Source organism: Nocardia sp. NPDC057353 (assembly GCF_042667085.1).
Taxonomy (GTDB): domain Bacteria; phylum Actinomycetota; class Actinomycetes; order Mycobacteriales; family Mycobacteriaceae; genus Nocardia.
Genome location: NZ_JBHVAK010000002.1, coordinates 197,632 through 242,781, shown reverse-complemented (window position 1 = coordinate 242,781; position 45,150 = coordinate 197,632). Strand labels below are relative to the sequence as shown.

General features: G+C 72.5%; 41 protein-coding genes and 2 tRNA genes (1 of these 43 only partly in view). 31 read left to right on the top strand and 12 right to left on the bottom strand.

Annotated features, from left to right (window positions below; all coding sequences use genetic code 11):
- Nucleotides 1-157: 157 nt before the first annotated feature.
- Both serA and ACFUUZ_RS02090 read left to right on the top strand, forming a co-directional pair.
- Nucleotides 158-1,756, top strand: coding sequence for a phosphoglycerate dehydrogenase (gene serA / locus ACFUUZ_RS02095; protein WP_378691490.1), 1,599 nt, complete (start codon nt 158-160; stop codon nt 1,754-1,756).
- 26 nt (nt 1,757-1,782) lie between these two features.
- The gene (locus tag ACFUUZ_RS02090; RefSeq protein WP_378691488.1) at nt 1,783-2,790 is read left to right on the top strand and encodes a 3-isopropylmalate dehydrogenase; all 1,008 of its coding nucleotides are present in this window, start codon (nt 1,783-1,785) and stop codon (nt 2,788-2,790) included.
- Nucleotides 2,791-3,032: 242 nt separating this feature from the next.
- On the opposite strand, the gene ACFUUZ_RS02085 is transcribed toward ACFUUZ_RS02090, so the two are convergent.
- Nucleotides 3,033-4,232, bottom strand: a complete 1,200-nt coding sequence (locus ACFUUZ_RS02085; protein WP_378691486.1) for an MFS transporter — start codon at nt 4,230-4,232, stop codon at nt 3,033-3,035.
- 136 nt (nt 4,233-4,368) lie between these two features.
- Between ACFUUZ_RS02085 and ACFUUZ_RS02080 the strand changes: the two genes are divergently transcribed.
- From ACFUUZ_RS02080 to ACFUUZ_RS02065, 4 genes are all read left to right on the top strand, one after another.
- Nucleotides 4,369-5,142, top strand: a complete 774-nt coding sequence (locus ACFUUZ_RS02080) for a fumarylacetoacetate hydrolase family protein (protein WP_378691483.1) — start codon at nt 4,369-4,371, stop codon at nt 5,140-5,142.
- A 9-nt stretch (nt 5,143-5,151) separates the two neighbouring features.
- The gene (gene gltX, locus ACFUUZ_RS02075; RefSeq protein ID WP_378691480.1) at nt 5,152-6,624 is read left to right on the top strand and encodes a glutamate--tRNA ligase; all 1,473 of its coding nucleotides are present in this window, start codon (nt 5,152-5,154) and stop codon (nt 6,622-6,624) included.
- A gap of 116 nt (nt 6,625-6,740) precedes the next feature.
- Nucleotides 6,741-6,812, top strand: a tRNA-Gln gene (locus ACFUUZ_RS02070).
- A 114-nt stretch (nt 6,813-6,926) separates the two neighbouring features.
- Nucleotides 6,927-6,999: transfer RNA gene (locus ACFUUZ_RS02065), tRNA-Glu, on the top strand.
- A gap of 42 nt (nt 7,000-7,041) precedes the next feature.
- On the opposite strand, the gene ACFUUZ_RS02060 is transcribed toward ACFUUZ_RS02065, so the two are convergent.
- On the bottom strand, nt 7,042-7,545 hold the full coding sequence (locus tag ACFUUZ_RS02060) for a pyridoxamine 5'-phosphate oxidase family protein (protein ID WP_378691477.1): 504 nt from the start codon (nt 7,543-7,545) through the stop codon (nt 7,042-7,044).
- 30 nt (nt 7,546-7,575) lie between these two features.
- Nucleotides 7,576-8,277, bottom strand: coding sequence for an IclR family transcriptional regulator (locus tag ACFUUZ_RS02055; RefSeq protein WP_378691474.1), 702 nt, complete (start codon nt 8,275-8,277; stop codon nt 7,576-7,578).
- A gap of 76 nt (nt 8,278-8,353) precedes the next feature.
- Between ACFUUZ_RS02055 and leuC the strand changes: the two genes are divergently transcribed.
- From leuC to ACFUUZ_RS02040, 3 genes are all read left to right on the top strand, one after another.
- The gene (gene leuC / locus ACFUUZ_RS02050; protein WP_378691471.1) at nt 8,354-9,778 is read left to right on the top strand and encodes a 3-isopropylmalate dehydratase large subunit; all 1,425 of its coding nucleotides are present in this window, start codon (nt 8,354-8,356) and stop codon (nt 9,776-9,778) included.
- 33 nt (nt 9,779-9,811) lie between these two features.
- The gene (gene leuD, locus ACFUUZ_RS02045) at nt 9,812-10,420 is read left to right on the top strand and encodes a 3-isopropylmalate dehydratase small subunit (RefSeq protein ID WP_378691468.1); all 609 of its coding nucleotides are present in this window, start codon (nt 9,812-9,814) and stop codon (nt 10,418-10,420) included.
- Nucleotides 10,421-10,576: 156 nt separating this feature from the next.
- A complete protein-coding gene (locus ACFUUZ_RS02040; RefSeq protein WP_378691466.1) occupies nt 10,577-11,347 on the top strand; it encodes an HU family DNA-binding protein in 771 nt (256 codons plus the stop codon).
- A gap of 174 nt (nt 11,348-11,521) precedes the next feature.
- On the opposite strand, the gene ACFUUZ_RS02035 is transcribed toward ACFUUZ_RS02040, so the two are convergent.
- From ACFUUZ_RS02035 to cofC, 3 genes are all read right to left on the bottom strand, one after another.
- Nucleotides 11,522-12,493 (bottom strand): NUDIX domain-containing protein, encoded by a 972-nt coding sequence (locus ACFUUZ_RS02035; protein ID WP_378691463.1) that lies wholly within the window; start codon nt 12,491-12,493, stop codon nt 11,522-11,524.
- Nucleotides 12,490-14,658, bottom strand: coding sequence for an RNA degradosome polyphosphate kinase (locus ACFUUZ_RS02030; RefSeq protein WP_378691461.1), 2,169 nt, complete (start codon nt 14,656-14,658; stop codon nt 12,490-12,492). Before ACFUUZ_RS02030 ends, ACFUUZ_RS02035 begins: the two co-directional genes overlap by 4 nt.
- A 73-nt stretch (nt 14,659-14,731) precedes the next feature.
- Nucleotides 14,732-15,427, bottom strand: a complete 696-nt coding sequence (gene cofC, locus ACFUUZ_RS02025; RefSeq protein ID WP_378691458.1) for a 2-phospho-L-lactate guanylyltransferase — start codon at nt 15,425-15,427, stop codon at nt 14,732-14,734.
- A 31-nt stretch (nt 15,428-15,458) separates the two neighbouring features.
- On the opposite strand from cofC, the gene ACFUUZ_RS02020 reads away from it, so the two are divergent.
- Together ACFUUZ_RS02020 and ACFUUZ_RS02015 are read left to right on the top strand one after the other, a co-directional pair.
- Nucleotides 15,459-16,469 carry an NAD(P)H-dependent glycerol-3-phosphate dehydrogenase gene (locus tag ACFUUZ_RS02020; protein WP_378691455.1) on the top strand — a complete coding sequence of 337 codons (1,011 nt, stop codon included), beginning with the start codon at nt 15,459-15,461 and terminating at the stop codon, nt 16,467-16,469.
- Nucleotides 16,470-16,536: 67 nt separating this feature from the next.
- A complete protein-coding gene (locus ACFUUZ_RS02015) occupies nt 16,537-17,628 on the top strand; it encodes a D-alanine--D-alanine ligase family protein (RefSeq protein WP_378691453.1) in 1,092 nt (363 codons plus the stop codon).
- On the opposite strand, the gene ACFUUZ_RS02010 is transcribed toward ACFUUZ_RS02015, so the two are convergent.
- On the bottom strand, nt 17,625-18,227 hold the full coding sequence (locus ACFUUZ_RS02010; RefSeq protein ID WP_378691450.1) for a DUF3515 domain-containing protein: 603 nt from the start codon (nt 18,225-18,227) through the stop codon (nt 17,625-17,627). The genes ACFUUZ_RS02015 and ACFUUZ_RS02010 overlap by 4 nt on opposite strands.
- A 126-nt stretch (nt 18,228-18,353) precedes the next feature.
- Between ACFUUZ_RS02010 and ACFUUZ_RS02005 the strand changes: the two genes are divergently transcribed.
- The 4 genes from ACFUUZ_RS02005 (at nt 18,354) to ACFUUZ_RS01990 (ending at nt 21,422) form a co-directional block, all read left to right on the top strand.
- On the top strand, nt 18,354-19,481 hold the full coding sequence (locus ACFUUZ_RS02005; protein ID WP_378691447.1) for a thiamine-monophosphate kinase: 1,128 nt from the start codon (nt 18,354-18,356) through the stop codon (nt 19,479-19,481).
- 10 nt (nt 19,482-19,491) lie between these two features.
- Nucleotides 19,492-20,172 carry a uracil-DNA glycosylase gene (locus tag ACFUUZ_RS02000; protein ID WP_378691444.1) on the top strand — a complete coding sequence of 227 codons (681 nt, stop codon included), beginning with the start codon at nt 19,492-19,494 and terminating at the stop codon, nt 20,170-20,172.
- A 70-nt stretch (nt 20,173-20,242) separates the two neighbouring features.
- Nucleotides 20,243-20,503, top strand: coding sequence for a hypothetical protein (locus tag ACFUUZ_RS01995; RefSeq protein WP_378691441.1), 261 nt, complete (start codon nt 20,243-20,245; stop codon nt 20,501-20,503).
- Between the two features lie 58 nt (nt 20,504-20,561).
- A complete protein-coding gene (locus ACFUUZ_RS01990) occupies nt 20,562-21,422 on the top strand; it encodes an alpha/beta fold hydrolase (RefSeq protein ID WP_378691438.1) in 861 nt (286 codons plus the stop codon).
- A gap of 10 nt (nt 21,423-21,432) precedes the next feature.
- Here ACFUUZ_RS01990 and ACFUUZ_RS01985 read toward each other — a convergent pair whose 3' ends face one another.
- From ACFUUZ_RS01985 to rpmB, 3 genes are all read right to left on the bottom strand, one after another.
- The gene (locus ACFUUZ_RS01985) at nt 21,433-22,200 is read right to left on the bottom strand and encodes an enoyl-CoA hydratase/isomerase family protein (RefSeq protein ID WP_378691435.1); all 768 of its coding nucleotides are present in this window, start codon (nt 22,198-22,200) and stop codon (nt 21,433-21,435) included.
- A 10-nt stretch (nt 22,201-22,210) separates the two neighbouring features.
- Nucleotides 22,211-22,690, bottom strand: coding sequence for a GNAT family N-acetyltransferase (locus tag ACFUUZ_RS01980; RefSeq protein WP_378691432.1), 480 nt, complete (start codon nt 22,688-22,690; stop codon nt 22,211-22,213).
- A gap of 90 nt (nt 22,691-22,780) precedes the next feature.
- On the bottom strand, nt 22,781-22,972 hold the full coding sequence (rpmB, locus tag ACFUUZ_RS01975) for a 50S ribosomal protein L28 (protein WP_011210730.1): 192 nt from the start codon (nt 22,970-22,972) through the stop codon (nt 22,781-22,783).
- A gap of 272 nt (nt 22,973-23,244) precedes the next feature.
- On the opposite strand from rpmB, the gene ACFUUZ_RS01970 reads away from it, so the two are divergent.
- Entirely contained in the window at nt 23,245-25,110 is a 1,866-nt protein-coding gene (locus ACFUUZ_RS01970) for a DAK2 domain-containing protein (protein ID WP_378691429.1), read from the top strand.
- A gap of 3 nt (nt 25,111-25,113) precedes the next feature.
- Entirely contained in the window at nt 25,114-27,390 is a 2,277-nt protein-coding gene (recG, locus tag ACFUUZ_RS01965; protein ID WP_378691427.1) for an ATP-dependent DNA helicase RecG, read from the top strand.
- A gap of 110 nt (nt 27,391-27,500) precedes the next feature.
- On the opposite strand, the gene ACFUUZ_RS01960 is transcribed toward recG, so the two are convergent.
- The gene (locus tag ACFUUZ_RS01960; RefSeq protein ID WP_378691425.1) at nt 27,501-28,925 is read right to left on the bottom strand and encodes a short-chain fatty acyl-CoA regulator family protein; all 1,425 of its coding nucleotides are present in this window, start codon (nt 28,923-28,925) and stop codon (nt 27,501-27,503) included.
- A 317-nt stretch (nt 28,926-29,242) separates the two neighbouring features.
- On the opposite strand from ACFUUZ_RS01960, the gene ACFUUZ_RS01955 reads away from it, so the two are divergent.
- The 3 genes from ACFUUZ_RS01955 to coaD are packed head-to-tail and all read left to right on the top strand — an operon-like array spanning nt 29,243 to nt 33,718.
- Nucleotides 29,243-32,647 carry a pyruvate carboxylase gene (locus tag ACFUUZ_RS01955; protein ID WP_378691422.1) on the top strand — a complete coding sequence of 1,135 codons (3,405 nt, stop codon included), beginning with the start codon at nt 29,243-29,245 and terminating at the stop codon, nt 32,645-32,647.
- Complete coding sequence (rsmD, locus tag ACFUUZ_RS01950) at nt 32,644-33,204, top strand: 16S rRNA (guanine(966)-N(2))-methyltransferase RsmD (protein WP_378691419.1); 561 nt, start codon at nt 32,644-32,646, stop codon at nt 33,202-33,204. Before ACFUUZ_RS01955 ends, rsmD begins: the two co-directional genes overlap by 4 nt.
- Nucleotides 33,205-33,235: 31 nt before the next feature.
- Nucleotides 33,236-33,718: a pantetheine-phosphate adenylyltransferase gene (coaD, locus tag ACFUUZ_RS01945; RefSeq protein WP_378691416.1), complete on the top strand. Its 483-nt coding sequence runs from the start codon at nt 33,236-33,238 to the stop codon at nt 33,716-33,718.
- Here coaD and ACFUUZ_RS01940 read toward each other — a convergent pair.
- Nucleotides 33,715-34,176 (bottom strand): GtrA family protein, encoded by a 462-nt coding sequence (locus ACFUUZ_RS01940; RefSeq protein WP_378691414.1) that lies wholly within the window; start codon nt 34,174-34,176, stop codon nt 33,715-33,717. The two genes, coaD and ACFUUZ_RS01940, sit on opposite strands and share 4 nt — an antisense overlap.
- Nucleotides 34,177-34,555: 379 nt before the next feature.
- Here ACFUUZ_RS01940 and ACFUUZ_RS01935 point away from each other — a divergent pair, with 379 nt between their 5' ends.
- The 11 genes from ACFUUZ_RS01935 to ACFUUZ_RS01885 form a co-directional block, all read left to right on the top strand.
- Nucleotides 34,556-35,332, top strand: coding sequence for a DivIVA domain-containing protein (locus ACFUUZ_RS01935; RefSeq protein ID WP_378691412.1), 777 nt, complete (start codon nt 34,556-34,558; stop codon nt 35,330-35,332).
- 80 nt (nt 35,333-35,412) lie between these two features.
- Nucleotides 35,413-36,087, top strand: a complete 675-nt coding sequence (locus ACFUUZ_RS01930) for a YceD family protein (RefSeq protein ID WP_378691410.1) — start codon at nt 35,413-35,415, stop codon at nt 36,085-36,087.
- Nucleotides 36,088-36,089: 2 nt separating this feature from the next.
- Nucleotides 36,090-36,272 carry a 50S ribosomal protein L32 gene (rpmF, locus tag ACFUUZ_RS01925; protein WP_067658664.1) on the top strand — a complete coding sequence of 61 codons (183 nt, stop codon included), beginning with the start codon at nt 36,090-36,092 and terminating at the stop codon, nt 36,270-36,272.
- 19 nt (nt 36,273-36,291) lie between these two features.
- Entirely contained in the window at nt 36,292-37,026 is a 735-nt protein-coding gene (gene rnc, locus ACFUUZ_RS01920; protein ID WP_378691408.1) for a ribonuclease III, read from the top strand.
- A 1-nt stretch (nt 37,027) separates the two neighbouring features.
- Entirely contained in the window at nt 37,028-37,909 is an 882-nt protein-coding gene (gene mutM / locus ACFUUZ_RS01915; RefSeq protein ID WP_378691405.1) for a bifunctional DNA-formamidopyrimidine glycosylase/DNA-(apurinic or apyrimidinic site) lyase, read from the top strand.
- Between the two features lie 29 nt (nt 37,910-37,938).
- Nucleotides 37,939-38,523, top strand: coding sequence for a dihydrofolate reductase family protein (locus ACFUUZ_RS01910; protein ID WP_378691402.1), 585 nt, complete (start codon nt 37,939-37,941; stop codon nt 38,521-38,523).
- On the top strand, nt 38,520-39,542 hold the full coding sequence (locus ACFUUZ_RS01905) for a PHP domain-containing protein (RefSeq protein ID WP_378691400.1): 1,023 nt from the start codon (nt 38,520-38,522) through the stop codon (nt 39,540-39,542). The genes ACFUUZ_RS01910 and ACFUUZ_RS01905 overlap by 4 nt, the downstream gene beginning before the upstream one ends.
- A gap of 101 nt (nt 39,543-39,643) precedes the next feature.
- Complete coding sequence (locus tag ACFUUZ_RS01900) at nt 39,644-41,170, top strand: PstS family phosphate ABC transporter substrate-binding protein (protein WP_378691397.1); 1,527 nt, start codon at nt 39,644-39,646, stop codon at nt 41,168-41,170.
- A gap of 29 nt (nt 41,171-41,199) precedes the next feature.
- Nucleotides 41,200-42,285, top strand: a complete 1,086-nt coding sequence (locus tag ACFUUZ_RS01895; RefSeq protein WP_378691394.1) for a winged helix DNA-binding domain-containing protein — start codon at nt 41,200-41,202, stop codon at nt 42,283-42,285.
- A gap of 332 nt (nt 42,286-42,617) precedes the next feature.
- The gene (locus ACFUUZ_RS01890) at nt 42,618-43,703 is read left to right on the top strand and encodes a glycosyltransferase family 4 protein (protein ID WP_378691517.1); all 1,086 of its coding nucleotides are present in this window, start codon (nt 42,618-42,620) and stop codon (nt 43,701-43,703) included.
- Nucleotides 43,700-45,150: the 5' portion of a glycogen debranching N-terminal domain-containing protein gene (locus ACFUUZ_RS01885; protein ID WP_378691391.1), read on the top strand. Its footprint extends 673 nt past the window's final position; only the first 1,451 of its 2,124 coding nucleotides appear in the window; the start codon lies at nt 43,700-43,702; its stop codon lies beyond the right edge, outside the window. The genes ACFUUZ_RS01890 and ACFUUZ_RS01885 overlap by 4 nt, the downstream gene beginning before the upstream one ends.

The following is a 45,150-nucleotide window of genomic DNA, read 5'->3' as shown; positions in this document are numbered from 1 at the left end:
GCCCCGTACCGGATCGGTACGGGGCCGCCGCTGTGTCCGGGGGTGAACCGCCGCACACTGACGGCGGGTGCCCCGACGGGTGGGCCACCAGGGGCGGAGCAGGGGCTACTAAGCTGCTCGGTGGCAACCAACCCCCCTTCCCCAGGAGTAGTTCACCGTGAGCCAAGCTGGCCGTCCTGTTGTCCTGATCGCCGACAAGCTCGCCCAGTCGACCGTCGACGCGCTCGGTGACGGTGTCGAGGTCCGCTGGGTGGACGGCCCGGACCGTCCGGCCCTGCTGGCCGCGGTGCCCGAGGCCGACGCGCTGCTGGTGCGCTCCGCCACCACCGTCGACGCCGAGGTGCTGGACGCGGGGAAGCGGCTGAAGATCGTGGCCCGCGCCGGGGTGGGGCTGGACAATGTCGAGGTCCCGGCGGCCACCGAGCGCGGTGTGCTGGTGGTGAACGCCCCCACCTCGAACATCCACACCGCAGCCGAGCACGCCGTCACGCTGCTGCTCGCCGCCGCCCGCCAGATCCCGCAGGCCGACGCGACGCTGCGCGAGCACACCTGGAAGCGCAGCTCCTTCAACGGGGTGGAGATCTTCGGCAAGACCGTCGGCGTGGTCGGGCTGGGCCGGATCGGCCAGCTCTTCGCCGCCCGGCTCGCCGCCTTCGAGACGAAGATCGTCGCCTACGACCCCTACGTCTCGCCCGCCAAGGCCGCGCAGCTCGGCATCGAGCTGCTGAGCCTGGACGAGCTGCTGGAGCGCGCCGACCTGATCTCGGTGCACCTGCCGAAGACCCCGGAGACCAAGGGCATCATCGGCCGCGAGGCCATCGCCAAGACCAAGCCGGGCGTCGTCATCGTGAACGCCGCGCGCGGCGGGCTGGTCGACGAGGCCGCGCTGGCCGAGGCGATCGTCTCCGGGCACGTGCGCGCCGCCGGGCTCGACGTCTTCGAGACCGAGCCGTGCACCGACAGCCCGCTGTTCGAGCTGCCGCAGGTCGTGGTGACCCCGCACCTCGGCGCCTCCACCACCGAGGCGCAGGACCGGGCGGGCACCGATGTCGCGAAGTCGGTGCTGCTGGCGCTGGCGGGCGAGTTCGTGCCCGGCGCGGTGAACGTCACTGGCGGCGCGGTCGCCGACGAGGTCGCGCCGTGGCTGGAGATCGTGCGCAAGCAGGGCGCCCTGCTCGGCGGGCTCTCCGACGAGCTGCCGGTGAGCCTGGAGGTCCAGGTGCGCGGCGAGCTGGCGGCGCAGGAGGTCGCGGTGCTGCAGCTCGCGGCGCTGCGTGGCATCTTCTCCGCGCTCATCGAGGACCAGGTGACCTTCGTGAACGCGCCCGCGCTGGCGCAGGACCGCGGGATCAGCGCCGAGGTCACCACGGTGTCCGAGAGCCCGAGCCACCGCAGCCTGGTCGATCTGCGCGCGGTGTTCGGCGACGGCCGCACGCTGAACGTCGCGGGCACGCTGACCGAGCCGCAGCAGGTGCAGAAGATCGTCAACATCAACGGGCGCAACTACGACCTGCGCGCCGAGGGGCTGAACCTCGCGGTGCTCAACTACGACGACCGGCCGGGCGCGCTCGGCAAGATCGGCACCCTGCTCGGGCAGGCCGGGATCGATATCCTGGCCGCGCAGCTCACCCAGGACGCCGACAAGGAGGGCGCCACCGTGCTGCTGCGGGTCGCGCAGGAGGTGCCCGGCGACGTGCAGGCCGCCATCGCGGAGGCCGTCGGCGCCACCAAGCTCGCCCTGATCGACCTGTCCTGAGCGGCCCGGAAAGCAACGGAGCAACCATGAAGCTCGCTGTCATCCCCGGCGACGGAATCGGCCCCGAGGTCGTCGCCGAGGCGCTCAAGGTGCTGGACACGGTGCTGCCCGGTGTCGAGCGCACCGAGTACGACCTGGGCGCCAAGCGCTACCACGCCACCGGCGAGATCCTGCCGGACTCGGTGCTGCCGGAGCTGAAGCAGCACGACGCGATCCTGCTCGGCGCCATCGGCGACCCGTCGGTGCCGAGCGGCATCCTGGAGCGCGGGCTGCTGCTGCGCACCCGGTTCGCGCTGGACCACCACGTGAACCTGCGGCCGTCCAAGCTGTACCCGGGGGTCGGGAGCCCGCTGGCCGGGTCGCCGGAGATCGACTTCGTCGTGGTCAGGGAGGGCACCGAGGGGCCGTACACCGGCACCGGCGGTGCCATCCGGGTGGCGACCCCGCACGAGGTCGCCACCGAGGTGAGCACCAACACCCGCTTCGGGATCGAGCGCGTGGTGCGCTACGCGTACGCCAAGGCGCAGGCGCGGCGCAAGCACCTCACGCTGGTGCACAAGACCAACGTGCTCACCTTCGCCGGGTCGCTCTGGCAGCGCACGGTGGCCGAGGTCGGGGCCGAGTTCCCGGATGTCGCCACGGCGTACCAGCACATCGACGCCGCCACCATCCACATGGTCAACGACCCGGGCCGCTTCGACGTGATCGTCACCGACAACCTCTTCGGCGACATCATCACCGACCTGGCGGCCGCGGTGAGCGGCGGGATCGGGCTGGCGGCGAGCGGCAATATCGACGCCTCCGGCGCCAACCCCAGCATGTTCGAGCCGGTGCACGGCAGCGCGCCGGACATCGCCGGGCAGTCGAAGGCGGATCCGACCGCCGCGATCCTCTCGGTGGCGCTGCTGCTCACCCACCTCGGGCACACCGAGCAGGCTGCGCGGATCGAGGCGGCGGTGGCCAAGGATCTGGCCGGGCGCTCCGGTGCCGCCTCGACCGTCGAGGTCGGGGATCGGATCGCCGCCGCGGTCTAGTGTTTCCCGAACTGTGCCCCACCCAGGTTCGGGTGGGGCACAGTTGTTTTCGCGGGGCTTCGCCCCGCAACCCCGTGGCCGCCGATGGCGGGCCCTTGGCGCGGCTGCTGTGGCCGCCGCGGTCCGCGGCTCGGCGGACCCGGGCCCGTGGATGCCGCGGTCCGCGGGTCGGCGTGCGGGGCTCGTGGATGCTGCGGTCCGCGGCTTGCCGGATGTGGGCTCGTGGCCGACGCCGTCCGCGGTCAGCTGGGTGCGGGGACCTTGCGGAGCTGGTCGCGGGGGACCAAGGGGACCGCGACCGCGGCGATGACGGCGGCGGCGATGAAGACGGCGGGGAAGCCCGCGGCCGCGATGACGGCGCCGAAGAGCGGCGGCACCGCCGCCATGGCCAGGTTCTGGCCGGTGTTCTGCACCCCGAGCCCGCGCCCGCTCCAGTACGGCCCGGCGATCTCGGCGACCGCGGTGAAGGCCAACCCGTTGTCCGACACCGTGATCACCGACGCCGCCACCAGCAGCGGGATCGCCACCCACCACCACTCGGTCCAGGCGGCGAGCGCCAGCGCGGCCATCGAGACGACCGCCGCGACCGCCACCGTGCGCAGCGGCCCGAGCCTGCTGCCCACCCGATCCGACCAGGCCCCCGCCCCGATCCGCCCCAGCGCACCCAGCACCTGGGTCACCGTGACCAGCGCGCCCGCCGCGGCCAGCGACCACCCCGCGTCCCGGTGCAGCCAGAGCAGCGCGAAGGTCCACAGCGTGCCCTGCGGCACCACCAGCAACACCGAGACGGCGTGCACCCGCCACAGCGTCGTGTCGCCCCGGTAGGGGTTGGCCAGCAACCCGGGATCGGCCTCGGAGCGTTGCGGCCGCGGCGGATCCACGATCCCGAGCGCGCAGACCACCGCCGCCGCGGCGGCCATGGCGGCGGGGACCAGCACCGCGGCGGGCACCCCGTGTTGCGCGGCCACCGCGGGGATCGCCAGCGCGCCGATCCCGACCCCGAGCGGCTGCGCGGTCTGCCTGATGCCCATCGCCAGCCCGCGCCGGTGCGGCGGGAACCAGCCGACGATCACCCGCCCGCTCGCGCCGTTGGTGCTGGCCGCGCCCGCCCCGCCGAGGAAGAGCAAGGCGCCCAGCGCGATCGGGTGCGCGGTGAGCGCGGCCGCCCCGCCCGCCAGCGCGGTGACGAGCGGCCCGGCGACGAGCACCTTGCGCTCGCCGATCCGGTCCACCACCCAGCCCCAGGCGATCAGCGTGCAGACCAGCCCGACGGTCGGCATGGCGACCAGCAGCCCGGCGGTGGGCAGCGCCATGCCGCCGTCGGTGAGCGCGGGGAGCAGGAACGGAACGCCGTGGATGAAGACCGCGCTCGACGCCTGGGCGAAGACGCCGAGCCCGAGCATGGTCCAGCGCCGCCCCTCACTGATCTCGGCCGCCACCATGACCCCACCTCGCATTCCCATATATCGGGATTGAAATCTCACACCATGAACAACACGCTCACCGTACACCGCACGGAAGCGAACCGCGCGGTCGGGCGCATTCGGGCAGGTGGCACCGGGTCGATAGACTGCGGCCATGCGCCTAGGTCGAGTAGCCAGTCCCGATGGAGTCGCCTTCGCCCGGATCGAGGGCGACGGCGCAGACAGCGTCGCCAGGGAGATCGCCGAGCACCCGTTCGGCAGCCCCACCTACACCGGCCGGAGCTGGCCGGTGGCCGACGTCCGGCTGCTGGCGCCGATCCTGGCGAGCAAGGTGGTGTGCGTGGGCAAGAACTACGCCGCGCACGCCGCGGAGATGGGCGGCGAAGCGCCGGAGTCGCCGGTCATCTTCCTCAAGCCGAACACCGCGATCGTCGGCCCGAACGCGCCGATCATCCTGCCGCCCAGCTCTTCCCGGGTCGACTACGAGGGCGAGCTGGCCGTGGTGATCGGCCGTCCGTGCAAGGACGTGCCCGCCGCCAAGGCGCGCGACGTCATCCTCGGCTACACCGTCGCCAACGACGTCACCGCGCGCGATCAGCAGAAGTCGGACGGGCAGTGGACCAGGGGCAAGGGGTACGACACCTTCTGCCCGCTCGGGCCGTGGATCGAGACCGAGCTCGACCCCGGCGATCTGGAGATCGTCACCGAGCTCGACGGCGAGGTGCGCCAGCGCAGCCGCACATCGCTGCTGCTGCACGACATTCCGGAGTTGATCGAGTTCGTCAGTACGGTGATGACGCTGCTCCCCGGCGACGTGCTGCTGACCGGCACCCCCGAGGGGGTCGGCCCGGTGCAGGCGGGCCAGTCCGTCTCGGTGACCGTCGAGGGAATCGGTACCCTGACCAATCCCGTTGCCACGAAACGCTGAAAGAGAGCCATGACCGAAGTTCGGGTCCGCTTCTGCCCGTCGCCCACCGGGACCCCGCACGTGGGGTTGATCCGCACCGCGCTGTTCAACTGGGCCTTCGCCCGGCACCACGGCGGCACCTTCGTGTTCCGGATCGAGGACACCGACGCGGCCAGGGACAGCGAGGAGTCGTACCGCTCGATCCTGGACGCGTTGCGCTGGCTCGGCCTCACCTGGGACGAGGGGCCCGAGGTCGGCGGGCCCTACGAGCCCTACCGCCAATCCCTGCGCCGGGGGCTGCATCTGGAGGTCGTGCAGAGGTTGCTGGCGGCCGGTGAGGCCTACGAATCCTTCTCCACGCCGGACGAAGTCGAGGCGCGGCACAGGGCCGCCGGGCGCGATCCGAAGCTCGGCTACGACAACTTCGACCGCGAGCTGACCGCCGAGCAGATCGCGGCCTACCGGGCCGAGGGGCGGCCCGCGGTGGTGCGGCTGCGGATGCCGGACACCGACCTCGGCTGGCGCGACCTGGTGCGCGGGGAGACCGTCTTCAAGGCCGGGACGGTGCCCGATTTCGCGCTCACCCGCGGGTCGGGCGACCCGCTGTACACGCTGGTCAACCCGGTCGACGACGCGCTCATGCGGATCACCCACGTGCTGCGCGGCGAGGACCTGCTCTCCTCCACCCCGCGGCAGCTCGCGCTGTATGCCGCGCTGCGCCGGATCGGGGTCGCCGAGTTCACCCCCGAGTTCGGGCACCTGCCCTTCGTCATGGGCCAGGGCAACAAGAAGTTGTCGAAACGGGATCCCGAGTCCAACCTGTTCGCCCACCGCGATCGCGGCTTTGTTCCCGAAGGTTTGCTGAATTACCTCGCGCTGCTCGGCTGGGGGCTCTCCGACGACCGCGACGTGTTCTCCATGACGGAGATGGTCGAGGCGTTCGACATTTCCTCGGTGAATTCCAACCCGGCCCGATTCGACCAGAAGAAGGCCGACGCGATCAACGCGGAACACATCCGTTTGCTGCCACCCGGAGATTTCGCCCACCGGCTCCGGGAGTTCCTGACCGGGCAGGGCAGGATCGGCGCGGAAATCGACGAGAAGGTCTTCGCGGCGGCGGCCGAACTGGTCCAGACCCGGATCGTCGTTCTGGACGACGCGTGGGGGCTGCTGCGATTCCTGTTCGCGCCCGCGGACGAGTTCTCGATCGACGCCGCGGCGGGCGCGAAGAATCTCGGCGAACCCGCCGAGCCGGTCCTCGCGGCGACGCTCGGCGCGCTCGAAGCGCTGCCGGAATGGACCGCCTCCGCGATCGAGGAGGCGCTGCGCGTCGCATTGATCGAAGAACTCGGGTTGAAGCCGAGGAAGGCATTCGCGCCGGTGCGGGTGGCGATCACCGGATCGCACATCAGCCCGCCGCTCTACGAGTCGATGGAGCTGCTCGGGCGGGAACTCTCGCTGACCCGGCTGCGGGCCGCCGTCGAATGGCGCCCCGAGGCGTAAAACAGGGCTCTGACCAGGCGATTTGTAGTTTACCCCGACCTCTTTGGTACTCTTCTTCCCGGCCGGAAACGCCGCCTCGATTCGAACCGGAAGCGAGGCCGGGGTCGCCTGGTCATTGGGGTATGGTGTAATTGGCAACACAGCTGATTCTGGTTCAGCCATTCTAGGTTCGAGTCCTGGTACCCCAGCGGAGAGCCGACCGCCAAAAGCGTTCGGAACCCGGCGATTTGGTTGCCGGGCTCCCGCCAGCTAAGCTGGCAACAGCCTCCCGGAAGGGAAGCGAAAAGTGAAAAGAAAGTCCTGGCCCCGTCGTCTAGCGGCCTAGGACGCCGCCCTCTCAAGGCGGTAGCGCGGGTTCGAATCCCGTCGGGGCTACAACCGAGAGGCCCCCGATCCACGGATCGGGGGCCTCTCGCGTTACGCGGGGGGCGCCGCGGCGGTGGTCCCGCCCAGCGGCATGGCGGGCATCCCCAGCTTGCGGTGGTCCCAGGAGCGCACCCGCTCCGGCACCACCCGGACCGCGATCCGCTTGTGCAGCATCTGCTCGACCAGCGGCCGCATCTCCTCGGTGTACGGGCCGGTGTAGCGCTCCCAGACGCTCACCCCGACCGCGAAGAGCCGCTCCGGGTCGTCCACCACCTCGGCGCGCCCCTCGATCGCGACCCCGCGCAGCTGGTCGTAGGTGTCACCGGCCTCGACCAGGCAGGTCACCCGCGGATCGCGGCGCAGGTTCACCGCCTTCTGTGACCTCGCCTTGGTCTCGAACCACACCTCGCCGTCGAGCAGGGCGTACCACATCGCGGTCAGGTGCGGCACGCCCTCCTTCCCGAGCGTGGCGAAGGTGGCGACCCGGCTGGTCGCCAGGAAGCGGGTGATCTCCGCCTCGGACATCACGATCTGCGTGCGCTGGTTGACTCCCATCCCGTCACTGTAGAACGGGTTGCAGTCGGGTCAGAGCCGCTTCTGCAGCGCCTCCGCGGCCGCCACCAGGTCGGCGGCCCAGCGCGCGCCCGGCCTGCGGCCCATCCGGTCGATCGGGCCGGAGACCGAGATCGCCGCCACCACCGCGCCGGTGACGTCGCGCACCGGCGCCGAGACGCTGGCCACCCCGGCCGCCCGCTCGGCAGCGCTCTGCGCCCAGCCGCGCCTGCGCACCTCGGCCAGCACCCGCTCGCCGAAGACCGCCTCGGCGAGCAGGTCGCGCTGCAGTTCGGGGTCGGCCCAGGCCAGCAGCACCTTCGCGGCCGAGCCCGCGGTCAGCGGCAGCCGCGACCCCACCGGGACCGTGTCCCGCAGCCCGACCGGCGGCTCCAGCGCCGCCACGCAGACCCTGGCGTGGCCGTCCCTGGTGTAGAGCTGCACGCTCTCCCCGGTGATCTCCCGCAGCCGGGGCAGCACCGCGCCCGCGGCCTCCAGCAGCGGGTCGGTCGCTCCGACGGCCAGCTCGGCCAGCGCCGGGCCCGGCCGCCAGCGGCCCTGGTTGTCCCTGGCCAGCAGGCGGTGCACCTCGAGGCCGACGGCCAGCCGGTGCGCGGTGGCGCGGGGGAGCCCGGTGCGGGCGCAGAGCTCGTTCAACCCGCACGGCTCGTCGGCCACCGCGTACAACACCGTCACGGCTTTGTCCAGAACCCCGATGCCGCTATGCTGTCTCATAGAGCGATACTAACGTCTCGTATTCTGGGATTCAAAAACGAATCCACCAGCCCCTGGTACGGAAGGTGATCCAAGAATGGCCGATCGTCCACGCACACTGGCCGAGAAGGTGTGGGAGCAGCATATCGTCGCGCGCGGGGAGGGCGATGGCGCGAGCCGCGAGCCCGACCTCATCTACATCGATCTGCACCTGGTGCACGAGGTGACCAGCCCGCAGGCCTTCGACGGGCTGCGCGCGGCGGGGCGCCCGGTGCGCAGGCCGGACCTCACGATCGCGACCGAGGACCATAATGTGCCGACCGTCGACATCGACAAGCCCATCGCCGACCCGGTCTCCCGGACCCAGGTGGAGACGCTGCGGCACAACTGCGCGGAGTTCGGCATCCGGCTGCACCCGATGGGCGACCTGGACCAGGGCATCGTGCACGTGGTCGGCCCGCAGCTGGGGCTGACCCAGCCCGGCATGACCGTGGTCTGCGGCGACAGCCACACCTCGACGCACGGCGCCTTCGGCTCGATCGCGATGGGGATCGGCACCAGCGAGGTGGAGCACGTGCTCGCCACCCAGACGCTCTCGCTGCGCCCGTTCAAGACCATGGCGATCACCGTCGACGGCGAGCTGCCCGCGGGCGTCACGAGCAAGGACCTGGTCCTGGCGGTGATCGCGAAGATCGGCACCGGCGGCGGCCAGGGCTACGTCCTGGAGTACCGCGGCGAGGCGATCAGGGCGATGTCCATGGAGGCGCGGATGACGGTCTGCAATATGTCGATCGAGGCGGGCGCGCGGGCGGGCATGATCGCCCCGGACGAGGTCACCTACGAGTTCCTGAAGGGCCGCCCGCACGCGCCGCAGGGCGCCGACTGGGACGCCGCGGTCGCGGCCTGGGACGAGCTGAGGACCGACGAGGGCGCGGTCTTCGACGCCGAGGTGCACATCGACGCCGCCGCGCTGACCCCCTTCGTCACCTGGGGCACCAACCCGGGCCAGGGGCTGCCGCTCGGCGAGGCCGTGCCCGACCCCGCGGCCATCCCCGACGAGACCGAGCGCGAATCGGCCGTCAAGGCGCTGCGGTACATGGACCTGATCCCGGGAACGCCGCTGCGCGACGTCACCGTCGACACCGTTTTCGTCGGTTCATGCACCAACGGCCGGATCGAGGATCTGCGCGCGGTCGCCGACGTGCTGAAGGGCAGGCGCGTCGCCGACGGCGTGCGCATGCTGGTGGTGCCGGGAAGTATGCGGGTGCGCGCGCAGGCCGAGCAGGAGGGCCTCGGGGATATCTTCACCGCCGCGGGCGCGGAATGGCGGCAGGCGGGCTGCTCGATGTGCCTGGGAATGAATCCCGATCAACTCGAGTCCGGCCAGCGCTGCGCCTCGACCTCGAATCGCAACTTCGAGGGCAGGCAGGGCAAGGGCGGCCGGACGCACCTGGTCTCCCCGCTCGTCGCCGCCGCGACCGCGGTGCGCGGAACGCTGTCCTCACCCGCGGATCTGGACTGACGACCACCCGAACCCCCACCCGGAGGAAATTCCATGGAACCGTTCACCGTGCACAAGGGCGTCGGCGTGCCGCTGCGCCGCTCCAACATCGACACCGATCAGATCATTCCCGCGGTTTACCTCAAGCGCGTCACCCGCACCGGATTCGAGGACGGCCTCTTCGCGGCGTGGCGGACCGATCCGGACTTCATTCTGAACACCGCGCCCTATGATCGGGGCAGCGTCTTGGTCGCAGGCCCGGATTTCGGCACCGGGTCGTCCCGTGAGCACGCGGTGTGGGCGCTGTCCGACTACGGCTTTCGAACGGTCATCTCGTCCCGTTTCGCCGACATCTTCCGTGGGAATGCGGGTAAGGGCGGCTTGGTCGCCGCGCAGATGTCACAGAATGATGTCGAAATGCTCTGGAAGTTGCTCGAGGAACAGCCGGGGTTGGAATTGGTTGTGGACCTGCGGGCACGCACCGTGACGGCAGGAACCGTCGTGTTGCCGTTCGACATTGACGACTACACTCGGTGGCGTCTGCTGGAGGGTCTGGACGATATCGGACTGACACTCCGCCAAGAAGCCCGGATCGCGGCCTATGAAAAGACAAGGCCGGCATGGAAACCCGCCACCCTCCCGGCGCATATTTCGCGAGCGTAATCACCTCGGGCGGTTAGCTGGGCGCCGCGGAGGCCGGTAGCTGGACGTGTGCTAAACCACATGAATTTTGGCGTGGCACATAGACTCTTGCCCAAACTGGGTTTACCGTGGTACCTAGTCGGTCCGACGACGGGCCATTAGTCTGCGGAGGATTCAATGAACAAGGCGGAACTGATCGACGTTCTGACCGAAAAGTTGGGTACGGACAGGCGCACGGCCACCGCGGCAGTCGAGCACGTGGTCGACACCATCGTCCGCGCCGTCCACAAGGGGCAGAGCGTCACCATCACCGGATTCGGTGTCTTCGAACAGCGCAAGCGCGCCGCGCGCGTCGCCAGGAACCCGCGCACCGGCGAAACCGTCAAGGTGAAGCCGACTTCGGTGCCCGCTTTCCGGCCGGGCGCCCAGTTCAAGGCCGTCATCGCGGGTAAGCAGAAACTCGCGGCGAGCGGCCCCGCGGTGAAGCGCGGCGTGAATGCGCCGGTGGCCGCGAAGAAGACGGCCGCCAAGAAGACGGCGACGGCGGCGAAGAAGACCACCGCCGCGGCCAAGAAGACCGCCGCCACCAAGGCGCCCGCCAAGACCACCGCCCGCAAGGCGGCGACCAAGGCGCCCGCGACCAAGGCGACGGCGACCAAGAGCACCGCCACCAAGGCCACGGCCGCCAAGGCGACCGCGACCAAGACCGCGGCGAAGAAGGCCCCGGCCAAGAAGACGACGGCGGCGGCCACCAAGGCGGCACCGGCGAAGAAGGCGCCCGCCAAGAAGACCACGGCGGCGGCCACCAAGGCGGCACCGGCGAAGAAGGCCCCGGCCAAGAAGACCGCGGCGGCCAAGACCACGGCGGCGAAGACCACCGCGGCCAAGTCCACCGCGGCCAAGAAGACCACCGCGGCCAAGAAGGCACCGGCCCGCCGCGGCAGCTGAACCACAGCTGTCCGAGGTGTCCGTGACATCCGTACCGGCGTCCACCGCGACCGGTCGGTGCCATCGGAACGCGGTGCGGCGCAGCCGGAAGACCAGACCGTCGCCCGGCCCGCAGGCAGACGGAAAACGGCCCCGGGATACCGACCCCGGGGCCGTTTTCGCGCAGCCCCCGCGCTACCCCTCGGCGCTGTCCACGTAGAGCTTGCGATCCAGGTGGTCGGCGGCCACCATGCGCCCGCCCGCGAAGGACAGCACCCACACGCTGCCCTTGCGGTTCCGCGCGGGCGGCAGCGCCAGCCCCTCGGCCGCGGCCCAGTCGCGCATCAGCTCCGGGATCACCTTGCCCTGGCTGCACACCACCCGGACGGCGCTGTCCGACACCAGCTCCCGGATCCGGGCCAGCGCGGCCGCCGGATCGGCGGCGTAGGCCTCCTCGGAGAGCGTCGGCTCCAGCTCGACCCCGACGCCGAGCCGCTCCGCGAGCGGGGCCACCGTCTGCACGCAGCGCACCGGGTCGGCCGAGAAGATCTGCTGCGCACCGAAGGCGAGCAGGTTGGGCACCAGCACCCGCGCCTGCTCGATGCCGGCGGGCTCCAGCGGCCGCTCGTGGTCGGGGCCGTCGTATTTCCCGCGCTGACCGGCCTTGGCGTGCCGCACCAGCAGTAGCGTCGAGGTCCGCGGCGGCAGCTTGCTGAAGGTGCGCAGCACCTGCCGGTCCATCGGGTAGGAGAGCTCCCGCATCACCTTGTCCAGCGAGTGCCAGACCAGGTCGTCGATCTCGGCATTGGGGTCGAAGACGCCGTCCCGCGCCTCCGCCGCCCAGTAGTCCACCCGCTTGAGCTTGCGGTGCCCGGTCACCGGGTAGGTGACGTGCCCGAGGTAGCGGCCGAGCACGCTGTGCACCCCGGTCTCCTCGTGCACCTCGCGCACGGCGGCGAGCACCGGCGACTCACCGGGGTCGAGCTTGCCCTTCGGCAGCGACCAGTCCTGGTACTTGGGGCGGTGCACCAGCGCGACCTCGATATCGTCCCGGCCGGGGGTGGCGCCGGACGCCCGGGTCGGCCGCCACAGCACGGCCCCCGCGGCGTGGATATTGGCGGTCACGCGCGGATCCCAGTACGAGCTGTCGTCCCGCGATCCGCTCACGGCTGTTCCGGCCTCCGCAGCCGCATGAGCGACGCCTGGTGGTCGCGGACCTGGTCGTCGTCGGCGTCCGCGCCGGGCTGCGCCAGCCAGCTGCCGTCCGGCCGCAGCACCCAGCACCGGGTGGTCGGGTAGAGCGCGGAATCGAAGACCCCGTCCAGCTGCTCGCGCAGCTTGGGGTCCTTGACCTGGGCCATGACCTCGACCCGGCGGTCCAGGTTGCGGTGCATCATGTCCGCCGAGCCGATCCAGAACTCGTTCTGCGCCCGGAAGTGCATGACCCTGGAGTGCTCCAGGAAGCGGCCGAGGATCGAGCGCACCTCGATGTTCTCGCTCATGCCCGGCACGCCGGGGCGCAGCCCACAGATGCCGCGGACCACGATCTGCACCGGCACCCCGGCCATCGAGGCGCGGTACAGCGCGTCGATCACCTGCTCGTCGACGATGGCATTGGCCTTCAACCGGATCCGGGCCTGCTCGCCCTGCTGCGCCAGCTCGATCTCGCGCTGGATCCGCTCGATGATCCCGGCCCGCACCCCGTGCGGGGCGACCAGGATATTGCGGTAGTCCTCCTTGCGGGAGTAGCCGGTGAGCGAGTTGAACAGGTCGGTGAGGTCGGCGCCGATCTCCGGTGCCGCGGTGAGCAGCCCGACGTCCTCGTAGAGCCGCGCGGTCTTCGGGTTGTAGTTGCCGGTGCCGATGTGGCAGTAGCGCCGGATGGTGGAGCCCTCGCGCCGCACCACCAGGCAGGTCTTGCAGTGCGTCTTGAGCCCGATCAGGCCGTAGACCACGTGCACCCCCGCCTGCTCCAGCGCGCGGGCCCACTTGATGTTGGCCTGCTCGTCGAAGCGCGCCTTGATCTCCACCAGCGCGACCACCTGCTTGCCCGCCTCGGCGGCGTCGATCAGCGCGTTGACGATCGGGGAGTCGCCGGAGGTGCGGTACAGCGTCTGCTTGATGGCGAGCACCTGCGGGTCGGCCGCGGCCTGCTCGATGAAGCGCTGCACGCTGGTGGAGAAGGAGTCGTAGGGGTGGTGCACCAGCACGTCGCCCTCGCGCAGCGCGGCGAAGACGTTGCGCGGGGTCTCCCGCTCGCCGAACGCGGCCGGGGTGGCCGGAACGTACGGCGCGTCCTTCAGATTCGGCCGGTCCACGCCGTACACCTGCATGAGCGAGGAGAGGTCGAGCAGCCCCGGCACCTGGATGACGTCGCGCGGGTCCACCTCGAGCTCGCGCAGCAGCAGGTCGAGCATGTGCTCGGTCATGTCGTCGGAGACCTCGAGCCGCACCGGGGAGCCGAACCGGCGCCGGGCCAGCTCGCGCTCCAGCGCCTGCAGCAGGTCCTCGTCCCGGTCCTCGTCCACCTCGAAGTCGGCGTTGCGGGTGATCCGGAAGGAGTGGTGCTCCACCACCGTCATGCCGGGGAAGAGCAGGTCGAGGTGGGCCGCGATCAGCTCCTCCATGGGCAGGAACGCCGCGATCGGGTTGCCGGTCTCGGTGCGCCGCACCCGGACGAAGCGATCCACGTTGTCCGGCACCTTGACCCGGGCGAAGTGCTCGCCGCCGGTGGTGGCGTCCTTGACCGTGACGGCGAGGTTCAGGCTTAGCCCGCTGATGTACGGGAAGGGGTGCGCCGGGTCCACCGCGAGCGGGGTGAGCACCGGGAAGACCTGGTCGTGGAAGTAGGCGGAGAGCTTCTCCGCCTCGGTGACCGAGAGGTCGCCCCAGCAGATGATCTCGATGCCCTCCCCGGTGAGCGCCGGGTTCACCGAATCCAGGAAGACGCCCGCGTGCCGCTGCGCGATCTCCCTGGCCCTGGCGGCGATCAGCTCCAGCTGCTCACTCGGCGACCGGCCGTCCGCGGAGCGGACCAGCAGCCCGGTCTCCGCCCGCCGCTTCAGCCCGGCGACCCGCACCATGTAGAACTCGTCCAGATTCGAGGCGAAGATCGCGAGGAACTTGGCGCGTTCCAGCAACGGCAGCGACTCGTCCTCGGCCAGCGCCAATACCCTGGCGTTGAAGTCCAGCCAGCTGAGTTCTCGATTCAGGTAGCGATCACGTGGCAACTGGGCCGTCGCCGGGTCGGCCAGCAGCGGGGTGGCAGCCGGGGGCGGGGTGGGGAGCAACTGCTGCTTGACGGTTTCCGTATCGCTCACAGCATCGATCATCCCCTACGAACCGCCCGGTGCGCAGCGTGGCTCCGGCGAATGCCGCGTGTCTCACCCGGTTCGTGGCGACCGTCTAGCACACCGGGCGGGCGGGCTCGTGAACGGCGCTCGGACGCCCGATGTCGGCCAGGACAGCAGTGGTCGCCGGGCCCGCGCCGAGCGCGAAGATGCGGTCCAGGTCGGCGCCGGTGTCCACGTCGTGCCGCAGCCCCGGCCAGTCACCGTCGAGCGGGAAGGCGCCACCGGTCACGTGACGCAGCGCCGAGCTCGGCCCGAATCGCGGCGCCAGCGGCGCGAATCGGTCCAGCTGCAGCAGCGCGGCGGTGCCCTCGCCGGTGTGGTCGGTGACCACCGCGCGGCGGCCGGGCGGCGCGGCCGCGATCGCCTCGGCCAGCTCGGCGGGGCGCAGCGCGGGCAGATCCGCCTGCATCGCCACCAGCCCGACCGGGCCGTGCGTGCGCCGCACCGCCTCGGCGGCCGCGGTGAGCGCGGTGTTCAGCCCGTCCGGGGCGAGCCCGGCGCCCACCCCGCCCGGGTCGGGGAAGGCGGTGGCGCCGAGCGCGCGGGCCAGCGCGGCCACCGCCTCGTCCGGCGTGACCACGGTGACCGAATCGATCGGCGCCGTGGCCAGCGCGGTCTGCACGGTGTCGGTGAGCATGGCGAGCACCAGCCGCGATCGGTGCTCGGGGCGCAGCAGATCGGCGAGCCGGCTCTTGGCGCGGTCCAGGCTCTTCACCGCGATCACGGCGTGCACGGCGTGCGGGCGCATGGCCCCGATCCTTCCATGACATATTGGGCAGATGACACGGGCGGCGGTACTGGGTGCGGGTTCATGGGGTACTGCGTACGCCAAGGTCTTGGCCGACGCCGGGACCGAGGTCACGATCTGGGCGCGCAGGCCGGAGGTGGCGAAGGCGCTCGCCACCGAGCACCGCAATCCGTTCTACCTGGCCGACGTGCAGCTGCCCACCGTCGCCGCCACCGACGACCACGAGCGCGCGCTGGACGGCGCCGACATCGTGGTGCTCGCGGTGCCGTCGCAGTCGCTGCGCGGCAACCTCGAACACTGGAAACCCGCGCTGCGCCGTGCCCTCGACGAGCACGACGCCTCGCTGCTCAGCCTGGCCAAGGGCATCGAGACCGGCACCCTGCTGCGGATGAGCCAGGTGATCACCGAGGTGACGGGGGCCGATCCGGGCAGCGTCGCGGTGCTCTCCGGCCCGAACCTGGCCAAGGAGATCGCGACCGGTCAACCGGCCGCGACGGTGATCGCCTGCAGCGACGAGGCGCGCGCGGTCGCGCTGCAGCAGTCCTGCGCCACCGGCTATTTCCGGCCGTACACCAACGTCGACGTGGTCGGCTGCGAGATCGGCGGCGCCTGCAAGAACGTCATCGCGCTGGCCTGCGGCATCGCCTCCGGCATGGGGCTCGGCGACAACTCGGTGGCCAGCCTGATCACCCGCGGGCTGGCCGAGATCATCCGGCTCGGGGTCGCGCTCGGCGCCGAGCCGGTGACGCTCGCCGGGCTGGCAGGCGTCGGCGACCTGGTCGCCACCTGCACCTCGCCGCTCTCCAGGAACCGCTCCTTCGGGCACGTGCTCGGCGCGGGCGGGTCGATGGAGGCGGCGCAGGCGGCCACGCACGGCCAGGTGGCGGAAGGCGTCAAGTCCTGTGGATCGGTGCGGGCGCTCGCGGCCGCGCACGGCGTCGAGATGCCGCTCACCGACGCGGTGAACCTGGTCTGCCACGAGGGGCTGTCGGTGCGCGAGGCCGTGGGCAACCTGCTGGGCAGGCGGATCAAGCCGGAGTGAGAGCTGCGCCACCCCGTGCGCGACGGGGCGGCTCGCGCGTGCCCCCTTTACAGGTACCGTTCCCCCCATGACGAACCGGATTCGGGTCGCCGTCGTCTTCGGCGGGCGCAGCAGCGAGCACGCGGTGTCGTGCGTGTCGGCGGGCAGCGTGCTGCGCCACCTCGATCCGGAGCGCTTCGAAGCGGTGCCGATCGGCATCACCACCGAGGGCACCTGGGTGCTCGCGGGCGCCGAGGTGGCCGGGCTCGGCATGAGCCACGACGCGCTGCCCGCGGTGGACGGCACCGGCACCGCGCTCGCGCTCGCCGCCGACCCGAGCCGCCCCGGCGCGCTGGTGGCGCTGGACGACCCGGCCGCGGTGCTCGGCGCGGTGGACGTGGTCTTCCCGGTGCTGCACGGGCCGTGGGGCGAGGACGGCACGCTGCAGGGGCTGCTCGAGCTCGCGGGCGTGCCCTACGTCGGGCCCGGCGTGCTGGCCAGCGCGGCGGGGATGGACAAGGAGTTCACCAAGAAGCTGCTGGCCGCCGATGGCCTGCCGATCGGCGAGCAGGTGGTGCTGCGCCCCGGCGTGCCGACGCTGACCGCGGAGCAGCGCACCGCGCTCGGGCTTCCGGTCTTCGTCAAGCCCGCGCGCGGCGGCTCCTCGATCGGCATCACCAGGGTCGCCGCCTGGGACCGGCTGGACGCGGCGATCGCGACCGCGCGCGAGCACGACCCCAAGGTGATCGTGGAGGCGGCGATCGTCGGCCGCGAGGTCGAGTGCGGGGTGCTGGAGTTCCCGGACGGCCGGGTCGCGGCCAGCGTGCCCGCGGAGATCAGGATGCCGGAGACCGCGGCGCCGGACTTCTACGACTTCGAGACCAAGTACCTCGACGAGGTCTGCGAATTCGACGTCCCGGCCAAGCTGAACGACGACGTCGCCGCCGAGATCGGCGAGCTCGCGGTGCGCGCCTTCCGCGCACTGGACTGCACCGGGCTGGCCAGGGTCGACTTCTTCGTCACCGAGCGCGGGCCGGTGATCAACGAGATCAACACCATGCCCGGCTTCACCGCCATCTCCATGTACCCGCGGATGTGGGAGGCGACCGGGGTGGAGTACCCGGCGCTTGTGTCGACGCTGATCGAGACGGCGCTGGCGCGCGGGACCGGGCTGCGCTAGTTCGGCAGCGGGTTCGGGTCGAGCGGGCGCTCCGGCATGGTGGCGGTGATCGCGTCCGAGACCGCCTGCAGCGGAGTCGGGCCGGAGCCGTCCGGCACCGTGAAGCCGATGTAGGTGCCGCGGTCCACCGCGAACCAGGTGCTGCCCGACGCCGCCGGGTCGCGGATCTCGAACCACTGCACGCGGTTCACGACCTGCAGCGGGGAGGCGCGGTTGAACTCCAGCGGGCGGTCGAGGCCGCAGCGCAGCACGATCGGCTCCGTGGCCGGGTCCTCGCGCTGCCAGGCGCGGGTGCCCGGCGGGACCGGGTCGACCAGCTCGGCGCGGCGGTAGTCGGCGAGGTCGGCGGGGAGCGCGGTGAGCAGCGCGGTGCATTCGGGGCCTTCGGCCTGCGGGGCCGGGACCGGGCCGATGGCGAGCGGTTCCCGCTCGACCGGGGCGCGGGCGGCGATGAAGGCGGCGACCAGGATGCCGACGATCAGCGTCACCGGGAGCGCCACGGCGGTGGCGATCAGGGCCGGGGGGTAGGGGCGGGCGACCGGCTGCGGCGTGGCTGCCTCGTCCTCGCCCTCGTTCCGATCCGGCGCGTCGGCGGCCATGCCCACCGCTCCCTTCTGGTCCTCCGGCCCGGCGCGGGGTGCGCGGGCCCGCCCAGGGTACCGTCGGGGCGTTTCCGGCAGGCACAGCGAGGAGGGGCCATCGGCGCCGACGACAGCCGACGTACCGTGCGCGAGCTGGGGGAGTTCGCGCTCATCGCGCGGATGAACGCGGGCCGCGCCCAGGCGTCGGGCGTGCTGCTCGGCCCCGGCGACGATGCCGCCGTGCTCGCCGCGCCGGACGGCCGCCTGGTGGTGACCACCGACATGCTGGTGCAGGACCGGCACTTCCGGCTCGACTGGTCCGCGCCCGAGGAGATCGGCCGCAAGGCGATCGCGCAGAACGCCGCCGACGTGGTGGCGATGGGCGCCGTGCCGACCGCCTTCGTCGTCGCGCTCGGCTGCCCCGGTGAGACGCCGGTCGCGGTGATCGACGGCCTCGCCGCCGGGATGTGGGCCGAGGCGGGGCGCGCCTGCGGCGCCTCCATCGCCGGGGGCGATCTGGTGCGCAGCCCGGAGCTGGTGATCTCGGTGACCGCCTTCGGCGACCTCGGGGGTCGGGCGCCGGTCCTGCGCTCCGGCGCGCGGGTCGGGGATGTGGTGGCGGTGGCCGGGCGGCCGGGGTGGTCAGGGGCCGGGTTGGCCGCCCTGCTGGCCGGGGTACGGGCCGGGCGGGCGGGTTCCGAGGGCGCACCGCCGAGCACCGAGGCGGGTGTGCCGGAGGCGGGTGCCGCAGCCGGTGTGGCGGGCGTTGCCGTGCATGCGTCCGAGGCGGGCGCCGCCGTCGGTGTGCCGGAGGCGAGTACTGCCGACTCCGCGCGGGTCGACGCGCTCCTGGCCGAGGCGCTCGCCGCGCACCGCGTCCCGCGGCCCCCGTACGCCGCGGTGCTCGACGCCGTCGCGCGCCCGTCCGCCATGGCCGACGTCTCCGACGGCCTGCTCGCCGACCTCGGGCACATCGCCGATGCCTCCGGCGTCGCCGTCGACCTCGACTCCGCCGCCCTCGCCGACCCTGCTCTCACCGAACTGGCAACCGCTCTGGAACACGATGCCGCGCAATGGATCCTGTCCGGCGGCGAGGATCACGCCTTCGTCGCGACCTGGCCCGCGGGCACCGAACTCCCCCCGGGCTGGCGCGCCATCGGCCGCGTCACCGCAGGCAGCGGCGTCACCGTGGACGGCGCCGGGCACGACGGCCCCGGCGGCTGGGAATCGTTCTCCGGGGCGGAGTCGCCGCCTGTCGGTGATCCGCGATAGGTTGTGGGCCGTGGCGAAACCGTTGGCGGACATCATCGATCCGGGCTGGGCACAGGCTCTGGCCCCGGTCGAGGGCCGGATCAGTGACATGGGTGAGTTCCTGCGCGCGGAGAACGCGGCGGGCCGCGGCTACCTCCCGGCCGGGGAGAACGTGCTCCGCGCCTTCCAGCGCCCGTTCGACGCGGTGCGCGTGCTGATCGTGGGGCAGGACCCGTACCCGACCCCCGGCCATGCCATGGGGCTCAGCTTCTCGGTCGCGCCGGACGTCAAGCCGGTCCCGCGCAGCCTCGCCAACATCTTCGCCGAGTACACCAAGGACCTCGGCTTCGAGACGCCGTCCTGCGGCGATCTCAGCCCCTGGTCCGACCAGGGCGTGCTCATGCTGAACAGGGTGCTCACCGTGGGGCCGGGCCAGCCGGCCTCGCACCGCGGCAAGGGCTGGGAGGCCGTCACCGAGCAGGCCATCCGCGCGCTCGTCGGCCGCGACGAGCCACTGGTGGCGATCCTCTGGGGCAAGGACGCGGCGTCGCTGAAACCGCTGCTGGCCCAGGGCGAGGTGCCCTGCATCGAATCCGCGCACCCGTCGCCGCTCTCGGCGTCCCGCGGCTTTTTCGGTTCCCGCCCGTTCTCGCGCGTCAACGAACTGCTCGACGAACTCGGTGCGGAGCCGGTGGACTGGCGCCTGCCCTGAGCGGCGCCGGAAGGAAAACCGACGTGCGAGCGAGATCACGCGCGTGCACAACCGAGTGAGGAGTACCCGCATGACCCGACCCCCCGTCCGCGCCTGGCGCGGAGCGGCGGCCGCCTTCGCCGTCGCCGCCGCCGTGACCGGCGGCGCCGCGACCGCCAGCGCCGCGCCGATCCCGCTGGAGCCCTACGAGCCCGCGGTCGTCGAGGCCGCACCGGCGCCGATCGGCGAGGAGTTCACCTCGACCGGTTCCTCGACGATCTCCTCGTCGGTGAACGCCAAGGTCGCCTGCCTCTTCCAGCGCACCTTCAGCGCCATGCGGCTGGACTGCTGACGATCGTTTTCGCCGGATGGCACAGGTTCCGCCTGGAACCTGTGCCATTCTGCATTTCGTGAGTACTGCGAACGACATCACGGCGCCGACCACCGTGCGGCTGCCGGGAGCAGGCGTCGAGCTGGCGGGCGACCTGTTCGGCCCCGCCGACGGCCCGCTGGTGGTCTTCCTGCACGGCGGCGGTCAGACCAGGCACTCCTGGAAGCGCACCGGCGTGCGGCTCGCCGCCGCCGGGCTGCGGGTGCTGACCCTGGACGCCCGCGGGCACGGCGACAGCGAATGGGCGCCGGACGGCGACTACAGCAGGCACCGGATGGTCGAGGACCTGCACTCGGTGCTGCGCGAACTCGGCACCCCCGCCGTCGTGGTCGGGGCGAGCATGGGCGGGATCACCGGGCTGCTCGCCACCGCCGCGCCCGGCGCCGAGCTGATCCGGGCGCTGGTCCTGGTCGACATCGTGGTGCGGCCGGAGCCGGAGGGGGTCGGCCGGGTCATCGACTTCCTCGGCAAGCACGGCGACGGCTTCGCCACCCTGGACGAGGCGGCCGACGCCGTCGCCGCCTACCTGCCGCACCGCCCGCGCCCGCGCAGCGCCGAGGGGCTGCTGCGCAACCTGCGCCAGCGCGGCGACCGCTGGTACTGGCACTGGGACCCGGCCATGATGTCCGGGCGGGTCGAGGACGCGCTCGACATGACCGACCAGATGGAGGCCGCAGCGCGCGCCGTCACCATCCCGGTGCTGCTGGTGCGCGGTGGGCAGTCCGACGTCGTCAGCAAGGAGGGCGCCGCCGACTTCCTCGCCCTCGTCCCGCACGCCACCATGGCCGAGATCGGCGACGCCGCCCACACCGCCGCGGGCGACGACAACGACGCCTTCACGGACGAGGTAGCGAGCTTCGTCGCGAGCATCGCCCGCTAGTCGCGACCTCTTAGGAGAAGGTCGGGCGGCGCTTCTCGACGAAGGCGTCTACGCCTTCGCGACCGGTAGGGCTGTTGGCGGAGGCGGCGATGGCTTCGGTTTCGCTGTCGAGCTGGTCGCTGAGGGTCGCGGTGCGCGAGTTCAGGAGCAGCGTCTTGATGGTGGCGTAGGCCGAGCGCGGGCCCGCGGCCAGGGTGCGGGCAAGGCGCAGCGCCTCGGGCTGGACCTCCTCGTCCGGGACCAGCCTGCTGAGGATGCCGATGCGCACCGCCTCGTCGGCGCTGAGCACCGCGTCGGTGAGCAGGATCTCGCGGGCCCGGCCCGCGCCGACCAGCCGCGGCAGCGTCCAGGACATGCCGCCGTCCGGCGAGAGCCCGATTCCCGGGTACGCGGGGCGCAGCTTCGTCTTCGGCCCGCCGAGCGCGATGTCGGCGGCGAGCACCAGGCTCATGCCCGCGCCTGCGGCCCAGCCGTGCACCGCGGCGACGACCGGCACCGGCGCGGCGTCCAGCAGCCGGACGAACTCGTGCAGGTCGGTGGCGAGGCCGCGGATGTGCGCGCCGCGATCCTCGGCGGCGGCGAAACCGCGCACGTCACCGCCCGCGCAGAAGTTGGCGCCGGTGCCGTGCAGCAGCACCGCGCCGATGTCGGAGCCAAGGTCGCGCAGGGCGGCGCTGCCTGCGTTGACGCCCGTGAAATCGAGGGAAGTCCCGTTCGCGGAGGTGGCAATGGTGATCTGCAGGACGCCGTCGACGGTTTCCACATACTCGGAAGACATGATTGGCACCCTATGCGAGCGCGCCGCGCGCCATGCGCAGGGTCGGTAGCAAGGCGAAGGGATCGAGGCCGCGCGCCCCGTCGGCGCGGAAGCCGTGCCGCCGGTAGAAGGCGTGTGCCCGCGGGTTCGCCTCGAGCACCCAGAGGACGCAGGGGGAGTCGGCGGGCAGGGCGCTGCCGAGCAGCGCGTCGGCCAGCCCGGTGCCGTGCTCGGCGGCCCGCACGTAGAGGGCGTGCAGCTCCAGCGCGGCGGGCGCGGCGGCATCGCGGGCCGGGCCGACGGAGGCGAAGCCGAGCACGTCGGGGCTACCGTCGGCGGGCAGCGCCACCCTGCTCTCGATGCGCGGGTCGCCCGCCACCCGGCGCCAGCGGTCCGCCCCGCGGCCGGTGCGCAGCGCGTCGAGCAGGTGCGGCGGCAGGATGTCGGCGTGCGCCTCGCGCCAGCAGCGCACGTGGCAGTCCGCGACCGCCTGGGCGTGATCGGGCGCCATCCGGGCGATCCTCACCGGGGGTACCGACGACTGCGCCCCGGGTCACCCAGTGGGTGCCGGGGCGCGATGTCCGGTTCGGCCGGGACGGACTCAGCCGCGAACGACCTTGCCCGCCTTGAGGCAGGAGGTGCAGACGTTCATCCGCCGGGTGTTGCCCGGCGCCACCTGCGCCCGAACGGTCTGAATGTTCGGGTTCCAGCGACGGTTCGTGCGCCGGTGCGAGTGCGAGACCGACTTCCCGAAGCCGGGGCCCTTGGCGCAGACGTCGCAGACGGCAGCCATAGTCGCGAGCTCCTTCATGTCATGTGGGGACGCCCGCGAGGAGTGCGGGACATCCGGAAACCGTGTACTTACTGCCTCGCCGGACCGGGGGTACCGGCCTGCGCGAACCATTCGTCCAATGTCAAGTGACGAGGTGGCCGCGCGAGGCAACCCTGCAAGGGTATCGGGAGGCCCGGTGATCCACCAAACCGGGTCCCGCGGGTGCCGGGGCGCCCGCTAACCTGGCGTGCGGCGGCGGGGTGGGGGTCCACGGACGACGGAGAGGGTGGCTGGTGCCCGGAGTGCGGGACGGAATGGACGGTACCGCGCTGCTGCGCTGGGGCAGGCTCTGCCTCGCCGGTCTGGAGCGTACCCGCTCGGAGATCAACGCGCTCAACGTCTTTCCGATCGCCGATGCCGACACCGGGACCAACCTGCTCGCCACCATGCGGGCCGCGATGGTGGCCGCGGGCGGCGTGACCGGCACCGATGTGCACGCGGTCGCGGCGGCCATGGCCAGGGGCGCCACCGCGGGGGCGCGCGGGAACTCCGGGATCATCCTGTCCCAGGTGCTGCGCGGGATCGCGGACGCGGTCCGCCCCGAGGGCGAGCGGCCGGTGCCGGTGGACGCCGGGGTGCTGCGGGCCGCGCTGGCCAGGGCGGCGGCGCTGGTGCGGGAGTCGCTGAGCACGCCGGTCGAGGGGACCATCCTCACCGTGCTCGACGCGGCGGCGGTGGCGGCGGCGACGTGCGCCGAGCACACGCCGGTCGCGGTCGCGCTCGCGGCGGCCGAGGGGGCGGCCGATGCGCTCGGCCACACCCCCGACCAGCTCGGGGTGCTGCGCGCGGCGGGGGTGGTCGACGCGGGCGCCCGCGGGCTGCTGGTCCTGCTGGACGCCCTGGTCGAGGTGACCGGTGGCGCCGCCCCGCACCGCCGGGACTACCGCCCCGCCCCCACGCGGCCCGCCACCTCCGGCGCCGTGATCGATGTCCCATCCGCCGGCAGGCTCGACGCCGGGCCCAGCACCGTGCCCGACGCCGCGCCCAGCGCCGTGCCCGGCACCGGAATTAGCGCCGTGCCCGGCACCGGGACCAGCGCTGTGCCGCGCCCCGGGACCAGCGCTGTGCCCGGCACCGGGACCAGCGCTGTACCCGGCGCGGGGGTGGGCACTGCGTCCGGCGCGGGAATCGGTGCCGCCACTGCGGCGGCCGGGGACGCGGCCCCCGTGCGCCACGCGCCCTGCTTCGAGGTCATGTACCTGCTGACCGGAACCGACGAGACCAGGGTGAAGCAGCTGCGGGACCGGCTCGGCGAGCTGGGCGACTCCGTGGTCGTGGTCGGCGACGGCGCGCAGACCTGGTCCGCGCACGTGCACTGCGCCGACGCGGGCGCGGCGGTGGAGGCGGGCATGGCCGCGGGCACGGTCCGCGACATCCGGATCGAGAGCTTCGTCATCACCGCGGTGGGCACGCACGCCCCGGTGCGCACCAGCGGCCCCGCCGACCGCGGCATCCTTGCGGTCGCCGCGGGCGACGGCGCCGCCGCGCTCTTCCGCACCGCGGGCGCGGTGGTGCTGCCCGGTGGCGAGGGAACGGTCACCGCGAGCGAGCTGCTGGGCGCCATCCGCCGGATGCCGAACCGCGAGGTGCTGGTGCTGCCGAACGGCGCGCTGCCCGCGCACGAACTGGTCGCCGTCGGCATCGCCGCCCGCGACGCCGACCGCGACGTGCTGCTGCTGCCGAGCGGCTCCATGGTGCAGGGCATGGCCGCGCTGGCGGTGCACGACCGCGGCCGGATCGCGGTCGACGACGCCTTCGCCATGTCCGAGGCCGCCGCGGGCACCCGCTGGGGCGCGGTGCGGGTGGCCGGGCAGCGCGCGCTCACCATGGTCGGCACCTGCGAGCCGGGCGAGGGGCTCGGCCTGGCCGGGCTGGACGTGGTGGTGATCGAGCGCGACCCGGCGACCGCCGGGACCGTGCTGCTGGACCGGATGCTCGCCTTCGGCGGCGAGCTGGTCACGCTGCTCATGGGTGCGGCGGCACCGCCGGGGCTGGCCGAGGAGCTGGCCCGGCACATCGAGGAGCGATTCTCCGGAATCGAGGTTGCGGTCTACACCGGCGGGCAGCCGGAGGACCTGGTGCAGATAGGTGTGGAGTAGACAATGGCGACACTCGGCGATCGGCTCGACCACCTGCTCGGCCGCAAGGCGGCGGATTCGCTGGCCGACGCCTTCGACATGCACACGGCGGAGGACCTGCTGCGGCACTACCCGCTGCGCTACGCCACCCAGGGCCAGCCGCTCACCGCGGAGGAGCCGGAGGACGGCGCGCACGTCACCGTGATCGGCCGGATCACCAAGGCCGAGCTGCGGCCCATGCGCAACCGCCGCGGCTCGCTGCTCAAGGTCGCGCTTGACACCGGCTCCGGCCGCCCGGTGGACGTCACCTTCTTCAACGGCGACAAGGTCAAGTACGTGGTGAAGCAGGGGGTGCGGGCGATGATGTCGGGCACCGTCAGCTACTGGCGGCCCGGCCAGTGGAACCTGAACCACCCCGGCTACCTGATCCTGCCGGAGGAGGACGAGCCCGCCACGCTGACCAGCGTGCGCGGCGCGGGCGACCTGGCCGGGCTGGCGCGCAGCGCGCAGGGCGCGGACGGCGTCGACACCGCGTTCTTCGAGCGCGAGTTCGTCCCGGTCTACCCGGCGACCGCGAAGGTGCAGAGCTGGGACCTGCTCGCCTGCGTCCGGCAGGTGCTGGCGCAGCTCGACCCGCTGGACGACCCGCTGCCGGAGCCGGTGCGCGCGGAGCGCGGCCTGCTCGAGGTCACGGAGGCGCTGCGGCTGATCCACCTGCCCGAGCACCGCACCGACATCGACCGCGCCAGGGACCGGCTGCGCTTCGACGAGGCGCTGGCGCTGCAGCTGGTGCTGGCCGAGCGCAGGCACGAGGTCGAGGGCCGCACCGCGCACCCGTGCCCGCCGCGCCGGGACGGCATCGCCGCCGCCTTCGCCGCGAAGCTGCCCTTCGAGCTGACCGCCGGGCAGCGGCAGGTCATCGACGAGATCTCCGCCGACCTGAGCCGGGAGCGCCCCACGCACCGGCTGCTGCAGGGCGAGGTCGGCTCCGGCAAGACCATCGTCGCGCTGCACGCCATGCTGCAGGTGGTGGACGCGGGCAAGCAGTGCGCGCTGCTCGCCCCGACCGAGGTGCTCGCCGCGCAGCACCACCGCTCGCTGCGCGGCATGCTCGGCGAGCTCGCGGCCGCCGGCGAGCTGGGCGCCGCCGAGCACGCCACCCGCGTGGTGCTGCTCACCGGCTCGATGCCCGCCGCGGCGCGCAAGGCGGCGCTGCTGGCCGCGGTGACCGGCGAGGCCGGGATCGTGATCGGCACGCACGCGCTGATCCAGGACGCGGTGGAGTTCTTCGACCTCGGCATGGTGGTGGTGGACGAGCAGCACCGCTTCGGCGTCGAGCAGCGGGACGCGCTGCGCGCCAAGGCCGCGGGCGGCACCAGCCCGCACCTGCTGGTGATGACCGCGACGCCGATCCCGCGCACCATCGCCATGACCACGCTCGGCGACCTGGAGACCTCGACGCTCACCGAGCTGCCGCGCGGCCGCTCGCCGATCGCGTCCAGGGTGGTGCCGCGCAGGCTCCACCCCGGCTGGGTGGACCGGGCCTGGGAGCGGATCACCGAGGAGGTGCGGGCCGGGCGGCAGGCGTACGTCGTGTGCTCGCGGATCGGGGACGACGACGGGCGGGACGAGGGCGGGAAGAACTCCGCGAAGCCGAAGAAGAACAAGCAGGCCGAGAAGGAGCCGCCGAACACGATGGCGGTGCTCGACGTGTACGAGGAGCTGCGCGCCGGGGCGCTGGCGGGGCTCCGGGTCGGGCTGCTGCACGGCAGGCTGCCCGCGGACGAGAAGGACGAGGTGATGCGGGCGTTCAACGCGGGCGACGTGGACGTGCTGGTCTGCACCACCGTGGTCGAGGTCGGCGTCGACGTGCCGAACGCCACCGTCATGGTGATCCTGGACGCCGACCGCTTCGGCGTCAGCCAGCTGCACCAGCTGCGCGGGCGGATCGGCCGCGGTGCGCACGCGAGCCTGTGCCTGCTGGTCACCGACGCCGCGCCGGGCGGGACGGCCATGGCCCGGCTGGAGGCGGTGGCCGCCACCACCGACGGCTTCGAGCTGGCGGTGCTCGACCTGAAGCAGCGCCGCGAGGGCGATGTGCTGGGCTCGGCGCAGAGCGGCACCGCCCGCTCGCTGCGGCTGCTCTCGCTCCTCGACGACCTGGAGACCATCAGCGCCGCCAAGGATTTCGCGCGCACGGTGGTGGAGGAGGACCCCGGGCTCGAGGCGCACCCCGGCCTCGCGGCGATGATGCGCGCCGCCGTCGACGGCGAGCGCCTGGAATATCTGGCGAAATCCTGACGCCCCGCGCCGGATCGCTGCCGCGGCTCGGATGGATGTCCGCACCGCGCCGGTGCGGCCCTGGCCGGAGTGCGTACGGCGGGCTCCCTGCGCCGCGCGGGCGCGTCTGTCTACCCCCTGCCGAGCCGGGGGTAGGGCAGGTCGGTGCTGACATGCTCCGGGAGCGCGAGCGGAGCGCCGATCTGCGGGAACGCGCGCTGGGTGCAGGCGGGGCGGTCGCACACCTTGCACCCGGCGCCGATCGGCACCGCGGCGCCCGGGTCGTCCAGCCGCAGGCCGCGCGAGTACACCGTGCGGTCCGCGTGCTCCAGGTCGCAGCCGAGCGCCACCGCGAAGTCCTTGGCGGGCGCGCCGTACCCGCGCGGGTTGGGCGCGGCGGTGCGGGCGATCCACAGGTAGCGGCGCCCGTCCGGCATCTCGGCGATCTGGGTGAGGATCCGCCCGGGGTTGGCGAAGGCCTCGTGCACCACCCAGAGCGGGCAGGAGCCGCCCACCCGGGAGAAGTGGAACGCGGTGGCCGACTGCCGCTTCGAGATATTGCCCGCCCGGTCGGTGCGGACGAAGAAGAACGGCACCCCGCGCCTGCCCTGCCGCTGCAGCGTGGCGAGCCGGTGGCACACCGTCTCGAACCCGACCTCGAAGCGCAGCCCGAGCAGGTCGATGTCGTAGCGCAGCTCCTCGGCCGAGCGCAGGAAGCGGCCGTACGGCAGCACCAGCGCCCCGGCGAAGTACTGCGCCAGCCCGATCCGCGCCAGCGACCTCGATTCCCCGGTGAGCGCGGGGGTCTCGGCGAGCACCGCGTCGATCTCCCTGCTGTGCAGCAGGAAGCCGAGCGTGGTCGCGATCTGGAAGGCGCGCTGCCCGGGCCGGAGCCGACGGGCCAGGGTGAGGGTGCGGCTCTCCGGGTCGTACTGCCGCTTGGGGATGGTCGGGTCGGCGCCGTCGCCGCGGACCAGCACGGTCACGCCCGCCCGGTCCTCGGCCACCCTGGCCAGCTGCCGGTCCAGCGAGCCGACGGTCAGCCCGGACTGCTCGAAGAGCTGCTCGGCGGCCTGGTCCAGGCTGGGGATGTGGTTGTGGTGGTCGTAGAAGAAGTCGCGCACGTCCTCGTAGGGCATGGGCGCGCCCGGCGCCCCGGCGGGCGCGTCCATCCGGGAGGAGAGCAGGTCCAGCTGGTCGGTGGCGGCGCGCAGCCGCCGGTGCATCCCGACCACCAGCCTGGCCACCTCGGGCAGCCTGGTCGCCAGCTCCTCCACCTCGGTGACCGGCGCGGTGTCGCCGCCCGCCGCGTCGACCAGCACCTCGTGCAGGTCGGAGACGAGCCTGGCGTCCGAGTCGGTGGCGAAGAACTGGACATCCAGGTCGAAGGTGGAGTTCAGCTTGAGCAGCACCGGAATGGTGAGCGGGCGCTGGTCCCGCTCCAGCTGGTTGAGGTAGCTGGGCGAGAGGTCCAGCGACTTCGCCAGCGCCGCCTGGGTCATCCTTCGTTCCTCGCGCAGCCGCCGCAGCCGGGCGCCCGCGTACATCTTGCGCACCCGCCAGATGGTAGACCTCTGTCTTCGCAAACATCGCACTATGGCAGGCGCCTGCCGAAGAAATTTCGATACCGCAAGGTCTTTCATGCCCCTGCGCTGCTGCGTAGCGTGCGAAGGGCGGTGCGGGGGCGCGCGAGCCGGAAGTGGTCACTGTAACCGGTGTCAGCTCGAAGCGCCCTCGGCGCCGGGGCTCCGCGGACCGTCATGTGACATCCGTATGAACGGGACTTCGCAACCCTGCGAGGGACGATTGTGAAGAAGTTCCGAATACGGGAATCGGTATTTGCCCAGTTCGGCGGGTTCGGTACGTTGGGGCGATGTTCTCGAAAGTCTTGGTCGCCAATCGTGGTGAGATCGCTATTCGGGCCTTCCGCGCCGCCTACGAACTCGGAATCGGGACGGTGGCGGTCTTCCCGTACGAGGATCGCAACTCCGTGCACCGGCTCAAGGCCGACGAGTCCTACCAGATCGGCGAGCAGGGTCACCCGGTGCGGGCCTACCTCTCGATCGAGGCCGTCATCGACGCCGCCAAGACCGCGGGCGCGGACGCCATCTACCCGGGCTACGGCTTCCTGTCCGAGAACCCCGACCTGGCCGCCGCCTGCGCGGCCGAGGGCATCACCTTCATCGGGCCGTCGGCCGAGGTGCTGGAGCTGGCGGGGAACAAGGCCCGCGCGGTGGCCGCGGCCAGGGCCGCCGGGTTGCCGGTGCTGAAGTCGAGCGAACCGTCGGCGGATGTGGAGGAGCTGGTCGCGGCCTCGGCCGAGCTGGAGTTCCCGGTGTTCGTCAAGGCGGTGGCCGGTGGCGGCGGGCGTGGGATGCGGCGGGTGGCCGAGCCGGAGGGGTTGCGGGAGGCGATCGAGGCGGCGTCGCGCGAGGCGGAGTCGGCGTTCGGCGATCCCACCGTGTTCCTGGAGCAGGCGGTGGTGAACCCGCGCCATATCGAGGTGCAGATCCTGGCCGACCAGCACGGGAACGTCATGCACCTGTTCGAGCGGGACTGCTCGCTGCAGCGCCGCCATCAGAAGGTGATCGAGCTGGCGCCCGCCCCGAACCTCGACCCGGAGTTGCGGGAGCGGATCTGTGCGGATGCGGTCGCTTTCGCGCGACAGATCGATTACTCGTGTGCGGGGACGGTGGAGTTCCTGCTGGACGAGCGCGGCAACCACGTCTTCATCGAGATGAACCCGCGGATCCAGGTGGAGCACACGGTGACCGAGGAGATCACCGATGTGGACCTGGTGCAGTCGCAGTTGCGGATCGCGGCGGGGGAGTCCCTGGCCGATCTCGGGCTGAGCCAGGACACGGTGGCGATCCGGGGTGCGGCGCTGCAGTGCCGGATCACGACCGAGGACCCGGCGAACGGCTTCCGGCCCGACACCGGGCGGATCACCGCCTACCGCACCCCGGGCGGCGCGGGCATCCGGCTGGACGGCGGCGCCAACCTGGGCGCCGAGATCGGCGCCTACTTCGACTCCATGCTGGTCAAGCTGACCTGCCGGGGCCGCGATTTCGAGCTCGCCGTGGCGCGGGCGCGGCGGGCGCTGGCGGAGTTCCGGATCCGTGGCGTCACCACCAATATCCCGTTCCTCTTCGCCGTGCTGGACGACCCCGACTTCAAGGCGGGCCGGGTCACCACGTCGTTCATCGACGAGCGGCCGCAGCTGCTGCGGCTGCCGGAATCCGGCGACCGCGGGACCAAGATCCTGAACTACCTCGCCGATGTCACGGTGAACAAGCCGCACGGGGAGCGGCCGACCCGGGTGTACCCGCACGACAAGCTGCCCGCGCTGGATCTGAACGCGCCGCCGCCGGACGGGTCGCGGCAGAAGCTGCTGGCGCTCGGGCCGGAGGGGTTCGCCGCGGCGCTGCGCGAGCAGAAGGCGGTCGGGGTCACCGACACCACCTTCCGCGACGCGCACCAGTCGCTGCTGGCAACCCGGGTGCGGACCAACGGGCTGCTGGGGGTGGCCAGGCACGTCGCGCGCTCGACGCCGGAGCTGCTGTCCGTGGAGTGCTGGGGCGGGGCGACCTATGACGTGGCGCTGCGGTTCCTGTACGAGGATCCGTGGGAGCGGTTGGCCGCGCTGCGCGAGGCGATCCCGAACATCTGCCTGCAGATGCTGCTGCGTGGCCGCAACACCGTGGGCTACACCCCGTATCCGGAGAAGGTGACGCGGGCGTTCGTCGCCGAGGCGACCTCGACCGGAATCGACATCTTCCGCATCTTCGACGCGCTCAACAACGTCGACCAGATGCGCCCGGCAATCGACGCGGTCCGCGAGACCGGGACCGCGCTGGCCGAGGTCGCGCTGTCCTACACCGGTGACCTGGCCAACCCGAACGAGACGCTGTACACCCTGGACTACTACCTGCGTCTGGCCGAGCAGATCGTCGAGGCGGGTGCGCATGTGTTGGCGATCAAGGACATGGCGGGCCTGCTGCGCGCGCCCGCGGCGACGAAGCTGGTGACCGCGCTGCGCTCCAACTTCGACCTGCCGGTCCACGTGCACACCCACGACACCCCGGGTGGTCAGCTCGCGACCTACCTCGCCGCGTGGCAGGCCGGCGCCGATGCCGTGGACGGCGCGTCGGCGGCGATGGCGGGCACGACCAGCCAGCCCGCGTTGTCGGCGATCGTGGCCGCGGCCGCGCACAGCGAATACGACACCGGCCTCGACTTGCAGGCGGTGTGTGATCTGGAGCCGTACTGGGAGGCGCTGCGGAAGGTGTACGCGCCGTTCGAGTCCGGGCTGCCTGCCCCGACCGGGCGGGTCTACACCCACGAGATCCCGGGCGGGCAGCTGTCGAACCTGCGCCAGCAGGCCATCGCGCTCGGGCTGGGTGATCGGTTCGAGGAGGTCGAGGCCACCTACGCCGCGGCGGACCGGATGCTGGGCAGGTTGATCAAGGTCACCCCGTCCTCGAAGGTCGTCGGCGACCTCGCGCTCGCCCTGGTCGGCACGGGTGTGGACGCCGAGCAGTTCGCCGCCGACCCGGCCCGCTACGACATCCCGGACTCGGTGATCGGGTTCCTGCGCGGCGAACTCGGCACCCCGGCCGGTGGCTGGCCCGAGCCGTTCCGCACCCGGGCGTTGGAGGGCCGCACCGACCCCAAGCCGGTCACCCCGCTGTCGGACGAGGACGCCAAGGCACTCGACGGTGACTCCCTCGAGCGGCGCGGCACCCTGAACCGGCTGCTGTTCCCCGGCCCGACCGCGGAGTTCCTGTCCCACCGCGAGACCTACGGCGACACCTCGGGGCTGTCGGCGAACCAGTTCTTCTACGGTCTGCGCCGTGGTGAGGAGCACCGGGTGCAGTTGGAGAAGGGCGTCACCCTGCTCATCGGGTTGGAGGCGATCTCCGAGCCGGACGAGCGCGGGATGCGCACGGTCATGTGCATCCTCAACGGCCAGCTGCGCCCGGTGGCGGTGCGGGACCGCTCGATCGCGGGTGAGGTGAAGTCGGCGGAGAAGGCCGACCGCAACGACCCGCGCCACGTGGCGGCGCCGTTCGCGGGCGTGGTCACGTTGACCGTGGCCGAGGGCGACGCCGTGGCGGCGGGTGACACGATCGGCACGATCGAGGCCATGAAGATGGAGGCCGCCATCACCGCCCCGCGTCCCGGCACGGTGGCGCGGATCGCGATCAGCACCGTCCAGCAGGTGGAGGGCGGCGACCTGCTGCTCGAGCTCGCGGGGCGGGAGTCCGCGGCGGAATGACGCGGATCGTCGCCGGCGTGGCGGGCGGGCGGCGGCTCCGGGTGCCGCCCGCTGGTACCAGGCCCACCTCGGATCGGGTGCGCGAGGCGCTGTTCAGCGCGCTCGCCGCCCGGCTCGACTTCGACGGGCTGCGCGTGCTCGACCTGTACGCCGGGTCGGGGGCGCTCGGGCTGGAGGCGCTGTCGCGCGGTGCGGAGGTCGCGCTGCTGGTGGAGTCGGACCGGAGGGCGGGGGCGGTGATCCGGGCCAATATCGCCGAGCTGGGGCTGGCGGGGGCGGAGCTGCGCGCGGGCAGCGTCGGCGCCGTGCTCGCGACCCCGCCCGCCGAGCCGTTCGACCTGGTCTTCGCCGACCCGCCCTACGACCTCGGCGTCGCCGCCGTCGAGGCCGACCTCGCCGCGCTCACCCGCGGCTGGCTGGCGCCGGAGGCGCTGGTCGTGGTCGAGCGCTCGGCCCGCGGCGCCGAGATCACCTGGCCGGCCGGCTTTCTCGCCGGGAAGCCGCGCCGCTACGGCGAAACCCGCCTGGAGCAGGCCGAGTTCGCCCGACCGAGCTGAACCCGCCGCCCGGCTGCTAGCGTCTCCCACCATGGCAGGAGCGTTGTGCCCGGGCTCGTTCGACCCGGTGACGAACGGACACGTCGACGTCTTCCGGCGGGTGGCGGCGCAGTTCGACGAGGTGATCGTGACCGTCATGGTGAACCCCAAGAAGCAGGGCATGTTCACCGTCCCGGAGCGCATCGAGCTGCTCCGCGAGGCCACCGCCGACCTGCCGAACGTGCGGGTCGAGTCGTGGTACGGGCTGCTGGTCGACTTCGCCAGGGAGCAGGGCGTCGGCGCCATCGTGAAGGGGCTGCGCGACGCGGGCGACTTCGGCTACGAGCTGCAGATGGCGCAGATGAACAAGAAGCTCTCCGGCGTCGACACGTTCTTCGTGGCGACGAACCCGGCCTTCAGCTACCTCTCCAGTTCACTGGTCAAGGAGGTCGCGCGGTTCGGCGGCGACGTCACCGACATGCTGCCGCCCGCGGTGCACAAGGCGCTGCTGGCGCGGCTGGCCGAGCAGGCCTAGAAGACCCAGCCGCGCAGCGCGAGGAAGCGCAGCGTGCCGACCGCCGCGGTGATCGCCAGCACGGCGGCGGCCTGGCCGAGCCCGCCGAGCCCCGGCGCCGCCACCTCCAGCGCGGCCAGCCCGGCGGTGGTGATCAGCAGCCCGGCCGCGGCCAGCCCGCCGCCCTCCCACTGCGCGGTGAACCAGCCGACCCGGTCGGCGGCGCGGAAGGTGAGCCTGCGGTGCAGCTCGTTGGCGACCACGGTGCTCGCCATCGAGCCGACCATGTTCGCGGGCAGCGAACCCGACCCGAGCAGCGCGAGGAACAGCGCCACGTACACGACATTGCTGGCCAGCCCGACCATGGCGAAGCGCACCAGCTGGGCGGGGGCGCGGTCACCGCGCAGGTAGGTGAGCAGGCCGGCGAGCCCGGCGCGGACGCGCCCGCGGCTCCGACCGGAGGGCCGCGCCGCAGCCATCGGCGTCCACGGCGCGAGCAAGGCGGTGAGATGGGACCTCACCGCGGTCCGCGGGTGCAGGACGGTCATACGCGTTCCGATCGCGAGAGCCGGGTACCGGGCGGTGCGGAGGAGTTCCGCTGCCCGCCCGTGGGCGGGATGCCTGGCGCGACGGCTGCCTACTCGCAGAGTTCCGGGTGGGGCCTGCGATTCGCTTGCGAAGATCTTGTCGACCCTCCCGGACATTCTACACCAACCGGAGGTTTGCTCTCCACTTGCTCCTGAGGGAATCCTGTGATTCCGCGCAACCTCTCGACACACCGCCCGGACAGCCGGGTAGAGCGCGACAGGCCGGGCAGACTGGCATCGGGCGAAGTGTGTGCCGAGGAGGGTGACAAGCATGTATCGCGTATTCGAAGCGCTCGACGAGCTCGTGGCGATCGTCGAGGAGGCGCGCGGCATCCCGCCGACCCGCAACTGCATCGTGCCCCGCGGCGAGGTGCTGGAGCTGCTGGACGACGTCCGGGACGCGCTGCCCGGTGAACTCGACGACGCGCAGGACGTGCTCGACCACCGGGACAAGATCGTCACCGATGCCCGCACCTCCGCCGAGGCCACCGTGACCGGCGCCGACGACCAGGCGCGGGACACCCTGGAGTCCTCGCGCGCCGAGGCCGAGCGCATCCTCGCCGAGGCCAAGGCGCACGCCGACCGGATGGTGGCGGAGGCCAACGCGCACGCCGACCACCTGGTGACCGACGCCCAAGCCGAGGCGGAGCGCCTGGTCGCCGACGCCAATGCCGAGTACGACGCGGTCACCGGCCGGGCCAGGGTGGAGTCCGAGCGGATGATCGAGGCGGGCAAGGCCTCCTACGAGCGCTCGGTCGCCGACGGCGAGGCCGAGCGGGCCCGGCTGGTGGCGCAGACCGAGGTGGTGCGCGCCGCGCACGCCGAGTCCGCGCGGGTGATCGACGCCGCGCACGCCGAGTCCGACCGCATGCGCGACGAGTGCGACCACTACGTCGACGGCAAGCTGGCCGGGTTCGAGGAGACACTGAACAGCACGTTGCGCACCGTCGTCCGGGGCAGGCACCAGCTGCGCGCCGAGGCCGGGAACGCGCCGGACTACGCCGCCGAGTACCCGGCCCCGGAGTACGTCACCGACTACCGGCGCTGAGCGCGATTGGGCAGCGCAGTCGCCCGTCGCGTACTGTGGGGTGGTTGCCCAGCCCCCCTCAGTAATGGAGTGCATTCGTGATGTCCGCCGGTTCCGCGTCGCGTCGTCGCCCGGCTTCGCACGGGCTGCCCGACACCGGCTTCGTGCTCGACACCCGCAGCCTCGGCCGCAGGCCGGGCACCATGCGGGAGCTGCACCGCCAGGTCACCGCCGGTGAGCGCATCGGGCTCGACATGGTGCACATCCCCGAGGGCGCGGACATCGACCTCGACCTCACGCTGCAGGCCGTCTCGGAGGGCGTGCTGGTCACCGGCACCGTCTCGGCGCCGCTGGCCGGTGAGTGCTCGCGCTGCCTGGAGCCGTTCACCGACTCCGTCGAGCTGCCGATCACCGAGCTCTTCGCCTACCCGGACAGCGCCACCGAGCAGACCACCGAGGAGGACGAGATCTACCGGATGGTCGACGACCGGCTCGACCTGGAGCCGGTGGTGATCGACGCCATCGGCCTGGAGCTGCCGCTGCAGCCGCTGTGCACCCCGGACTGCGCCGGGCTCTGCCCCGAGTGCGGTGTTCGGATGGCGATTGCGGGTTCCGGGCACGGGCATGAGACACTTGACCCTCGCTGGGCCGGACTGGCGAAGTTCGCCTCCGATCCCGCCGGCGGCGCCGGAACGGATGCCGCGCCCGGTCCCGAGGACCACCCACCGTCAGACCGTGCTGCCGACCAGGCACGCTCGCATACAGAGGAGAAGTAGTCGTGGCCGTTCCGAAGCGCCGGATGTCCCGTTCCAACACCAGGTCGCGGCGCAGCCAGTGGAAGGCTGTGGCGCCCACCCTCATCACCTGCCCGAACCGGGCCTGCGGCGAGAAGACGCTGCCGCACATCGCGTGCCCGAACTGCGGCACCTACCGGGGCCGCCAGGTCACCGCCGCCGTCTGAGCGAGCCTCTCGTATCGACGTGACATCCAGCAGGGACGGAGCCCGTCCGAACGGTGACCATGCGAGCCTGCTCGCCGCGCTCGGCGTCGAGCTGCAGCCCGATCTGCTGCGGCTGGCGCTGACGCACCGCTCCTACGCGTACGAGAACGGCGGGCTGCCGACCAACGAGCGCCTGGAGTTCCTCGGCGACTCGGTGCTCGGGCTCAGCATCACCGAGCGGCTCTACCACGAGCACCCGGAGAAGTCCGAGGGCGAGCTCGCGAAGCTGCGCGCCAGCGTGGTCAACATGCACGCGCTGGCCGAGGTGGCGCGGGTGCTCGGCCCCGGCGGGCTCGGCTCGCACCTGCTGCTCGGCAAGGGCGAGGAGCTCACCGGCGGCCGGGACAAGCCGAGCATCCTCGCCGACGGCATGGAGTCGCTGCTCGGTGCGGTGCACCTGGAGCACGGCATCGAGGTGGCGCGCGGCGTCGTGCTGCGGCTCTTCGCGGGGCTGCTGGAGCGCGGGCCGCGAATGGGCGCGGGCCTGGACTGGAAGACCAGCCTGCAGGAGCTCACCGCCGAGCGCGGCCTCGGCGTGCCCAGCTACGAGATCACCTCGACCGGGCCGGACCACGATAAGGAGTTCACCGCCACCACGGTGATCGCCGGGCAGCCCTACGGCAGCGGCATCGGCCGCTCCAAGAAGGAAGCCGAGCAGAAGGCCGCGGGCGCCGCCTACCAGGCGCTGACCGCCGAAGCCGCCGCCGACGCCTGACGTGCCCGAGCTCCCCGAGGTCGAGGTGGTCCGCCGCGGGCTGGCCGAGCACGTGGTGGGCCGGGTGATCGAATCGGTCACCGTCACGCACGAGCGCTCGGTGCGCAGGCACCTCGCGGGCGCCGCCGACCTGGCCGCGCGGCTCTCCGGGCTGACCGTCGCGAGCGCCGAGCGCCGCGGCAAGTTCCTCTGGCTCACCTTCGACGAACCCGACCTCGCGCTCGTCGTGCACCTCGGCATGAGCGGGCAGATGCTGGTGCAGCCCGGCTACGCGCCCAGGCAGAAGCACGCGCACATCACCGCGGGGCTGAGCGACGGCACCCAGCTGCGCTTCGTCGACCAGCGCACCTTCGGCGGCTGGGCGCTGGCCCCGCTGGTCACCGTCGACGGCACCCCGCTCCCCGCGCCGGTCGCGCACATCGCCCGCGACCCGCTCGACCCCCGCTTCGACTCCGAGGCCGCGGTCACCGCGCTGCGCGCGAAGCAGAGCGAGATCAAGCGGCTGCTGCTGGACCAGGGCGTCGTCTCCGGGATCGGCAACATCTACGCCGACGAGGCGCTCTGGCGCGCCCGCATCCACGGCACCAGGATCGCCGCCGGGCTGACCCGCCCCGCGCTGCGCACCCTGCTGGACGCCGCCACCGAGGTGATGACCGCCGCGCTGGCCGCGGGCGGCACCTCGTTCGACGCGCTGTACGTCAACGTGAACGGCAACTCCGGGTACTTCGAGCGCTCCCTGGACGCCTACGGCCGGGTCGACGAGCCGTGCCGCCGCTGCGGCGCGCCGATGGTCAGGGAGAAGTTCATGAACCGGTCGTCGTTCTCCTGCCCGCGCTGCCAGCCGAAGCCGCGCCCGCGCGCCGGAAAGCGCGTTACCGTGTGAGCAGACCACGCCGGAGAGGGTAAGGACGCATGCGCAAGCTCACCTACTACGTGGCCTCGACCATCGACGGCTTCATCGCCACCGAGGACGGCTCGGTCGACTTCTTCCCGGTCGGCGGCGACCACGGCCCCTACATCAACAGCCACTACCCCGAGACGCTGCCGACCAAGGTGCGCGAGGCGCTCGGCGTCGACAAGCCGAACCAGACCTTCGACACCGTGGTGATGGGCAGGCGCACGCACGACTTCGGCGTGCGCACCGGCACCTCGAGCCCGTACGCGCACCTGCGGCAGTACGTCGTCTCCACGACGCTGCCGGAGAACCCCGACCCGGACGTCGAGCTCATCGACGGTGACCCGGTCGCCGCCGTGCGGGCGCTCAAGCGCGAGGACGGCCTCGGGATCTGGCTCTGCGGCGGCGGCGAGCTGGCCGAGGCGCTGCTGCCCGAGATCGACCAGGTCTTCCTCAAGCTCTACCCGATCGTGCTCGGCCGTGGCCGCCCGCTCTTCGGCGCCGGTTCCCGGCTGCCTGAACCCGCCTGCTTCCGGGTGGTCACCAGCCGGGTCTTCGCCGACGGGGTCGCCTTCATCAAGTACGCCGCCCTGCGCCCGTGACCGCGCCAGGCCCGGTCGAGGCGCTGCGCGAGATCGGCTTCTGGCTGGAGCGCTCGCGCGCCGAGACGCACCGGGTCAAGGCGTACCGGCGCGCCGCCGACGTGGTCGCTGCGCTGCCCGCCGCCGAACGCGCCGCGCGGGCGGCGGCGAACACCTGGCGCGAGCTGGCCGGGATCGGCCCCAAGACGGCGGCGGTCATCGCGGAGGCGGTGGCCGGAGAGGTGCCGCGCTCCCTGGCCGAGCTGCGGCAGGCGGCCGCGCCGATCGGCCCGGCGGGCGCGGCGCTGCGGCAGCGGCTCCGCGGCGACCTGCACACGCACTCGGAGTGGTCCGACGGGGGCAGCCCGATCGCCGAGATGATGGCGGTGGCCGCCGCGCTCGGCCACGAGTACTGCGCGCTCACCGACCACTCGCCGCGGTTGACCGTCGCGAACGGCCTCTCCGCCGAGCGGTTGCGCGAACAGCTCGACGTGGTCGCCGAGCTGAACGCCGAGATCGCGCCGTTCCGGGTGCTCACCGGGATCGAGGTGGACATCCTGGCGGGCGGCGAGCTGGACCAGGAACCCGAGCTGCTGGCCGAGTTGGATGTGGTGGTGGCGAGCGTGCACTCCCGGCTCAGGGAGGACAGCGCCGCCATGACCGAGCGGATGGTCTACGCCGTCGCCAACCCGCACGTGGACGTGCTCGGCCACTGCACCGGGCGGCTGGTCGAGGGCGGGCGAGGCACCAGGCCGGAATCGCAGTTCGACGCCGAGGTGGTCTTCGAGGCGTGCCGCTCCTACGGCACCGCGGTGGAGATCAACAGCCGCCCGGAGCGGCGCGACCCGCCCGCCCGGCTGCTCCGGCTCGCCGTCGAGATGGAGTGCCTCTTCGCGGTCGACACCGACGCGCACGCCCCCGGCCAGCTGGACTGGCTCGGCTACGGCTGCGAGCGCGCCGTGGCGAACGGGGTGCCGCCGGAGCGGGTGGTCAACACCTGGCCGCTCGCCGAGCTGCTGGCCTGGACGACCGACCGCTGAACCCGCGGGGAACACTCGGCGAACTGTCCCGCCCCGGGTTTCGGCCTGCCCCCGACGCCGTCGAAACTGTGCTCACGGCAACCGAATACGGGGGAGGCGGGGTGGACGGGTTCCCGATCGAGATCGTCCTCGCGCTGATCGGCGTCGCGGTGCCGATCGCGGCCTTCCTCTACGAATTCGTCGTGGTCGGCAGGCGCAGGCTGGGGTACCGGGTGCAGATGGACACCCCGGTCACCGGCGAGATCGAGTCGGTCTTCCCCGGCGTGCTGACCCGGCTGCGCCCCGAGGCACCCGAGGGCGCGGCCGACCTGAAGGACCTCTCGGTGGTGCTGGTGCGGATCGAGAACTCCGGCGCCACCACCATCGACACCGGCGACTACCAGACCCTGGAGAACGGCGTCACCGGGCTGCACCTGCACTTTCCGCAGCGTCGGGTGATCGGGATGGCCGTCACCGAGCTGAGCCACCCCGGGCTCGCCGAGTGCCTTGACGCGCGCTCCGGCATCGCGCACCGCTGGGACCAGGGTGCCTGCCGCGGCGTGATCGACCTGCCGAAGGTGCCGCTGAACCGCGGCGACCACTACAAGGTGCTCGCCATCCTGCAGCGGCAGGGTCGGGCCGGTGCGGACGCCGAGCCGGAGCTGCGCGGCGGGGTCAAGGGCGGGCGGGTGCTGGAGACCCGCAGCCGGATCGGCGCTTCGCGGGCGATGGTCCTGCTGGTCGGCTTCCTGGTGCTGGTGATCGCGGCGCAGCTGGTGGTCGGGGTGGTGCAGGGGGATCGGCCGCCGCGCGGCTGCGTCGGCGGCGAGCTGACCGTGGTGGGGTCGTCCGCGCTGCGGCCGGTGATCCAGGACGCCGCCGAGCGGTACCGGGCCGAGTGCCACGATCTGCGCTTCGCCTTCGCCTTCGAGGGCACCGAGCGCGGGCTGGACCGGCTGACCAGGGCGGCCACCACCGACGGCACGCTGATCGCCATCGGCGACAACCCGATCGGCGCCAACTACCCGAAGCTGGACCGGCGCTCGCTGGCGGTCGCGGTGTTCACCGTCGTCACGCACCCCGAGCTCGACGTGCCGTCGCTGAGCACCGCGCAGCTGCGCGACATCTACGCCGGGCGGGTGACCGACTGGAGCGAGGTCGGCGGGGCCCCGTTGCCGATCGTGTTGGTCGAGCGGGCGCCGGGGTCGGGGACGCGCGCGGTCTTCGAGCAGCGGGTGCTCGGCGGGTCGCAGCCAGCGGTGCCGCACACCAGCTGCCTCGCCATCCAGGGACGCGAGCTGACCGGCCCCACCCGCTGCACCGCCGAGGTCACCGGCGACCTGCTGCAGACGGTGCGGAACACCAGGGGCGCCATCGGGTACAGCGAGTTCGGCGAGGCGACGCGGGCCGGGCTGCGCACCCCGGCGCTGAACGGCGTCGCCCCGGACCGGCAGGCCGCGCTGGCAGGCCGCTACGAGCTGTGGGGCATCGAGTTCGCCTACAGCTACGGCGCGGCGCCCCCCGGCTCCCCGGCCGCCGCCTTCCTGCGCTACCTCACCGACGAGGGCGGCACCGACGTGCTGCGCGCGCACGGCAACGAACCCTGCCGCGACCTGCCCAACCCCGCGCGCTGCGGCGACAGCGGCTGAATGTCGGTGGCACCGGGGATGATGGGCCGGTGCCCGACCTCTCGCTGCGCGCCCTCAACCGCACCCTGCTCGCCAGGCAGCACCTGATCGAACCGGCCCCGCTCACGCCCGCCGCGCTGATCGAGCAGCTGGTCGCGGTGCAGGGGCAGGAGCCGAACTGGCCCTACCTGGGGCTGTGGAACCGGTTGTCGCACTTCACCCGCGAGGATCTGGCGGCCGCGCTGGCCGCGAACGAGGTGGTGCGCTCGACGACGCTGCGCCGCACCGTGCACCTGACCACCGCCGCGGACTTCCGCTGGCTCCGCCCCACGCTGCACGACCTGGTGGCGGGCGCGGTGCGGCTCGCCTACTACCGCGACGAGCTCGACGGCGTCGACCACGCGGCGCTCGCGGCGGCGGGGCGGGAGGTGCTCGGCGACCGGCTGCTCACCCGGCGGGAGCTGGGAACCGCGCTGGCGGAGCGGTTTCCGGACCGGCACGTGCGGAGGCTGGCCGACGCGGTCGAGGCCATGGTGCCGCTGGTGCACGGCCCGGAGTGCGGCGAGTGGGGGCGGTGGCGCAACCGCTACGTCACGGTCGGGCTGGCGGCGGTGCGGATCGGCCCGCTCGCGCCCGAGCCGCGACCGGAGACGCTGGTGCGGCGCTACCTGGCCGCCTTCGGCCCGGCCACGGTCGCGGACGCGCAGGCGTGGTCCGGCGCGACCCGGCTGGCGCCGGTCTTCGCGGCGCTGCGGCCGGAGCTGACGGTGCTGCGCGACGCGGACGGCCGCGAGCTGTTCGACCTGCCCGGCGCGGTCATCGCCGACCCGGACACCCCGGTGCCGGTGCGCTTCCTGCCCGCCTTCGACAACGCGGTGCTCGGCTACCGGGATCGGCGCCGCGTCGTCAGCGAGCCCGACCGGCGGCGCACGGCCGCCGAGGCGTCGGCCGGGGTGCCGGTGTACCTGGTGGACGGCTTCGTGCACGGGCGGTGGTCACTGGCGGGGAGCACGCTGCGCATCGAGCCGTGGCACCCGCTCGGTAACTCGGATGCTGCTGCGGTCCGGGAGGAGGCCGAGCGAACGCTCAATTTCCTGTTTCCAAGCGGCGAAGGCGCAATTTCCATCGTGCGCTGAGTATTTGCCGACGCGCCGTCGAGTTTCGATTTGCGGGTTTCGAGCGCCGCATGTGGGCTATGTTGTCGGCGGCCCCCCTGGGATTTCAGCTGGCGTTCCGCACCCCTCCCAGGCCGACCTGCCCCATGGACGGCGGTGCTCGCTCGGTCTTCACCTCCGCCGCGGCGGCCATCGTCTGCGCCCGGTGCACCGGTGTGCCGGGTGGATGTGCTTCACGGTTGTTCCCTGGAAGGAGGGTCATGAGCGCAGGGCTGTCAGCGCCGATCCCGGCGCAGCTCGGGACCGCGGATCTGCTGTCGCTCCGTCGTCGTCCCGATCGGTTCCGGATCGCCATGGTGGTGCCGCCGTACTTCGACGTGCCGCCCAAGGCGTACGGCGGGGTCGAGGCGGTCGTCGCCGATCTGGTGGATTCGCTGGTCGGCCGGGGCCACGAGGTGACCCTGCTCGGGGCGGGCGAGCCCGGGACCAAGGCGAACTTCCTGCCGCTGTGGGACCGCGCGGTTCCGGAGCGGCTCGGCGAGCCGTTCCCCGAGGTGGTGCACGCCCTGCGGGTGCGAAGGGCGATCGAGCGGCTCGCCGAGACCGCCGGGGTCGACCTGGTGCACGACCACACCTTCGCGGGCCCGCTCAACGCCCCCGCCTACGAGGGGCTCGGGCTGCCCACCGTGGTCACCGTGCACGGCCCGGTGCAGGACGACTGCTACCGCTACTACCGCGAGATGGGCGACGAGGTCGCGCTGGTCGCGATCAGCGACCGGCAGCGCGCGCTCGCCCCCGACCTGAACTGGGCCGGGCGGGTGCACAACGCGCTGCACGTGGACGAGTGGCCGTTCCGCGCCGAGAAGAAGAACTACGCGCTCTTCCTCGGCCGCTACACCGAGGACAAGGCACCGCATCTCGCGGTTCAAGCAGCCCACGAAGCGGGTATCCCCCTGGTACTCGCGGGCAAGTGCAGCGAACCGGCGGAGCAGAACTACTTCGAGGAGAAGGTCCGCCCGCTGCTCGGCGAGCAGGACCACGTCTTCGGCATGGCCGACGCCACCGCCAAGCGGGCGCTGCTCTCCGAGGCGAGCTGCCTGTTGTTCCCGGTGCGGTGGGAGGAGCCGTTCGGCATGGTGATGATCGAGGCGATGGTCTGCGGGACCCCGGTGGTGGCGCTGCGCGGCGGCGCGGTGCCGGAGGTCGTGGTGGACGGGGTGACCGGGCGGATCTGCGACGACCCCGCCGAGCTGCCCGCCGCCATCGCGGAGGTGCGCGGTTACGACCCGGCGGCCTGCCGGGCGCACGTCACGGCCAACTTCGGCGCCGACACGCTCGGCCGCGGTTACGAGGAGGTCTACCGGAACCTGCTGCGCGAGCGGGCGGTTCGCTTCGGCGGCGCCTCCGCCATGACCTTCGCGACGAGCGGCCGGGCATGACCGCAGGCGCGCCCGCCCCGCTGAACGCAGGCGAACCCACCGGCCTCGGTGGCTGCGGGGCCGCGGTGACCCTGGTGGAGGGCGGCACGTTCTGCCTGTCCAACCGGCTCGGTGATATCGCGCCGGGGTTGCCGCACGGCCTGTTCTACCGGGACGCGCGCGTCATCTCCCGCTGGGAGCTGCTGGTGGACGGCAAGCCCGCCGACTCGCTCTCCGTGCTCAGCCCGGAGGCGTTCGCGGCCAGGTTCGTGCTGCGCCGTCCACCGCAGGCCGGGATCGCCGACAGCACCCTGCTCGTGGTCAGGGAGCGGCTGGTCGCCGAGGGCATGCACGAGACCGTCACGCTGGAGAACATGGGCCGCGAGCCGACCGCGGTCACGCTGGAGCTGCACGTCGACGCGGATTTCGTCGACCTGTTCTCGGTCAAGGAGGGCCGCGCCGGGCACACCAGGGCCGAGGTGACCGTGGCCGACGGCGAGCTGCTGCTGCACGACCGCGCGGAGCGGATGCGCGGGCTCTCGGTGTCGTCGACGGTGGAGCCGGTGGTGCTGCCCGGCACGCTGGTGTGGCGGGTGGTGGTCCCGGTCGGCGAGCTCTGGCAGACCGAGATCATCGCCCAGCCCACCGTGGGCAATCAGCGCATCCAGTCGCTGAGCCCGGGCGACCAGCTCGGGATCAGCGCGCCGGGCCGCAAGATCGAGGCATGGCGGAACAGCGCCACCGACATGCGCGCCGACGACCCGGTGCTGGCCCAGGTGCTGCGCCGCACCGAGAGCGACCTCGGCGCGCTGCAGATCCACGACGAGAACGGCGACAGCCGCCCGTTCGTCGCGGCGGGCGCGCCCTGGTTCATGACGCTCTTCGGCCGGGACAGCCTGCTCACCGCCTGGATGGCGCTGCCGCTGGAGGTCGACCTCGCGGTCGGCACCCTGCAGCAGCTCGCGGAGCTGCAGGGGCGCCGGGTGGATCCGCTCACCGAGGAGGAGCCGGGGCGGATCATGCACGAGATGCGCCGCGGCCCGGCCAGCGGCCAGGTGCTCGGCGGCAACATCTACTACGGCACCGCCGACGCCACCCCGCTCTTCGTCATGCTGCTCAACGAGGCACACCGCTGGGGCGCCGACCGGGAGGCGGTGGAGGCGCTGCTGCCCGCCGCCGACGCCGCGCTGCGCTGGCTGCGCGATTACGGCGACCGGGACGGCGACGGCTTCGTCGAGTACCGGCGGGCCACCGACCGCGGCCTGATCAACCAGGGCTGGAAGGACAGCTTCGACGGCATCAACGACGCGAGCGGGCACCTCCCGGAGGCGCCGCTCGCGCTCTGCGAGGTGCAGGGGTACACCTACGCCGCGGTGCTGGCCCGCGCGGAGCTCGCCGAGGCCTTCGACGAGGTGCGGGTGGCGGCCAAGCTGCGCGAGAAGGCCGCCGAGCTGAAGCAGAACTTCGC

Excerpts from the sequence above, each read along its gene's own strand:
- ACFUUZ_RS02090 (WP_378691488.1), top strand. The coding sequence starts at position 1,783 with ATGAAGCTCGCTGTCATCCCCGGCGACGGAATCGGCCCCGAGGTCGTC.
- ACFUUZ_RS02085 (WP_378691486.1), bottom strand. The coding sequence starts at position 4,232 with ATGGTGGCGGCCGAGATCAGTGAGGGGCGGCGCTGGACCATGCTCGGG.
- ACFUUZ_RS02080 (WP_378691483.1), top strand. The coding sequence starts at position 4,369 with ATGCGCCTAGGTCGAGTAGCCAGTCCCGATGGAGTCGCCTTCGCCCGG.
- gltX (WP_378691480.1), top strand. The coding sequence starts at position 5,152 with ATGACCGAAGTTCGGGTCCGCTTCTGCCCGTCGCCCACCGGGACCCCG.
- ACFUUZ_RS02060 (WP_378691477.1), bottom strand. The coding sequence starts at position 7,545 with ATGGGAGTCAACCAGCGCACGCAGATCGTGATGTCCGAGGCGGAGATC.
- ACFUUZ_RS02055 (WP_378691474.1), bottom strand. The coding sequence starts at position 8,277 with ATGAGACAGCATAGCGGCATCGGGGTTCTGGACAAAGCCGTGACGGTG.
- leuC (WP_378691471.1), top strand. The coding sequence starts at position 8,354 with ATGGCCGATCGTCCACGCACACTGGCCGAGAAGGTGTGGGAGCAGCAT.
- leuD (WP_378691468.1), top strand. The coding sequence starts at position 9,812 with ATGGAACCGTTCACCGTGCACAAGGGCGTCGGCGTGCCGCTGCGCCGC.
- ACFUUZ_RS02040 (WP_378691466.1), top strand. The coding sequence starts at position 10,577 with ATGAACAAGGCGGAACTGATCGACGTTCTGACCGAAAAGTTGGGTACG.
- ACFUUZ_RS02030 (WP_378691461.1), bottom strand. The coding sequence starts at position 14,658 with ATGATCGATGCTGTGAGCGATACGGAAACCGTCAAGCAGCAGTTGCTC.
- cofC (WP_378691458.1), bottom strand. The coding sequence starts at position 15,427 with ATGCGCCCGCACGCCGTGCACGCCGTGATCGCGGTGAAGAGCCTGGAC.
- ACFUUZ_RS02020 (WP_378691455.1), top strand. The coding sequence starts at position 15,459 with ATGACACGGGCGGCGGTACTGGGTGCGGGTTCATGGGGTACTGCGTAC.
- ACFUUZ_RS02015 (WP_378691453.1), top strand. The coding sequence starts at position 16,537 with ATGACGAACCGGATTCGGGTCGCCGTCGTCTTCGGCGGGCGCAGCAGC.
- ACFUUZ_RS02010 (WP_378691450.1), bottom strand. The coding sequence starts at position 18,227 with ATGGCCGCCGACGCGCCGGATCGGAACGAGGGCGAGGACGAGGCAGCC.
- ACFUUZ_RS01995 (WP_378691441.1), top strand. The coding sequence starts at position 20,243 with ATGACCCGACCCCCCGTCCGCGCCTGGCGCGGAGCGGCGGCCGCCTTC.
- ACFUUZ_RS01985 (WP_378691435.1), bottom strand. The coding sequence starts at position 22,200 with ATGTCTTCCGAGTATGTGGAAACCGTCGACGGCGTCCTGCAGATCACC.
- ACFUUZ_RS01980 (WP_378691432.1), bottom strand. The coding sequence starts at position 22,690 with ATGGCGCCCGATCACGCCCAGGCGGTCGCGGACTGCCACGTGCGCTGC.
- rpmB (WP_011210730.1), bottom strand. The coding sequence starts at position 22,972 with ATGGCTGCCGTCTGCGACGTCTGCGCCAAGGGCCCCGGCTTCGGGAAG.
- recG (WP_378691427.1), top strand. The coding sequence starts at position 25,114 with ATGGCGACACTCGGCGATCGGCTCGACCACCTGCTCGGCCGCAAGGCG.
- ACFUUZ_RS01955 (WP_378691422.1), top strand. The coding sequence starts at position 29,243 with ATGTTCTCGAAAGTCTTGGTCGCCAATCGTGGTGAGATCGCTATTCGG.
- rsmD (WP_378691419.1), top strand. The coding sequence starts at position 32,644 with ATGACGCGGATCGTCGCCGGCGTGGCGGGCGGGCGGCGGCTCCGGGTG.
- coaD (WP_378691416.1), top strand. The coding sequence starts at position 33,236 with ATGGCAGGAGCGTTGTGCCCGGGCTCGTTCGACCCGGTGACGAACGGA.
- ACFUUZ_RS01940 (WP_378691414.1), bottom strand. The coding sequence starts at position 34,176 with ATGGCTGCGGCGCGGCCCTCCGGTCGGAGCCGCGGGCGCGTCCGCGCC.
- ACFUUZ_RS01935 (WP_378691412.1), top strand. The coding sequence starts at position 34,556 with ATGTATCGCGTATTCGAAGCGCTCGACGAGCTCGTGGCGATCGTCGAG.
- ACFUUZ_RS01930 (WP_378691410.1), top strand. The coding sequence starts at position 35,413 with ATGTCCGCCGGTTCCGCGTCGCGTCGTCGCCCGGCTTCGCACGGGCTG.
- ACFUUZ_RS01910 (WP_378691402.1), top strand. The coding sequence starts at position 37,939 with ATGCGCAAGCTCACCTACTACGTGGCCTCGACCATCGACGGCTTCATC.
- ACFUUZ_RS01890 (WP_378691517.1), top strand. The coding sequence starts at position 42,618 with ATGGTGGTGCCGCCGTACTTCGACGTGCCGCCCAAGGCGTACGGCGGG.